53 protein-coding genes, 1 tRNA gene and 2 pseudogenes (2 of these 56 only partly in view) are annotated in these 57,125 nt (G+C 69.5%); 18 read left to right on the forward strand and 38 right to left on the reverse strand.

Annotated features, from left to right (window positions below):
• On the forward strand, window positions 1-756 hold the 3' portion of the coding sequence (locus R8F63_11960) for a glycosyltransferase family 2 protein (protein ID MDW3219317.1). 168 nt of this gene lie to the left of the window's left edge; the window shows 756 of its 924 coding nt (coding positions 169-924); its start codon lies beyond the left edge, outside the window; it ends in the stop codon at window positions 754-756.
• Here the strand turns inward: R8F63_11960 and R8F63_11965 are convergent.
• The 17 genes and pseudogenes from R8F63_11965 to R8F63_12045 form a co-directional block, all read right to left on the reverse strand.
• The gene (locus R8F63_11965; protein ID MDW3219318.1) at window positions 734-2,185 is read right to left on the reverse strand and encodes a PKD domain-containing protein; all 1,452 of its coding nucleotides are present in this window, start codon (window positions 2,183-2,185) and stop codon (window positions 734-736) included. The two genes, R8F63_11960 and R8F63_11965, sit on opposite strands and share 23 nt — an antisense overlap.
• Complete coding sequence (locus R8F63_11970) at window positions 2,182-3,318, reverse strand: methyltransferase domain-containing protein (GenBank protein MDW3219319.1); 1,137 nt, start codon at window positions 3,316-3,318, stop codon at window positions 2,182-2,184. Before R8F63_11970 ends, R8F63_11965 begins: the two co-directional genes overlap by 4 nt.
• Window positions 3,315-4,370: an SDR family oxidoreductase gene (locus tag R8F63_11975; protein MDW3219320.1), complete on the reverse strand. Its 1,056-nt coding sequence runs from the start codon at window positions 4,368-4,370 to the stop codon at window positions 3,315-3,317. The genes R8F63_11970 and R8F63_11975 overlap by 4 nt, the downstream gene beginning before the upstream one ends.
• A gap of 21 nt (window positions 4,371-4,391) precedes the next feature.
• Window positions 4,392-5,030 (reverse strand): PIG-L family deacetylase, encoded by a 639-nt coding sequence (locus R8F63_11980; GenBank protein MDW3219321.1) that lies wholly within the window; start codon window positions 5,028-5,030, stop codon window positions 4,392-4,394.
• Between the two features lie 5 nt (window positions 5,031-5,035).
• On the reverse strand, window positions 5,036-5,824 hold the full coding sequence (locus tag R8F63_11985; GenBank protein MDW3219322.1) for a sugar phosphate nucleotidyltransferase: 789 nt from the start codon (window positions 5,822-5,824) through the stop codon (window positions 5,036-5,038).
• A 3-nt stretch (window positions 5,825-5,827) separates the two neighbouring features.
• Window positions 5,828-7,096: a class I SAM-dependent methyltransferase gene (locus tag R8F63_11990; GenBank protein MDW3219323.1), complete on the reverse strand. Its 1,269-nt coding sequence runs from the start codon at window positions 7,094-7,096 to the stop codon at window positions 5,828-5,830.
• Window positions 7,097-7,114: 18 nt separating this feature from the next.
• Complete coding sequence (locus R8F63_11995; GenBank protein MDW3219324.1) at window positions 7,115-8,215, reverse strand: class I SAM-dependent methyltransferase; 1,101 nt, start codon at window positions 8,213-8,215, stop codon at window positions 7,115-7,117.
• Between the two features lie 106 nt (window positions 8,216-8,321).
• Window positions 8,322-9,803: a hypothetical protein gene (locus R8F63_12000; GenBank protein ID MDW3219325.1), complete on the reverse strand. Its 1,482-nt coding sequence runs from the start codon at window positions 9,801-9,803 to the stop codon at window positions 8,322-8,324.
• Window positions 9,804-9,905: 102 nt separating this feature from the next.
• Window positions 9,906-10,895 (reverse strand): hypothetical protein, encoded by a 990-nt coding sequence (locus tag R8F63_12005; GenBank protein MDW3219326.1) that lies wholly within the window; start codon window positions 10,893-10,895, stop codon window positions 9,906-9,908.
• A gap of 119 nt (window positions 10,896-11,014) precedes the next feature.
• Window positions 11,015-11,257: pseudogene (locus R8F63_12010) on the reverse strand (type B 50S ribosomal protein L31).
• Window positions 11,254-12,822 (reverse strand): transcription termination factor Rho, encoded by a 1,569-nt coding sequence (rho, locus tag R8F63_12015; protein MDW3219327.1) that lies wholly within the window; start codon window positions 12,820-12,822, stop codon window positions 11,254-11,256. The pseudogene R8F63_12010 and the gene rho overlap by 4 nt, the downstream one beginning before the upstream one ends.
• A gap of 137 nt (window positions 12,823-12,959) precedes the next feature.
• Window positions 12,960-14,336: a threonine synthase gene (gene thrC / locus R8F63_12020; protein MDW3219328.1), complete on the reverse strand. Its 1,377-nt coding sequence runs from the start codon at window positions 14,334-14,336 to the stop codon at window positions 12,960-12,962.
• A 2-nt stretch (window positions 14,337-14,338) separates the two neighbouring features.
• Window positions 14,339-15,664, reverse strand: a complete 1,326-nt coding sequence (locus R8F63_12025; GenBank protein MDW3219329.1) for a homoserine dehydrogenase — start codon at window positions 15,662-15,664, stop codon at window positions 14,339-14,341.
• A 362-nt stretch (window positions 15,665-16,026) separates the two neighbouring features.
• Window positions 16,027-17,088, reverse strand: a complete 1,062-nt coding sequence (locus R8F63_12030) for a nucleotidyltransferase family protein (GenBank protein MDW3219330.1) — start codon at window positions 17,086-17,088, stop codon at window positions 16,027-16,029.
• A complete protein-coding gene (locus tag R8F63_12035; GenBank protein ID MDW3219331.1) occupies window positions 17,081-17,359 on the reverse strand; it encodes a PqqD family protein in 279 nt (92 codons plus the stop codon). The genes R8F63_12030 and R8F63_12035 overlap by 8 nt, the downstream gene beginning before the upstream one ends.
• A gap of 3 nt (window positions 17,360-17,362) precedes the next feature.
• Window positions 17,363-18,628, reverse strand: coding sequence for a diaminopimelate decarboxylase (gene lysA, locus R8F63_12040; GenBank protein MDW3219332.1), 1,266 nt, complete (start codon window positions 18,626-18,628; stop codon window positions 17,363-17,365).
• Between the two features lie 6 nt (window positions 18,629-18,634).
• Entirely contained in the window at window positions 18,635-20,242 is a 1,608-nt protein-coding gene (locus tag R8F63_12045; GenBank protein ID MDW3219333.1) for an arginine--tRNA ligase, read from the reverse strand.
• Window positions 20,243-20,345: 103 nt separating this feature from the next.
• Between R8F63_12045 and R8F63_12050 the strand changes: the two genes are divergently transcribed.
• The 3 genes and pseudogenes from R8F63_12050 to R8F63_12060 all read left to right on the forward strand — a co-directional run bounded on the left by R8F63_12050 (window position 20,346) and on the right by R8F63_12060 (window position 22,041).
• Entirely contained in the window at window positions 20,346-21,137 is a 792-nt protein-coding gene (locus R8F63_12050) for a hypothetical protein (protein ID MDW3219334.1), read from the forward strand.
• A 51-nt stretch (window positions 21,138-21,188) separates the two neighbouring features.
• Window positions 21,189-21,260 (forward strand) — tRNA-Arg (locus R8F63_12055).
• 43 nt (window positions 21,261-21,303) lie between these two features.
• Window positions 21,304-22,041: pseudogene (locus R8F63_12060) on the forward strand (metal-dependent hydrolase).
• A gap of 90 nt (window positions 22,042-22,131) precedes the next feature.
• Here the strand turns inward: R8F63_12060 and R8F63_12065 are convergent.
• Complete coding sequence (locus R8F63_12065; GenBank protein MDW3219335.1) at window positions 22,132-23,019, reverse strand: RNA polymerase sigma-70 factor; 888 nt, start codon at window positions 23,017-23,019, stop codon at window positions 22,132-22,134.
• The gene (locus tag R8F63_12070; protein MDW3219336.1) at window positions 23,016-24,320 is read right to left on the reverse strand and encodes an FAD-dependent oxidoreductase; all 1,305 of its coding nucleotides are present in this window, start codon (window positions 24,318-24,320) and stop codon (window positions 23,016-23,018) included. The genes R8F63_12065 and R8F63_12070 overlap by 4 nt, the downstream gene beginning before the upstream one ends.
• A 64-nt stretch (window positions 24,321-24,384) precedes the next feature.
• Between R8F63_12070 and R8F63_12075 the strand changes: the two genes are divergently transcribed.
• From R8F63_12075 to R8F63_12085, 3 genes are read left to right on the forward strand one after another with little or no spacing between them, the layout of a single operon-like run.
• The gene (locus R8F63_12075) at window positions 24,385-25,284 is read left to right on the forward strand and encodes a 2-dehydropantoate 2-reductase (protein MDW3219337.1); all 900 of its coding nucleotides are present in this window, start codon (window positions 24,385-24,387) and stop codon (window positions 25,282-25,284) included.
• 23 nt (window positions 25,285-25,307) lie between these two features.
• Window positions 25,308-26,195 (forward strand): metallophosphoesterase, encoded by an 888-nt coding sequence (locus R8F63_12080; GenBank protein ID MDW3219338.1) that lies wholly within the window; start codon window positions 25,308-25,310, stop codon window positions 26,193-26,195.
• Between the two features lie 10 nt (window positions 26,196-26,205).
• Window positions 26,206-27,405, forward strand: a complete 1,200-nt coding sequence (locus R8F63_12085; GenBank protein MDW3219339.1) for a Coenzyme F420 hydrogenase/dehydrogenase, beta subunit C-terminal domain — start codon at window positions 26,206-26,208, stop codon at window positions 27,403-27,405.
• Here R8F63_12085 and R8F63_12090 read toward each other — a convergent pair.
• Both R8F63_12090 and R8F63_12095 read right to left on the reverse strand, forming a co-directional pair.
• On the reverse strand, window positions 27,402-28,376 hold the full coding sequence (locus tag R8F63_12090) for an IS481 family transposase (protein ID MDW3219340.1): 975 nt from the start codon (window positions 28,374-28,376) through the stop codon (window positions 27,402-27,404). The genes R8F63_12085 and R8F63_12090 overlap by 4 nt on opposite strands.
• A 157-nt stretch (window positions 28,377-28,533) precedes the next feature.
• Window positions 28,534-29,862 carry a cytochrome P450 gene (locus R8F63_12095; protein MDW3219341.1) on the reverse strand — a complete coding sequence of 443 codons (1,329 nt, stop codon included), beginning with the start codon at window positions 29,860-29,862 and terminating at the stop codon, window positions 28,534-28,536.
• 120 nt (window positions 29,863-29,982) lie between these two features.
• Here R8F63_12095 and R8F63_12100 point away from each other — a divergent pair, with 120 nt between their 5' ends.
• Window positions 29,983-30,552: a hypothetical protein gene (locus R8F63_12100; protein MDW3219342.1), complete on the forward strand. Its 570-nt coding sequence runs from the start codon at window positions 29,983-29,985 to the stop codon at window positions 30,550-30,552.
• A gap of 11 nt (window positions 30,553-30,563) precedes the next feature.
• Window positions 30,564-30,926: a PaaI family thioesterase gene (locus tag R8F63_12105; GenBank protein ID MDW3219343.1), complete on the forward strand. Its 363-nt coding sequence runs from the start codon at window positions 30,564-30,566 to the stop codon at window positions 30,924-30,926.
• Window positions 30,927-30,946: 20 nt separating this feature from the next.
• Here R8F63_12105 and R8F63_12110 read toward each other — a convergent pair whose 3' ends face one another.
• The 5 genes from R8F63_12110 to R8F63_12130 form a co-directional block, all read right to left on the reverse strand.
• On the reverse strand, window positions 30,947-32,512 hold the full coding sequence (locus R8F63_12110) for a plastocyanin/azurin family copper-binding protein (GenBank protein ID MDW3219344.1): 1,566 nt from the start codon (window positions 32,510-32,512) through the stop codon (window positions 30,947-30,949).
• A 92-nt stretch (window positions 32,513-32,604) separates the two neighbouring features.
• A complete protein-coding gene (locus tag R8F63_12115) occupies window positions 32,605-33,870 on the reverse strand; it encodes an aminotransferase class V-fold PLP-dependent enzyme (GenBank protein ID MDW3219345.1) in 1,266 nt (421 codons plus the stop codon).
• A gap of 10 nt (window positions 33,871-33,880) precedes the next feature.
• Window positions 33,881-34,276, reverse strand: a complete 396-nt coding sequence (locus R8F63_12120; protein MDW3219346.1) for a hypothetical protein — start codon at window positions 34,274-34,276, stop codon at window positions 33,881-33,883.
• A gap of 25 nt (window positions 34,277-34,301) precedes the next feature.
• Entirely contained in the window at window positions 34,302-34,550 is a 249-nt protein-coding gene (locus R8F63_12125; GenBank protein MDW3219347.1) for a hypothetical protein, read from the reverse strand.
• A 99-nt stretch (window positions 34,551-34,649) separates the two neighbouring features.
• On the reverse strand, window positions 34,650-35,336 hold the full coding sequence (locus R8F63_12130; protein ID MDW3219348.1) for a uracil-DNA glycosylase: 687 nt from the start codon (window positions 35,334-35,336) through the stop codon (window positions 34,650-34,652).
• A 26-nt stretch (window positions 35,337-35,362) separates the two neighbouring features.
• On the opposite strand from R8F63_12130, the gene R8F63_12135 reads away from it, so the two are divergent.
• From R8F63_12135 to R8F63_12145, 3 genes are read left to right on the forward strand one after another with little or no spacing between them, the layout of a single operon-like run.
• Entirely contained in the window at window positions 35,363-36,034 is a 672-nt protein-coding gene (locus R8F63_12135) for an MSMEG_4193 family putative phosphomutase (GenBank protein ID MDW3219349.1), read from the forward strand.
• Complete coding sequence (locus tag R8F63_12140; protein MDW3219350.1) at window positions 36,031-36,537, forward strand: DUF3090 family protein; 507 nt, start codon at window positions 36,031-36,033, stop codon at window positions 36,535-36,537. The genes R8F63_12135 and R8F63_12140 overlap by 4 nt, the downstream gene beginning before the upstream one ends.
• Window positions 36,525-37,271, forward strand: coding sequence for an SCO1664 family protein (locus R8F63_12145; GenBank protein ID MDW3219351.1), 747 nt, complete (start codon window positions 36,525-36,527; stop codon window positions 37,269-37,271). Before R8F63_12140 ends, R8F63_12145 begins: the two co-directional genes overlap by 13 nt.
• A 405-nt stretch (window positions 37,272-37,676) precedes the next feature.
• Here the strand turns inward: R8F63_12145 and R8F63_12150 are convergent, their stop codons facing one another.
• Together R8F63_12150 and R8F63_12155 are read right to left on the reverse strand one after the other, a co-directional pair.
• A complete protein-coding gene (locus tag R8F63_12150) occupies window positions 37,677-38,645 on the reverse strand; it encodes an electron transfer flavoprotein subunit alpha/FixB family protein (GenBank protein ID MDW3219352.1) in 969 nt (322 codons plus the stop codon).
• 11 nt (window positions 38,646-38,656) lie between these two features.
• Entirely contained in the window at window positions 38,657-39,436 is a 780-nt protein-coding gene (locus R8F63_12155) for an electron transfer flavoprotein subunit beta/FixA family protein (protein ID MDW3219353.1), read from the reverse strand.
• A gap of 84 nt (window positions 39,437-39,520) precedes the next feature.
• Between R8F63_12155 and R8F63_12160 the strand changes: the two genes are divergently transcribed.
• A complete protein-coding gene (locus R8F63_12160) occupies window positions 39,521-40,441 on the forward strand; it encodes a diacylglycerol kinase family protein (protein MDW3219354.1) in 921 nt (306 codons plus the stop codon).
• Window positions 40,442-40,449: 8 nt separating this feature from the next.
• On the opposite strand, the gene R8F63_12165 is transcribed toward R8F63_12160, so the two are convergent.
• Window positions 40,450-41,148 (reverse strand): glycerophosphodiester phosphodiesterase, encoded by a 699-nt coding sequence (locus R8F63_12165; protein ID MDW3219355.1) that lies wholly within the window; start codon window positions 41,146-41,148, stop codon window positions 40,450-40,452.
• Between the two features lie 196 nt (window positions 41,149-41,344).
• On the opposite strand from R8F63_12165, the gene R8F63_12170 reads away from it, so the two are divergent.
• Together R8F63_12170 and R8F63_12175 are read left to right on the forward strand one after the other, a co-directional pair.
• Window positions 41,345-41,626: a WhiB family transcriptional regulator gene (locus tag R8F63_12170; protein ID MDW3219356.1), complete on the forward strand. Its 282-nt coding sequence runs from the start codon at window positions 41,345-41,347 to the stop codon at window positions 41,624-41,626.
• Window positions 41,627-41,713: 87 nt separating this feature from the next.
• Window positions 41,714-42,124, forward strand: a complete 411-nt coding sequence (locus tag R8F63_12175; GenBank protein MDW3219357.1) for a hypothetical protein — start codon at window positions 41,714-41,716, stop codon at window positions 42,122-42,124.
• A 10-nt stretch (window positions 42,125-42,134) separates the two neighbouring features.
• On the opposite strand, the gene R8F63_12180 is transcribed toward R8F63_12175, so the two are convergent.
• The 3 genes from R8F63_12180 to R8F63_12190 are packed head-to-tail and all read right to left on the reverse strand — an operon-like array spanning window position 42,135 to window position 45,048.
• The gene (locus tag R8F63_12180; GenBank protein MDW3219358.1) at window positions 42,135-43,652 is read right to left on the reverse strand and encodes a histidine kinase N-terminal domain-containing protein; all 1,518 of its coding nucleotides are present in this window, start codon (window positions 43,650-43,652) and stop codon (window positions 42,135-42,137) included.
• Between the two features lie 9 nt (window positions 43,653-43,661).
• Window positions 43,662-43,889 carry a DUF3107 domain-containing protein gene (locus tag R8F63_12185; protein MDW3219359.1) on the reverse strand — a complete coding sequence of 76 codons (228 nt, stop codon included), beginning with the start codon at window positions 43,887-43,889 and terminating at the stop codon, window positions 43,662-43,664.
• A gap of 19 nt (window positions 43,890-43,908) precedes the next feature.
• On the reverse strand, window positions 43,909-45,048 hold the full coding sequence (locus R8F63_12190) for an Mrp/NBP35 family ATP-binding protein (protein ID MDW3219360.1): 1,140 nt from the start codon (window positions 45,046-45,048) through the stop codon (window positions 43,909-43,911).
• Window positions 45,049-45,065: 17 nt separating this feature from the next.
• Here R8F63_12190 and R8F63_12195 point away from each other — a divergent pair, with 17 nt between their 5' ends.
• On the forward strand, window positions 45,066-45,800 hold the full coding sequence (locus R8F63_12195) for a helix-turn-helix domain-containing protein (GenBank protein ID MDW3219361.1): 735 nt from the start codon (window positions 45,066-45,068) through the stop codon (window positions 45,798-45,800).
• A gap of 17 nt (window positions 45,801-45,817) precedes the next feature.
• Here the strand turns inward: R8F63_12195 and R8F63_12200 are convergent, their stop codons facing one another.
• Window positions 45,818-46,330: a hypothetical protein gene (locus tag R8F63_12200; GenBank protein MDW3219362.1), complete on the reverse strand. Its 513-nt coding sequence runs from the start codon at window positions 46,328-46,330 to the stop codon at window positions 45,818-45,820.
• Between the two features lie 128 nt (window positions 46,331-46,458).
• Between R8F63_12200 and R8F63_12205 the strand changes: the two genes are divergently transcribed.
• A complete protein-coding gene (locus R8F63_12205; protein MDW3219363.1) occupies window positions 46,459-47,004 on the forward strand; it encodes a phosphoglycerate mutase family protein in 546 nt (181 codons plus the stop codon).
• Here the strand turns inward: R8F63_12205 and R8F63_12210 are convergent.
• Together R8F63_12210 and R8F63_12215 are read right to left on the reverse strand one after the other, a co-directional pair.
• Window positions 46,944-47,645 (reverse strand): Crp/Fnr family transcriptional regulator, encoded by a 702-nt coding sequence (locus R8F63_12210; protein ID MDW3219364.1) that lies wholly within the window; start codon window positions 47,643-47,645, stop codon window positions 46,944-46,946. The two genes, R8F63_12205 and R8F63_12210, sit on opposite strands and share 61 nt — an antisense overlap.
• 53 nt (window positions 47,646-47,698) lie before the next feature.
• On the reverse strand, window positions 47,699-49,024 hold the full coding sequence (locus tag R8F63_12215) for a DUF3179 domain-containing protein (protein ID MDW3219365.1): 1,326 nt from the start codon (window positions 49,022-49,024) through the stop codon (window positions 47,699-47,701).
• A 169-nt stretch (window positions 49,025-49,193) separates the two neighbouring features.
• On the opposite strand from R8F63_12215, the gene R8F63_12220 reads away from it, so the two are divergent.
• Entirely contained in the window at window positions 49,194-50,174 is a 981-nt protein-coding gene (locus R8F63_12220; protein MDW3219366.1) for a hypothetical protein, read from the forward strand.
• On the opposite strand, the gene R8F63_12225 is transcribed toward R8F63_12220, so the two are convergent.
• From R8F63_12225 to R8F63_12235, 3 genes are all read right to left on the reverse strand, one after another.
• Window positions 50,163-53,663, reverse strand: a complete 3,501-nt coding sequence (locus R8F63_12225; GenBank protein MDW3219367.1) for an Ig-like domain repeat protein — start codon at window positions 53,661-53,663, stop codon at window positions 50,163-50,165. The genes R8F63_12220 and R8F63_12225 overlap by 12 nt on opposite strands.
• Window positions 53,664-53,823: 160 nt before the next feature.
• Entirely contained in the window at window positions 53,824-56,004 is a 2,181-nt protein-coding gene (locus R8F63_12230; GenBank protein MDW3219368.1) for a YceI family protein, read from the reverse strand.
• Between the two features lie 90 nt (window positions 56,005-56,094).
• A protein-coding gene (locus R8F63_12235; protein ID MDW3219369.1) for a hypothetical protein crosses the window boundary here: on the reverse strand, window positions 56,095-57,125 show its 3' portion. It continues 85 nt past the right edge of the window; the window shows 1,031 of its 1,116 coding nt (coding positions 86-1,116); its start codon lies off the right edge, out of view; it ends in the stop codon at window positions 56,095-56,097.

Below are 57,125 nucleotides of genomic sequence, written 5' to 3' on the forward strand. Positions count from 1 at the left end.
CCGACCGTGCGGGTCATGCACCATCGTGAGAACATCGGTGCCGCCGAGAACTTCAACGGCCTCCTCTCGGCGAGCGACGCCGACTTCTTCGCCTGGTGTGCCCACGACGACCTCTGGTCACCGCCGCTGCTGTCCCAGATGATCGCCGCCCACGACGCCCCGGGGGTTGCGATCGCGTACGGCACCCCTGCCTTCATCGATGATTCCGGCAGCCCCACCGTCGACCCGTCCGCGTCGTTCTGGACGGACAGCGCGGATCCGGTAGTGCGACTCCGCGAGCTCTTCGACGATCCGATGCACTCGCACCTGCACGTGTGCAACCCCGTCCTCGGGCTGATGCGTCGCGACCTGCTCGCTTCGACCGGTGCGATCCGACCCTACGGCGGCTCGGACAAGGTGCTGATCGTCGAGATGGCGCTCCGCGGGCGGCTCGTCCCCGTCGAGGCGCCCTTCCACCGGCGAGTCCACGCGACGTCGTCCGTGCGGGCGAACCCTGACGACGAGTCACGCCGCCGGTGGTTCGACCCCACCGCGACGGGACCGGCCACGCCCGAGTCGAAGCTGCTCGGCGGGTTCTGGTCCGCGGTCGGCGATGCGCCCTTGACCCCCGCCCAACGCCGGGCGGCCCGGTCGGTGATCCTCCGATGGAGCGGTACGGGCCGCCGGCCCCGCGTGCTGTTCGGCGAAGCCCGCCATCTCATCGGTTGGAAGGTCCGGCGCGGGGTGCGCCGACTCAGCCGACTTGTGCGTCCCTGAGCGCCTGGATGGCCGCGTCGTCGAGGCGGTCCTCGTCCGTCACCTCGGAGATTCGCACCGAGGAGTAGCGCGCCGCGACCTCATGGGCGACGATCACGAAACTGCCCGCATTCGCCTCCTCGGGACCGGTGCCGGCGACATAGCTGACCGTCCACTCGGCCGGCTCCTCCAGACCAGCCGGCCAGATCTTGGCGAGGAACACGGAGCCGCCGCTGCCGACGATCGACTGAGCCTGCGCCCGGAAGTGATACGTGCGCCCGACGGTGACCTGCTGGCTGAAGTCGCGCGTCCTCACGACGCCGTTCGGGTCCTGCATCTCGAGCACGTCATCGCCCTCGAGTTCGATGGCGTAGAACGGGAAGGCTCCGTAGGGCGTGTCCGTGTTGCCGCCGTCGGGGCGGAAGCCCTGCTGGGGCTGCGATCCCGGGGTGAAGCTCTCGTTGTGGCCGTTCCAGCGCAGCAGCATGCCGAACCCGGGCGTGGTCGACGTCGACGCATTGAAGTCTTCGCTGATCGACTCGATCGTGATGGTGAACTCCACGTCGAAGTCGGTCCATCCGACGTCGCCGATCCCGAGCAGTCGGTCGTAGCCCAGGCTGTCGGCGTCGATCACGAGGTCGGTGCCGTCGATCTTCCAGTGCCCGTCGATCACCTCGACCAGTCCGTCGAGCCCCTGCTGCGTCCAGTCGATCTCGCCGGGGAGCGGCACGTCCTCGAGCGGCTCGTTGATGATCTGCACGAGGGCGGTGGTCACCTCGCCGAGATTGTCCGCAGCGCGGATCTCCACCGTGTTGGTCCCCTCGACCAGGCGTTCGCGGAGAATGTCGATCACGAAGTCGCCGTCGCGGACGAGGCGCCGGTCGTTCGGACCGAGGCTGAGCCCCTCCGAGGCCTCACCGTTGAGGCTGTAGATCACCGACGCGATGCCGTCGGGGTCGCTGACGTTGCCGGGGATGTCGAGCCAGCGCTGCGCCACGCCATCGCCGGCGTTGAGCTCCGCGCCGAGCCACAGGTCGACCAGCGGACTGCCTGCGGTCCCCTGGTACGGCTCGAGAACGCGTACGACCATGGTCTGGATGTCGGAGAGACCGTCGTCGTCGGTGACGGTGAGGGTGACGACGTGCTCGCCGACGGAGAAGTCGGCGGTGTGCGTCGGCGTGAAGGCCAGATCGTCGAGGCCGCGGCTCCAGCGGTAGTCGACGACCTCGCCGTCGAGGTCGGTGCTGCGGCTCGCGTCCAGGCTGACCTGTTCCGTGCCGTCGCCGTCGATGTCGATTGCAACCGCCTGCGGCGGGATGAGGATGACGGGCTCACGATTGACCACCACGTCGGTGAGCTCGACCGGCACCTCGCCGTCGTCGCCGCACGCGGACGCGACCAGGGCCAGGGCGACGAACGTCGCTGCGAGGCGGACGGCGGCGCGCCTCATGCGCCCAACCCCACCAGCTCGGCCTGCACGCCGACGCGATCGAGTTCGGCGCGGATCTCGTCCATGTAGACCGGGTTCATCACCACGACGGTATCGACGTCGTACCCCGGAAGATCGTCGGGTCGGCAGACACCGAGCCCGGAGCCGGGGAGGTGAGGTCCGGCCTTGGCCGGATTGATGTCGACCGCCACCACCGGAACGAAGTCCGGGACGGCCGCCAGGAAGGCCACCGCCTTGGAGCTCGCGGCCCACACCGCGGCGCGGTGACCGTGGCGATCGAGCTCGTCCGCCCATCGCCGCCAGTGGTCGACGCTCGCCGCCAAGGCACTGAAATCGAGCTGCTCGTCGCGGGCGACAAGTGGCTGTGACGTCCCGAGCCGGGCGTGTGTGACGAGATACTGGCCGTCGTAGTCGAGGCGCGACTGCACGACCGTGAATCCACTGCGCCGCAGCAGGTCCGTGAACCCGGGCTCGTCGAGATAGCTGCAGTGCTCGAAGTAGACGTCCCAGAACGCGGCCTCGTCGGCGATGCGGCCGGTGTCGGGCACCTCGAGATACAGCACGACTTCGGGCCGGTCGGCGAGCTCGGTGCGCATGAGGGTCAGGAAGTCGGCGATGTCGGGGACGTGCTCGAGGGTGTGACGGCAGATCACCACATCCGCGTCGAAGTGGCCGGACCCGGTGGTGAACGACTCGGCGCGGAGTTCGACCGCGCCGTCGACGCCTGCGTCGGATCCGAGCGCCGGATCGAGCCCGACCCCCGTGCCACCCGACGCGGCGCAGAACCGGCGGAGGAAGTCGCCGTTCCCGCAGCCGATCTCGAGCGCCCGGGCCCCCCGGAGGTCATACGTGTCGATCATCTCGTCGATGACCCGCGCCGCGAACGCCTGGAAGACGGCCGAGTGTCCCTGGGCGTCCTCGTAGTCGTCGTCGTAGACGACGAGCGTCGGGTCGAACGCCGAGTTCTGCACGAACCCACAGCGCTCGCACTGCTGGATGACGAGGTCACCGCGGGCCACCGCCCGGGCCGCCGTCTCGTCGGCGTAGAGCCGGGAGTTCTCCACCGGAACCGAGGGCGCGTCGAACACTGTCGCGAGCGCGGTGTGACCGCAGCTGCGGCAGACGACGGTCATCGTGGCGCGTGACCGGCGGTCCAGCGGACGGTGTCGTCGAGGCGGCCGGCGCTCTGGTGCGCATCCAGCCGCTTGAGCCGGATGAACCGGTCCGAGAACAGCGTGTCGATGTCGAGGCCGGCGTCACGGAAGTCCTCGGCCATCTGGGCGATGCCGGACCGAACCGTGAACTTCGGCTGGAACTCGGGCAGCTCGGTGGCGATACGGGTGAAGTCGACCTTGTAGTCGCGCTTGTCCGCGCCACCGCCCTCGGCCACGGAGATCTCCGCACCGGGTACGGCCTCGGCGACCATCTCGGCGACGGTGATGACCTGATAGTTCTCCTCGGTCCGACCGACGTTGAACGGCCGATCGTGGACCCGCTCGACGTCGTCGACGGACAGCACGGCCTCGACCGCGTGGGCGATGTCGGCCACATGGACGAACGGTCGCCAGGGCGTGCCGTCGCTCATCAGCACGATGCGGCCCTCGACGACGGCGCGGGCGGTGATGTCGTTGATCAGCAGGTCCATGCGCAGCTTGGGCGACGAGCCGTAGGCCGTCGCGTTGCGCATGTAGGTCGGGTGGAAGCGGTCGTCGGCGAGCTCCGAGATCGCGAACTCGGCCTTCACCTTCGACTCGCCGTAGGGCGTGACCGGATTGAACGCCGCGGTCTCGTCCAGAAGGGTTCCGTCGCCGGCCCCGTAGAGCGAGCAGGACGAGGCGAACACGAACCGTTGGGCGCCGGCGGCCTTCGCCAGTTCGGCCATCCGCACCGAGGCCCGCTCGTTGATGCCGTAGGTGAGATCCGGATCGACGTTGCCGAGCGGGTCGTTCGACAGCGCGGCGAGGTGCACGACGGCGTCGACGTCGGCGAAGACCTCGGCCCCGACATCGCGGACGTCACCCCAGGTCGTCGCGGGCGCGGTGTTGTCCTGGAAGTTCCCTGCTTCGAACGTGAGATGCTGGAAGAGACCTGTGTCGAGGCCGACCACGTCGTGGCCGGCCCGCTCGAGCATGGGACTGAGGATGGAACCGATGTAGCCGTCGCTACCGGTGACGAGGACGCGCATGTGGGGGGGAATCTCGCTTCGCTAGAGAATGAACTTCGTGCTGTGGAACGCTTCGGCCCAACGCTGGTTGCACTCCACGCCGCGGATCCGGGCCAGGCCCTTGAACGTGTCGGCGTCGAACCACGCCTTGTCGGCCTGGCTGGCGAACGCGGTGCGGATGATCTCCACCTTGCGCTCGATCACGGCGTCGTCGACGGGTACATAGGCGTTGGGCGAACCGAGATCGCCTTCGTACTTCGGGATCTCGTACTGCAGGACCAGATGATCGCGGAAGGCGTTCCACGTGAGATCGGCGACGGTGGCATGGTCCTGGTGGCGGTCCTCGCGGCGATGGGTGAACACGACATCGGGCGCGAACGCGCTGGATTCGTGGAGCACCGACTTGATCGCGGCCCACTGGTCGGGGAACAGGTTCTCGCGGAACCCGTGGATGTCGAGCTCGTAGCCGTCCGCCTTCTCGAAGAGCATCGCGGACGCCCGTTCCTGCTCCGCGGTCCGGTCGGCCGTCGCGCTGAACACCACGGCCTTCGCCACGACGGGGCGCTCGGCCTGCAACCTCAGCAGGGTCGCTCCCGCGCCGATCTCGATGTCGTCCGCGTGGGCGCCGAGACACAGCACCCGTAGGGGCTCGTCGGTCGGGGCGGGCAGGAGGGACAGCATGATCGCTAGGTCCACTTCTCCCACGGGGCGGCGCCGGCCTGATGCATGTCGTCGAGTTGCTGACGGTCCTTGAAGGTGTCCATGCCCATCCAGAAGCCCTCGTGGCGATGGGCCAGCAGGCGGCGCTCGTCCATGAGTCGACGGAACGGCTCGTAGACGAGCTCCTCCCCCGGCTCGATGTAGTCGAAGAGCTCCTGGCGGAAGACGAAGTACCCGCCGTTGACCCAGACGCCCGCGGCGTCGGCCTCGGCGAAGTCGGTGGCCCGGTTGTCGTCGTCGATCTCGACGACGTGGAACGACTGGCTCGGCGGCACGCACAGGAAGTTGCCGATGATCTCGGGGTCGGCCGCTACCTCGTCGACCATGACATCGATCGGGCAGTCGGACAGGCCGTCGCCGTAGTTGGCGAGGAAGATCTCCTCGCCTTGGAGGTGCTCACGCACCGCGACCAGCCGCTGCCCGATGTTCGAGTCGAGCCCGGTGTCGACGAACGTGATGTTCCAGGTGTCGAGATCGGTGTTGAGCATCTCCACGGCGACGTCGCCGGAACCGTTGCCGCCGCGCAGCACGAAGTCGTTCGAGAGCCACTCCTCGTAGTCGAGGAAGTAGCGCTTGATGTGGTCGCCCTTGTAGCCGAGACAGATCACGAAATCCGTGTGGCCGTAGTGGGCGTAGTAGCGCATGAGGTGCCACAGGATCGGCCGGGGCCCGACCGGCACCATCGGCTTCGGGATGCTCTCGGAGAACTCGCGCATGCGCATCCCCCGCCCGCCACAGAACAGCACGACCTTCATCGTCTACTCCCCGCCCAGGATCGTCAGGCCGGGCACCGGACGCACGAACCGGGTGCCCTGTTCGCCCAGATGCGCGAGCTGCTTCGTGATCTCGTCGGTGAGATTCCACGGGAGGATGAAGATGTAGTCGGCCTTCTCCGTCTCCAGGATCGCGGGGTCGTGGATCGGGATGTGGGTGCCCGGGGTGAACCGGCCGTGCTTGTAGGGGTTGCGGTCCACGGTGAACTCGATGAGGTCCTCGCGGATCCCGATGTAGTTCAGCAGCGTGTTGCCCTTGCCCGGGGCGCCGTAGCCGACCACCCGCTTGCCGGCCCGCTTCGCCTCGATGAGGAACGTCAGCACGTCGTGGCGCAGGTTCACGATGCGCGCCGCGAAGTCGCGGTAGTAGTCGAGCGTCTCGGTGCCGAGGTCGAGCTCGCGCCGGCGCAGCTCGCGCAGGCGGTCGGTCTCCTCGAGCGAGTGGTCCGTGTGGCAGGCGTAGATCCGGATCGAGCCGCCGTGGGTCCAGAGCTCCTCCACGTCGTAGATCCGCAGGCCGTGGGCCGCGAAGATCCGCTCGGTGGTGACGAGCGAGAAGTACGAGAAGTGCTCGTGGTACACCTGATCGAACTGGTTCTCGTCCATGGTGCGCAGCAGGTGCGGGAACTCGATCGTGACCGTGCCGTGGGGGGCCAGGATGATCGGCATGCCGCCCACGAAGTCGTTGAGGTCGGGCACCTGGGCCATGACGTTGTTGCCGAGCACGAGGTCGGCCTGGATGCCCTCCTCGGCGAGCTTGGAGGCGAACTCCTTGCCGAAGAACTCGGTGCGGGTCGGCACGCCCCGCTCCTCCTCCGCGACCTTCGCCACGTTGAGGGCCGGCTCGACGCCGAGCACGGGGATGTCCTTCTGGAGGAAGTACTGGAGCAGATAGCCGTCGTTGCTCGCGAGCTCGACGACCATCGAGTCGGCGCCGAGGCCGAGCTGGTCCGTCATCTGGTCCACATAGTTCGAGCAGTGCTCGAGCCAGGCGTTGCTGTACGAGGAGAAGTAGGCGTACTCGCGGAAGATCTCGTCCGGGCTCACGAATTCCTGGAGCTGCACCAGGAAGCACTCGTGGCACACCCAGGCATGGAGGGGGTAGAAGTTCTCGCCTTCGAGCAACTGCTCCTGGGTGAGGAAGGTCTCACACAGGGGCGACTTGCCGAGGTCGATGAACGTTTCGGTCAACTCGGTACCGCAGAAGCGGCACGGGCCGCCGGTGAGTGACGCGGTTTCTGCTTGTCCAGCCATGGGGGAAACGGACTCCTCTCAGATGCTGATCAAGTCGGCATCTACCCCGAGGTCTGTGAGCATTCGGGCGATCTCGTCGGTGTAGACAGGATTCACCACCAGCACGGCGTCGGGGCGAGTGTCACGGAGCGTGTCGGGCGCAACGATGGCGTGGCCGGTGCCGGTCACGAACGTGCCCTGTTTGCGGGGGTTGATGTCGACGACCCACTCGATCGCATCGGCGTCCGGTACGAGGTTCAGCAGGCCCACGGCACGGGCTCCTCCGCCCCAGGCCGCGAGCTTCTGTCCGCCGTCGCGCCGCGCCGCGAACTCGGTGCTCACGGCGTCGATGCGAGCGGCCAGGGCATGGACGTCGGCCCGGATGCGATCCACGATCGCCGGGTCGATCGGATCGTTGTGGGGGACACCGTCGGCGACCACGGCTTCGACGGCGGCGAAGAGCCCGTCGAAGGTCGGGGCGGCCACGATGTCGGAGAAGCCGGCCCGGCTCATCAGGTGGGCCAGTGTCTCCGGCGTGTAGTAGCCGCAGTGCTCGTACATCAGGTCTTCGAACGCGCCGCGGTCGAGGGCCCACGCGAAGTTCGGCACCTCGATGTAGACGCCACCGCCCGCCACGATCCCGCCCCGGATCGTGTCGATGAGCATCATCGGCTCGGGCAGGTGTTCGAGCACGTGGCGCGAGGAGACGAAATCGACGTCGTGGCCCCGCAGGCTGTCGGCGTCGGCGTACTCGTCGTGGATCTCCACGTCGGCCTGGGCCACGAGCTCCGACACGCGGTCCGGGTTGTGCCCGGGTTCGAAGCCGATGCCGGTGTTGCCGCCCGCGATCGCCAGGTTGGCGAGGAAGCGGCCGTCGCCCGGACCGATCTCCGCGAGGCGCCGGCCCCGCAGCCCGTGGCGTTCGACGAGACCCTCGGCGAGGTCCGCCTCCCACGTGGCGAACTTGGGCGAGTGGTGCAGGGCGTTGTCGTAGTCCTGCTCGTAATCCATCTTCTCGATGTCGAACGCCGCGTTCCAGACATAGCCGCAGTGGGCACACAGCGTGAGCGCCATCTCGGCCTGGTCACAGCCGGTGGCGGCGTCACGCGAGGTCCACAGCAGGCCCACGTGCACGGGCATCGCGGGAATGGTCATCAGGGACTCGGTGTTCGCCGAGCCACACGCAGGACAGGTGGCCACCATCGCGGGCGAGCCTACCGGCCGCCCGCGGACGGTCCGCAGACCCTCAGCTGATGGTGACGTTGCCGCCGACGCCGTTGCTGTTCGGGTGCACGGACCAGCCGTCGGTCGCCGCCACGGAGGCGCCGTCGAGGAGGGTGTTGTTGCGCCAGAGCATCTGCGACGAGCTGTTGCCCGGCTTCGCGATGACCGCGTGGTACGACTCGAACTCCTCCGAGAGCGTGGTGTTCTCGATGGTGAACAGGCCGACCACGTGCTTGGCCTGGATGGCCGCTGACGACGCGCCGTAGACGGTCGAGTTGCGAATCGTCGGGTTGACGACCTCGCCGCCCGACATCCCGGTGAACTGGATGCCGTCGTTGTGCGCATCGGAGCCGTTGGGGCGGCGCTTGCCGTAGATCGTGACCCCGTCGATCAGCGGATCGACGATGTCGCCCTCGTAGGCGAAGAGCTGCATGATGTCGCCGTCGCCGACGTTGGGCTGGCTGTTCACGTCGGTGCCGTCGATGAAGTACGGCCGGGTGATCGTCGCACCGTCGGACATCTGGATGTGGGCGAACGTGAACTCGAAGTTCCGGAACCCCGAGTCGGTGATGCTCTCACCGTTGCGCACGCCGATGCGACGGGCGCCACCACCGCGGATGTTGCGGGCCTCGACGTTGCTGGCCTCGATGACGACCTCGCCCGGGGACGAGAAGTTGAAGTCGTAGATCGTGTTGGGCTGGTCCAGCACCGTGCTCGCATCCGCCATCACGATCGGGCGCCCGTCCTCCGACGGCGGCGCCGCAGTGGTCGTGGTGGCCGGCGGCGCGGTCGTCGTCGTGGCCGGCGGCGCTGTCGTGGTGGTCGCCGGCGGCGCGGTGGTCGTCGTGGCCGGCGGCGCCGTCGTCGTAGCCGGCGGCGCGGTGGTCGTCGTCGGCGGCGGTGTCGGCGCGTCGGCGCCCTCGATCGTGAACTCGGCCTCGATCGTCACCGAGAGGTCACCGCGGTGCACGACCGCCTGGATCGTGTGGGTCTCACCCGGCTCGAACAACCACGAGTTGTCGAGTCCCTGGTCGGAGTCGAACTCGCCGTCGATCGGCAGCACGCCCGTGTAGCGCAGGTTGAACGGCGCCTGGATGTCGTCGTCGCGGAAGAGAACGTCGTCGATGTACCACTCGACCCGGTCGATGGTCTCGTCGGTCACCTCGAGTCGCACCTCGAACGGTTGTCCGATGGTGGCGCTGGCAAGATCGCCCGCCACGGGGCCGTTCCGATCGGTCGCCCAGATCAGGGTCAGACCGTCCGTCTCGAGAATCGGAACCGACACCTGGGGTGGAGCCGGGAGCGTCAGCGGATCGCCGGGTACCGCCTGGCGGGGGTCGCCGAGCGCCGTCGCGTCGACGTTGCGCTCGACACCCGTCTGCTCGCGATCGATGGGCGGTAGCTCCTGCGCACCGTCCATTCCGCCGGACGCATTGTTGAACGCTTCTTCACACCCCGTAGCCAACAGCGCGAACACCGCGGCTGCTGCGACCCACTTCTTCATGTCCGGACTCCTCGATAGCCACACCTAGGCATGGTCTTCGGGGCGCGGACCGGCGTCCTTTAGCGAAAAGTGGGTCGTACGGCCCAGGACTCGGGCCGTCGCTCAGTCAGCCCACGGCACGGGGATGGACCGGAAGCCGGTCGGCACCGGGAGACGGGCCATCAGCCGTTCGAGGTGGGGCAGGCGATCCCGTTCGGGAAGAACGACGCGGACCTCGTCGGGCGAGTGGACCACAAGGAGATCGGCGATCGCCGGTACGAGGCCGAGATCGACGCCGACCGAACACACCACCAGGACGGAGCGGTCGCCATCGATCCCCATCAGCGCCGCCGGGACCTGTTCGAGCAGGCTCGTCCGCGGCGGGATCGGTTCGACGAGTGCGGGCAGGTCGATGTCGACGGCATCGGGGGCGGCGGCGACCTCGTGGCGCAACCAGCGCTCACGGGCAAGCCGGTTGACCGCGTGGGACGGGGCGCCGGGAGTGCGGTGGGGTCGAACCTGGGTGACCGTGGCCCTCACCGACTCACGGGGGTCTCGCCCCGCGTGCAACAGCGCGCCGGCCTCGCGATCGAAGCGTCCGACGCCGGCTTCGAGCACCGGTCCATCGGGACCGTGCAGGATGCGAGCGACCTCGAGCCCGGCGAGTTCGCCGCGCAGGATGCCGTCCTCACAGACGACGTCGAGATCTGCCTCCACGAGGATCGACTCGAGATGGGCGGCGTCGTCCGGGCACGGCAGGGCCGGCGGAACCGGCTCGGGGTCGACCGCGACGATGCCGTCGCCTTCGACGCGGTGGACCCGGATCTCGGGCGCCAGCACGGTGGTACGGCGGGCGTGCACACCGGCGTGGTGGTCGACGACCAGGTCGAGCGATGCCGGCTGGGCGCGGTCGAGCCAGACGAGGACGCCGCCGAGCGCGGCGAGGTCGTCGCTCATCGAGATGACCCACGCCCGGTCACCGTCGTGTGCGGTGGTCCCGAACGGTGCCGCGGTGATCTCGAGCGCGGCGGGATCGACGTCGAAACAACGACGCAGCAGACCCTCGGCGCGGGCCCGTTCGAGCTGGGCTCGACGATCAGCGTCGAGCGCCATCGGCTGGCTCAGGCGTCAGCGGTGTCGGCTTCGGCGTCGGCCGCGGCTTCGGCCTCGACCACGGCATCCGCCTCGTCCGAGACGTCGTCCGAGACCTCGGCCTCGCCGGCGGCGGCCTTGCGGCGGCCGTAGCGCTTCTCGAAGCGCTCGACGCGACCGGCCGTGTCCACGATCTTCATCTGACCGGTGAAGAAGGGATGGCTCTCGCTCGAGATCTCCACCTTGGCGAGGGGGTACTCGTTGCCGTCGTCCCACGTGACAGTCTCGCTGGTGGAGATCGTGGAGCGGGTGAGGAAGGAGGTGCCCGCCGACATGTCCTGGAAGACGACGTAGCGGTACTCGGGGTGGATGTCGGACTTCATAGCTTCACCACTCTATCGGCGATCTTCGTGAGCAACGCCTGGAGGTCGGCCGACTCCTCGGTGGCCGGATCGTCGGCGATCGAAGCCAGTTCCCGACGCAGTTCCTCCACCGTGGCGAGCGCATCGTCGTCGCGCAGGCTCTCCTCGTGGATGGTGGCGGAGGCCGCGATGTCGACCGCGGGGAACACGCGACGCACGGCTGCGGCCCGCGACAGCCGGATCTCACAGTTGGCGGTCGGCGCGAGCTCTTCGTAGATCGTGCCGTCGATGCTGGAGTCGGTGTCGACGGTGATCGTCGCGATCATGGTGAGCGACCCGCCGCCCTCGAGCTTGCGGCCCGCGCCGAGGAAACGCTTCGCGGGATGCACCGTGGTGGCGTCCACGGCGACGCCGGAACGACCGCCGCCGACTTCCTGGGCGTAGGCCCGGGCGAGCCGGGTCGCACCGTCGACCACGACCATGACGTCCTTGCCGGACTCGACCATGCGCTTGGCCCGCTCGATCACCATCTCGGCGATCGTGACCTGCTCCTCGGCCGGACGTTCGAACGACGCGGCGACCACGTCGCCCCGTTCGGTCCAGCGGGTCATCTCGGTGATGTCCTCGGGCCGCTCGTCGAGGAGCAGCACGAGCAGTTCGATGTCCTCGTGGTTCGTCTCGATCGACCGGATCACGTGCTGGAGCACCGTGGTCTTGCCGGACTTCGGCGGCCCCGCGAGCAGCACCCGCTGGCCCTTGCCGATCGGCGTCAGGATGTCGATCACGGCGCCGGTCGGATCGGCCGGCTCCTGCTCGCCGGCGAGCACGATCGGCTCGCTCGGATACACGACCGGGAGCGCGTCGAAATCGATGCGATCGACCTCACCCGACGGCTCGTCACCGTTGATCGACTGGATCTCGATCATCGCCGGGTTCTTCTCGTTGCGGTTCGCCGGGCGGGAGGTACCGGCGAGATGGTCGCCCTTCCGGAGCCCGAACTGACGGACCATCTTCACCGGAACGTAGGCGTCGTCCTTGGACGGGAGCGCGCCGTCGACGCGCAGGAAGCCGTAGCCCTCGTTGCGCAGCTCGAGGTAGCCGGCGACCGGGATCGGCTCGCCGTCCCACTTCTCGTCGCTGTCCTTGTTGTTGTCGCGTTCCCGACCGCGGCGCCGGCGCTTGCGATTGCCGGACTCCGCGTTGCCGCCGTCCTTGCCGCCGGCCTCGCCCCTGCCGTTCGAGCCGCCATCGCTCTTCTTGTCACCGTCGGCCGAGTCGGAACCGGTGTCCCCGTCGTCGCTGTCGTCGCTCTCGTCGTTGCCGTCGTCGGAGTCGGAGTCGTCCGAATCGTCGGCCTCGGCGCGCTCGTCGGCGTTGTCCGTCGACGCGGGCTCGGAGGCCTCGTCGGGGGAGGCGTCGCCGGCACTGCTGCCGTCACCGCCGGCGGCGAGGTCGAGGATCAACTCGATGATCTCGCCCTTGCGGGCTCGTGACGACGGCTTCTTGCCGAGCGTCGTGGCGATCAACGTCAGTTCTTCGCGGTCCTTGCGTTGCAGGGTGGACCGGCGCATTTCCGCGGTTTCCACGGGAAGGCTCCTCGTCGCTGGGAAGTCGAGGAAGGCACGAGCGGGGCAGAGCTGCCACGAAACCCGATGGACTCGACGCTCGTCAGGCTACGGGTGCGCCGCCCGAAACCACAACCGCCGGCCGCGGCCGGGGCCGTTCAGCGCCGAGCGCCGTCCACGAAGTCCTGGACGACGGCGAGATCGTTCGGGAGCACCGCGAACGCCTCGTCGCGCTCGAGGATCGGCGCGAGTCGGGGTGGAAGCTCGGGCCGGACCCCCGTCGCCGCCTCGACGGCGTCGGGAAACTTCGCGGGGTGCGCCGTGGCGAGGGTCACCACCGTCTCGCCGTCGCGGCGCAGTCGTTCGGCCGCACCGATGCCGACCGCCGTGTGCGGGTCGATCAGCAGACCGTGGTCGCGATGGACCTGAGCGATCACCGCGAGCGTCTCGTCATCGTCCAGCCGGGCCCCGGCGAACTCGGCGCGGAGCCGCTCGTGCTGAGCGGCAGTGAGCGACGCCCGGCCGTACTCCCGGAACGCATTGAGCAGCTCGGCGGTGGCCGCGCCGTTGCCGTCGAACAGTTCGACGAGCAGGCGCTCGAGGTTGGACGAGATCTGGATGTCCATGCTCGGCGAGAGCGTCGGCACGACGTCGTCGGCCACCATCTCGCCGGTGTCGATGAGTCGGGTCAGGATGTCGTTGCGGTTGCTCGCGACGAGGAAGCGCTCGACGGGAAGACCCATCGCCGCGGCGACGTGACCGGCGAAGACGTTGCCGAAGTTGCCGGTCGGCACGCAGAAGGTGGTCGGGGTGTCGCGACGACCGAGGCGCTGCGCCGCCCACACGTAGTAGACGATCTGGGCCATGACCCGGGCCCAGTTGATCGAGTTGACCGCGGAAAGGCGGTTGCGGCTGCGGAAGGCCTCGTCGGCGAACATCGCCTTCACGAGATCCTGACAGTCGTCGAAGGTGCCCTCGATCGCCACCGCGTGCACGTTCGGCTCCCCGATCGTCGTCATCTGGCGACGCTGCACCTCGCTGGTGCGTCCTTCGGGAAAGAGGATCACGATGTCCACATGGTCGCTGTGCCGCACGGCCTCCATGGCGGCGGAACCGGTGTCGCCGGAGGTGGCGCCGACGATCATCACCCGCTCCTGGCGACGTTCGAGCTCGTGGTCGAAGAGCCGGCCGACGAGCTGCAACGCCACGTCCTTGAACGCGAGCGTGGGCCCGTGGAACAGCTCGAGCAGGTGGTGGTGCTCGTCGAGTCGCACGAGCGGGCAGACGTCCGGGTGATCGAAGGTGGCGTAGGCGTCGGCCACCATCCCCGCGAAGTCATCGGCGGCGATCGAGCCCTCGACGAAGGGCTGCATCACCTGGGCCGCGAGTTCGGCGTAGGTGTCCGCCGGCGCGCCGGGAAGCGGCGGCCAGGCGGACGGCAGGTAGAGGCCGCCGTCGTTCGCCAGTCCCGTCAGGAGCACATCGCCGAACGGCAGGACCGGCGCCTTCCCGCGGGAGCTGTGGTAGTCGATCATCGTCAGTCGTCGGTGCCGACGACGCGGATCACGGCGGCGATGTCGCGCACCGCCGGGAGCTCGCGCAATTCGTCGAGCGTGGCCCGCACCGCCGCTTCCTGGGAGATGTGGGTGATGAAGATCACCCGCGCCTCGGCGCCGAGCCCCTGTTGCTCCATCGACTTGATGGACACGTGCTTGCGACCGAACACGTCGGCGACCTGGGCGAGCACCCCGGGCTCGTCGGCGACCGCCATGCGGAGATAGAACGCGGACGACAGCTCGTCGAGCGGGCGGATCGTGGCGCGGGGCAGGCTGCCGATCCGCGCCGCGGTGCCGGTGACGAGGTTCGTCGCGGCATCGATGACATCACCGAGCACCGCACTGGCCGTGGGCGCGCCGCCCGCACCGCGGCCGTAGAGCATGAGATCGCCGACGGCATCGCCCTCGATGAACACGGCGTTGAAGCTGTCACGCACGGACGCGAGGGGGTGGTCGAGCGGCACGAGCGCGGGATGGACGCGCACGGCGATCGCCGGTTCCGCTCCCGCGGTGTCGGCGTCCACGACGGCGATCATCTTCACCGCGAACCCGAGTCGGGCGGCGGTGGCGATGTCGTCCGTCGTGAGCCGGGTGATGCCCTCGTGGTGCACATCGTCGGCGAGCACGGCGCGGCCGAAGACGATCGTGGCGATGATCGCGGCCTTCGCCCCCGCATCATGACCCTCGACGTCCGCCGTCGGGTCGGCCTCGGCGTAGCCGAGGGACTGGGCCTCCGCGAGCGCGTCCGCGTAGGCGACCCCTGCTTCGGACATGCGGGTGAGGATGTAGTTCGTGGTGCCGTTGATGATCCCCATCACCCGGGTCACCGGTTCCCCGATCAGCGACTCGCGCAGCGGGCGCATCAGGGGGATGCCGCCGGCCACGGCCGCCTCGAAGAGCAGATCGACACCGTTCTCGTCGGCCAGGGCGTAGAGCTCCGGACCGTGGGTGGCCAGCAACGCCTTGTTCCCGGTGACGACCGGCTTGCCCGCGGCCAGGGCTCGGGCGACGAGGTCGCGCGGTAGATCGACGCCGCCGATCAGCTCCACGACGAGGTCGACGTCATCGGCCTCGACGACCGCACCGGCATCATCGGTGAACGCGGCCGGGTCGATGTCGACGTCGCGGGCCTTGGTGAGGTCGCGGACCGCGACGCGACGGATCGACAGGTCCACCCCGCGTCGATCGGCGATCTCGGCGTGGCGCTCCGTGAGCAGCCGGGCGAGCGCGCTCCCGACCGTGCCGCATCCCAGCAATCCGAGTCGGATCGGGGTCACGTCGTCGGGGCGGCCGGAGGATGGGTTCACGGGCGCCGAGCGTATCCGCCCGACGGGGAGGTCACGGGCGACTTCTCGCGGGATGGCATTCCATTCTCTTTCATGTAGTTTCTGTCAGATGCTCCGTCTGGTGCCCGATGCCGGCGAACCCGCACGCCCCGACGCGGCGCGCGCGGCGGCCGCCGCCCGCGTCCTGGACGCCACCGGGGTGCGGATCGACGCGGCCGTCGGATGGAGCGTGTCGGCCCTCGAGCACCTCGGCTGTCCGGCTGACCTCGCGGCCGACGTCGCCGCGATCCTCGACGACGCGCGTCCGGCGCCGCGCCGCGGGGCGGGGACCGACGACGCCATCGCGCCGGCGATCGACGTAGCGTCCCCGGCGATCGCCGGACTCAGCCCGATCGGCGGCGCGCCGGGCGGCGTCGACCCGCCCGGCCCCGTGCCGCGCGGTTGGCGGCGCTGGGTACGAGCAGGGCGCGGGCGAACGCCGGACGCTCGGCCCAGCTGAGCTCACGCCACGAGGCGAGGGCCTGGCGGCGGAAGCGCCCGGACCGGTCCGCGTAGGCGGCCAGACGGCGGCGATCGGTGGCGTCGATGACGTAGGCGTCGGCCCAGGACTCGATCGCCGAGCGGTCGTGGCCGAGGGCGCGGGTGGCCTGCAACCCGAGTGCGACCGGGGCGGCGCAGCCCCACGCGGTCGCCCGCGTGACCACCGCGTCGACATCGATGTCGGGGCGCGCCGCCAGCAGTGCGAGATCGCGCACGTTGCCGAGCCGCGGCTCCACGTCACCCAGGGCGACGTGGATGGCGCCGTGGACCAGGTGCAGCAGCGGCGGCAAGGTGCGAAGCGCGGTGCCGGCGAGCTCGAACACGACCGGTTCGCCGACGAGGTCCGGGAGAACGACCAGATGGCCGTAGGGGCCCGCGGCGAGCGTGCGGTGCACGTCCAACTCCGTCGGACCGTGCCAACGCAGGGTGACGGACTTGGCGAAACGGCGATCGAAGGATGCGGACAGGGGCGGCACGGGCCGGATCGCCCCTGCGTCCACCAGCGCAGTGACACCCCGGTCGACGTCGGCGGGCCGGAGCAGGATGTCGTTGTCGCCGAAGCTGCGTTCGCACGGGTCGGGATGGACCAGATGGGCGAGGGCCGCGCCCTTGAGAACTCGATGGTCGACCCCGGCATCGTCGAGCACCGCAATCGCCCGCAGCAACATCTCCTCCAACAACAGCGACTCCCGCATGGCCGCGTCGTGAGCCCGTGCGATCCGAGCCCGGTCGTCCTCGTCGACCCGAAGTGTCTCGTCGGCCACCGCGGCCGCCAGCACGCCGATCAGCTTGTGGCTTCGGACCGCACCGAGCGCCTCGTCGATCGTCGAGCTCATCTCGCCGAGCGGGGGCGCGCCGGCAAGGCCGTAGCCCGCCAACCGGCCGAGCCACGGCTCGTCAACCATCGACCCGCACCACCGCACGCTCGACCAGATCGGCGATCACCGGCTGGAGATCGAGGGCGATCCGCGCCGCAGCGGCGTCGTGGGATTCGGCGAGCGCCGCGCACAGATCGCCGAACGTCCGCGGCGTCGCGAGCTCGGCCCACACCGCGGCCCCGGTGCCTCCCAACTGCACGACCTCGTCGGCTCCGGGCACGCGGATGAGCACGCCGTCGAGTGTCGCCCGCCACAGCACGTCCCCCCGGCCGACAGTGTGGTGCGAGGAGACCGCCATGGCTCAGACGTCGAGGCGGGTCAGGTCGTCGTAGGTCTCTCGGCGCACCACCAGCCGGGCGTCGCCGTCGCGGGCGAACACGACCGGCGGCCGCAGCACCTTGTTGTAGTTGGACCCCATGGAGTGACCGTAGGCCCCGGTGACCGCGGTCCCCAGGATGTCACCGACGACGAGGTCGGCCGGGACCGTCGCGTCGCGCACGAGGACGTCGCCCGACTCGCAGTGCTTCCCGACGATCGTGACGGTCGCGGGGCGATCGGCGTCAACCGCGCGGGGCAGGAACGCCTCGTACCCCGAGCCGTAGAGCACCGGGCGGGGGTTGTCGCTCATGCCGCCGTCGACGGACACGTAGGTGCGGATGCCGTCCAGCTTCTTCACGGTGCCGACCTCGTAGAGCGTGATCGCCGCGGCTGCCGCGATCGAGCGACCGGGTTCGGCCGAGATCTGGGCCGTGACCCCCGCGTTGCGGCACGCCTCCAGCACGGCCGTGCCCCACTCGGTGATCGTGGGCGCCCGCTCGTCGGCGACATAGGGCACGCCCAGCCCGCCGCCGACCGACATCTCCGGGAGCCCGTAGGGCGCCGCCGCTTCGGCGATGACGGCGGCCGCCTTGGCGAAGGACGAGACGACGAAGACCTGGCTGCCGATGTGGGCGTGGACGCCGACCAGCTCGACGGCGTCACTCGCGCGGGCCCGTTCGATCGCCGACGCGGCGAGGCCCGTCGACACCGTGAAGCCGAACTTCGAGTCGTCGTGCCCGGTGGCGATGTAGTCGTGGGTCTCCGCCTTCACGCCCGGCGTGAGACGCAGCAGCACCTTCGGCGCCGTCCCCGTCTCCGCGTGGAGCAGATCGAGCCGATCGAGCTCGTCGAACGAGTCGACGACGATCCTCCCGACCCCGGCATCGATCGCCATGCGCAGCTCGCGCATCGACTTGTTGTTGCCGTGCAGGACGATCCGGTCGGCGGGAACGCCTGCGGTCAGCGCGACATGGAGCTCGCCGCCCGTGGCGACATCGAGGTGCATGCCCTCCTCGTGGGCGAGCTTCGCCATCGCGCCACACAGGAACGCCTTCGTGGCATAGGCGACGCCGTCGCCGAACACCGCCACCGCCTCGCGACAACGATCGCGGAGCTGTTGCTCGTCGTAGATGAAGACCGGCGTGCCGAACTCGGCGGCGAGGTCGATGACGTCGCAGCCGCCGATGTGGAGTCGACCGTCGACGATCTCCGAGGAATCGGGGAGCAGGCGGAACGGGAAAGGCTGCACGACGGCCTACATCGATTCCGGCGCGCTCACGCCGAGCAGATCGAGCCCGACACCCAGCCCGATGCGGGTGGCCTCGACCAGCCACATACGGGCTTGTCGGACCGGCTCCTCGACGTCGTCGCGCAGGATCGGGCAGTCGTGCCAGAAGCCGTGGAGGGCGGCGGCGCACTCGCGGGCCCAGCCCGTGACCTGGTGGGGCGCCCGGTGCTCCGTGGCTCGGACGACGACATCGGGCAGCTCGGAGAGCGAGCGCAACAGGGCCAGTTCGCGCGGGTGGGTGAGCACGGACAGATCGACATCGGCGAGCGGGAGTCGGGTGATGCCCCGCTCCTTGGCCTGCCGGGCGAGCGAGTGCACGCGGGCGTTCGCGTACTGCACGTAGTACACGGGGTTCTCGTTGGACTCGGCGACGAGCACGTCGATGTCGATCGTCTGGGTGGTGTCGATCGACTGGAGCAGGAAGGTGAGACGGGCGACGTCGGCGCCCGCGAGCTCCACGAGGTCCCGCGCCTCGATCATCGTGCCGGCCCGCTTGGACAGGCGGACCTCCTCCCCGTCGCGCACGAGGGTGACGTTCTGGCCGATCAGCACCTCGTAGCTGTCCGCCGGATGGCCCAGCATCTGCATCGCCGCGCTCATCCGTCGGGTGTACCCGTGGTGGTCGGCACCGAGGATGTCGATCACCAGGTCCCCGCGTCGGTACTTGTCGTGGTGGTAGGCGATGTCGGGGACGAAGTAGGTGGCTTCGCCATCGGACTTGAACAGCACCCGGTCCTTCTCGTCGCCGAAATCGGACGTGCGCAGCCAGGTGGCACCGTCCTGCTCGTAGACGAAGCCTGCGGCCCGCAGCTCGTCGATCGCCCGTTCCATGGCCCCGGAGGCGACGAAGCCCCGCTCGGAGGCCCACAGATCGAACTCGACGTTCATCGACTGGAGCACCTGACGCTGGTCGGCCTGGGCCCGTTCGATTCCCCACGCCACCGGGTCCGCGGCGCCCGGCATCTCCTCCGCCCACTCCGCGACGTACTCGCCCCGGTACCCGTCCTCGGGCAGCGGCTCGCCCGCCGCGCGAGCGACGAGCGACGCGCCGAAGAGCTGCGTCTGCACGCCGCGGTCGTTGACGTAGAACTCGCGGTGGACCTCATAGCCACAGCGGGCGAAGAGGCGGCTCAGGGCATCGCCATAGGCCGCCCAGCGCGCGTGGCCGGCGTGCAACGGCCCGGTGGGGTTGGCCGAGACGTACTCGATGTTCACCGCCGTGCCCGCGCCGACGTCCGCGATCGCGAAGCCGTCGGTCCCAGCGGCGACGACGTCCTCCAGCACCTCGTGGAGCCACGAGTCGCCGAGGCGGAAGTTCACGAAGCCGGGCCCCGCGATCTCCACGGCCGTGACGTGGGTGGGCGGATCGGCGGTGAGGTGGTCGACCAGCTGCTGGCCGAGTTCGCGGGGGTTGCGGCCCGCGGCCTTCGCGGTGGCGAGGGCGACGTTGGACGACCAGTCACCGTGCTCGGGATTGGCCGGTCGCTCGAGCGTGATCTCGGTCGGCACCGGGTCGACCCCGGCGACGTCCAGCGCCTCCCGCAGAGCGGTGCGGAGCGAATCGCGAACGTCCATCGTGCAAGAGCCTCGGAGGGGTCGGAAAGCGTCGAGCCTACCGGGTGACCCGAGTCCTCAGAGTGAGCTTTCTCCGGCCGATGTGAACGGTATGCGTTCTCGCGTGCTGACCTCTCTCGTCCTCCTCGTGGCGCTGTTCGCGACCGCCTGCGGAGGCTCCGATCCCGCTCCTGGCGCCGATCGCGCCGTCGGCTCCGGCGCCGACGACGCGGACTGGGAGCGCGACGCCGCCATCCAGCGCACCGTGCTCATCGAGGCGGCGATGGACAGCGGTCTGACCCGAACCGAGTCCGCCTGCATCATCGATGCGGTCGTCGCCCCGACCAGCGACGACGGAGGCGACGCGGATGGCTGGACGCTCGACGACCTCGTGGACGTGGACCTCAGCGCCCAGACGTCCTCGAACGCCTCGGACGACCTCGCCGCCGAACTGGCCGACGCGCTCATCGACTGCGGCCCGGCGCTGAACCCGCATCTCGACGCCGACATCCCCGGCGCTCTCTCGATTCCCGACACCCACCTGGCCGAGTACGACTGTGTCGTCGCGTCCTACATCGACGCCTGGCGCGACGCGGCCACGAACCGCTTCGACGGCGGCCGCATCGACGAGCCGACGCCGATCGACGTGAGCAATCGGACAGTCAGCATCGTCGCCGGCTGCGACGCCGGTGGCGCCGTCATCCTCGGTGCTTCGAACGAGGGCAACCTCGACACCCACGCGTTGAACACCCTCGGGTGGACCTGCCTCGACAACCGGCTCGACCCCGATCAGTTCATGCCCGCGTTCCCGTTCCCGGACGAGCCCGGCGACGCCCTCGATCGGCTGGGTTCGTCCGTTCTCGCCGACGCCACCTACTGCGAGGAATTCTCCTCGCCCGGCGGCATCGACAACTAGCGCCGAGTCCCGGATCGCCGGGCTACCCTGAGGCTTCGCCCGAAAGGGCAAGCCCTCGTAGCTCAGCGGATAGAGCATCGCCCTCCGGAGGCGTGTGCGCAGGTTCGAGTCCTGCCGAGGGCGCTGCTTCGCTCCAGTCGGCGCCGCCGCAGCCGATTGATACGACATGCGTTCCGAGGGAATCGAACACCGGGCGATCGAGCTGGAGTGGCCCGATGACACGCGGGCAGCGTGGCAGCCGCTGAAGCCGGAGTTCGCCGCCGCGGTGAACGCCCTGTCGATCGGTATGCCCCACGGCGAGCCCTACGTGATGCGGGCCGTGCGCCGCGCCGCCGCGGACGTCGACGATCCGATCCTGCGGGCCGATGTCGACGAGTACCTCCGCCAGGAGGGCGAGCACTCCCGTCAGCATCGCCGCTTCAACGAGATCATCACCGAGCAACACCCGTCGCTGCGACGGGTCGAGCGCTGGCTCGCGACGTCCTACGGCTTCCTCGAGCGGCGCCTCGGTCCCCGCTTCGGCATCGCCTACGCCGCCGGCTTCGAAGCAACGGCCTTCGCCGCGGCCCGCTGGATGGACGCGAAGCGCTTCGAGCTGTTCCGCGGCGCCGACGTCGAACCGTCGACGCTCGTCCTCTGGCACCTCGCGGAGGAGGTCGAGCACAAGACCGTCGCCCACGACGTGTGGGCCGCGACGGACGGCAGCCGGGTCCGGTACCTGGCCGCGATGGCCACCTGCTTCGCCATGCTCGTGTGGTTCATCTTCCTGGGCACGGTCGCCCAGCTCACCGCGTGGCGCCGGGTCCTCTCCCCCGTCGCCTGGTTCCGGCTCTGGAAGTGGGGTATCGGCTTCGCCTTCGAGGTCATACCGACGATGGCGATCACGCTCCTTCCCAGCCATCACCCGAGCCAGCAGGCCGATCCGAGTTGGATGACCCAGTGGCTCGGCCGCTACGACCCGGCGACGAACACCATCCCTGCGTGGAACGCGCCGCTACCGGAGGTGTTCGAGCTTGTCGGGATTGAGCACGGCGTGGATGCCGCGGATGCCGTCGGGGCCGATGTCGAACGCCATCGTCATGAAGAGTTCACCGTCGCCGTAGGCGACGAGCCCCGGTGTCCCGTTGATGCGGGCGTGGTCGACGACGAACTCGGCGTGCATCTTCTCCCGCTTGGCGGCAATCCCCCGGACGAACATGGCGACCCGGTCCCGGCCGACGACGGGCCGACGAGCGGCGTACTGCTTGGCGCCGCCGTCGCTCCAGACGACGACGTCCGCCACGAGCATCTGCGCCAACGACTCGACGTCGCCGGTGACCGCGGCGGCGAGGAACGAGTCGAGTAGGCGACGCTCGTCGTCGGGGTCGGCCTCGAAACGGGTCGGGCGGTCGGGACCGAGCCGCTCCTTCGCCCGGTGGACGATCTGGCGGCAGTTGACGACGGACCGGTCGATGGTCTCGGCGATCTCGTCGTAGTCGTGGCCGAACACCTCCCGCAGCAGGAAGGCCGCGCGTTCGACCGGGTCGAGCCGTTCGAGCATCGTGAGGAACGCGAGGGACAGTGATTCGGCGAGCTCGGCGTGCGCGGCGGGATCGTCGTCGCCGGTGAGGAGCGGTTCCGGGAGCCACGGGCCGACGTAGGACTCCCGGCGCGACTGGGCCGAGCGCAACCGGTCGATCGCGAGACGGCTCGCGACGGTCGTCAGCCACGCCCGTGGCCGCTCGATCGTGGCTCGGTCGGCCGCGTCCCATCGCAGCCACGTCTCCTGCACGACGTCCTCCGCCTCCGCGACGCGGCCCAGCATCCGGTAGGCGACGCCGAACAGATGGTGCCGATGCTCCTCGAAGCCGTCGGCCATCCGGTCGGCGTCGGTGTCGGTCATCGGCTCGCCGCCTGACCGGCAGCGCGGCCGCTCGCGACGGAAGCATCGACGAGGACGCCCTCCGGGCCGACCCAGTCACCGGCGACGAACAGGCCCGAATGACCCGGAACGGTGACCGGCGGTCGACCACCGAGGCCACCGCAGGCGGCCGACGGTTGGTCGGTGGACGCCACCAACCGGGGACTGAAGGAGACGTGGTCGGCCTCCGACCGCCAACGCGGACTCACCCGCTCGAGCAACGCCTCGCACGCGGCCCGGTCGGCGTCGGCGTCGGGGGTCTCGTCGTTCGGGTGGTACCGCATGACATGCAGGAGGGTGTGGCCCTCCGGCGCCAAGTCTGCCACCGGCGCGTGCATCGAGAGATAGGTGGGCTGATCGATACCGAGCGCGAACGGACGCCGGCCCTGCCAGTCCCGGGGGAACCCGACATCGAGAGCGGCCACGGTCGCCGGCCGGGCGTCCGCCGCCCACTGCCGGGTCACGGACGCGACGTCGCCCAACAGGCCGGCGGCCAGTTGCGGTGACCCCGCGACGACGACCCGCCGGCACGACAGCTCGTCGCCGGCCGTGACGAGATAGCCCTCCCCCGTCGGCCGGACGGCGGTCGCCTTGGTGGCGGTGCGGATCTCGACGCCCCGATCGATGCAGATCTTCTCGAGCGAGTCGACCATCGTCTGCCAGCCGTTGTCGAGATAGCGCACGCCGTTGCGCACCACCATCTGGAGCTGCACGAGGCCGGCGTCCGCACTCGTGCGCGCCGGATCGTTGAAGTAGCTGGAGAGCCGGAACAGGCCATGGGCGAGTCGAGCGGCTCGTCCACCGCCGAGCAGGTCGCGGACCGCGACGTCCACCGTTGTGTGGGCGTAGCTCGCCGGGTCGAGCCTCGGCAGCTTGGCGAAGAGCCGCGCCATCGCGACGCGGTCGCCCTTCAGCAACGGTGTGCGGAGCAGCGACACGAGGCCCGTGGGGAACGCACCCTCGCGGTCACCGTCGACGCCGATGCCGGCGCCGGCGTCCGGGACACCACCCCGGGGCTCGCGGCCCAACTCCCGCAGGAAGGTCATGGCCGCGCCGTCCACATAGAGCGCATGGCCGCCCTCGTTCATGGCGTACCCGTCTCGCTCGCGGGTGCGGGCCCGGCCGCCGATCGTGCTGCGGGCGTCGAGCACGACGACCCGAGCACCGCCGTCGGCGGCTTCGATCGCCGCGCTGAGGCCGGCCATGCCGGCCCCCACGATCACCACGTCGAACTCGTTCGGGTCGCCGGAGTTCGCCATCAGGTCCGCTTTCGGAGTTGTCATGCCCATCTGACGAGACAGCCCCGCCACTTGTGACAGGTTGGTCCAGTTCTGTGAATGTGTCCCAATGAGCGACACCACCAGCGTCACCCTCGTCGGACCGGGCGCCATCGGCTGTGCGGTCGCCGGCGCGTTGGTCGGACGCAACGACGTCGGACTCACGATCGCCGCGAGAACGGCGTTCGATCGGCTGCGGGTCGACGGTGCGCCCGAACCCGTCGACGAGGCCGTCCGCGTGGTCACGGACCCGGTCGCCGTCGAGCCGTGTGATGTCGTCCTGCTGGTGACGAAGACCCATCAGACGGCCGCGGCCGCAGGCTGGCTGCGCGCCGCGTGTGGTCCGCACACCGTGGTCGCCGTCCTCCAGAACGGCATCGGCCAGCGGGAGCTCGTCGGCCCCCTCGTCGGCGAGGCCGCGGTCGTGCCCACGATCGTGTTCCTCCCCGCCGACCGGCACGCACCGGGCCACGTGACGGTGGGGCTGCCCGCCCGGCTGGAGGTGCCCGACGACGACGCCGCCCAGCGGATCGTGGATCTCTTCGCGGGCACCTATGTCGACTGCACCGCCGCGGCCGACTTCCACACGACGGCATGGTCGAAGCTCGTCTCCAACTGTGGTGTGGGAGCGGTGACGACGCTGACCGGCACGACGAACGGGATCCTCGCGGACCCCGAGGCCCGGGCGTTGTGCGTCACGGTCATGGAGGAGGCGATCGCGGTCGCGATCGCGGACGGCGCCGCCCTCCAGCCGGGCCTGGGCGAGACGTTCGCCGACATCGTGCTCGAACGGGCGACCGGTCACATGTCGTCGCAGACGACGGATCGGGTCGCCGGCGCGCCCACGGAGTGGGAAGCACGCCAGCTGGAGGTCGTCCGCCGAGCCGACCGACACGGCATCGAGGTGCCCCTGCTGCGCACGCTCACGACCCTGATCCGTCTCGGGGAGCCGGCCACCGAGCTGCCCTGACGAGGTGCAATAGGGTCGCGCCCATGGCTCCGATCCGCGTCGTTCAGCTGTCCGACCTCCACTTCAGCACCAAGCCCGGCGGCTACATGCTCCGCGACACCGCGGAGACCTTCGCCGCCGTCGCCGAACAGGTGCGGGGCGACGCCCCGGATCTGGTCGTCGTGACGGGCGACATCGCCAACGAGGGCAAGCTCGACGAGTACGGGCTGGCCGGCGACGCGCTCGCCTCGCTCGATCTACCGGTCCACTGTCTCCCGGGCAACCACGACTTCGTCGACCCGCTCCACGGTGTGCTCCCCCGGCTGAACATCGCGGTGCCGCGGTCGTTGCGCATCGGGCCGTGGCTGTTTCTCTTCGGGGACAGCAACCTCGACGGCGGCCATCACGACCCGATCGCGGGGTGGACGGACCATCCCGACCGCGTCGACCTCGCCCGGGGCGGCATCACCACCCAGGAGCTGTCCTGGCTCCGTCGCCAGCTCGAGCTGGGCGAAGCGGACCACGCCATGTTGTGGCTGCACCACCCGCCCGGCGGCACCGGCATGTTCGAACGGCCCGGCTACGACGACCAGATCGCCGAGCTCGTCGGGGCGGCCACCCCGCTGCACGCGATCGCGGCGGGCCACGAGCACACCGGCGTCGATCGGGTGTCCGCGGGCGTGCCGTCCCACGTCTGCCCGTCGACCGGTGTGTGCGTCGACTTCGACGCCCTCCTGCTGATGCCCCCCGGCTACCGGCGCTTCACGTTCCACGACGACGGAAGGATCGACACCGAGGTCGTGTGGCTGGAGGACGAGCGCTGGGCGGACCGCTGGAAACTGCCGGCGTGGGTCGCCGAGTACTTCGCCGGCCAGATGACGGACGACGAGATGAAGGCCCGAATGGCGGAGGCCCCGGGCCAGTCGGGATAGGTTCGGCGCCATGACGGTCACCGATTCAGCAGCAGGTTCATCGGGATCCTCGGGCGCCGCCCCGAGCAAGGGGAAAGAGCGCTGGACGTACCAGTGGAAAGAGCTCTTCGACGAGGTCATCACCTCGGGGCTGTGCACCGGCTGCGCCGGCTGTGTCATCTCGTGCCCCCATGACGTCATCGGCTACGAACACGAACCCGGCGCCTACACCCCGTTCCACCTCGAAGAGGAACTCGGCCTCGACGACTGCATCCACGGGCAGAAGGGATGCACCTCCTGCACCCGGGCCTGCCCGCGGTTCCGGGCCTGGGAGCCCGAAGCGGACCTGCACCTGTTCGGCCGCGAACGCGAGCCCGACGAGATGGCCGGCGTCTACTCGGACATCCTCCTCACCCGGGCGAGCGACGACTTCGTCTACGAGACCGGCCAGGACGGTGGACTCGTCTCGGCGATCCTCATCTGGTGCCTGGAGAACGACGTCGTCAACGGCGCCCTCACCTCGGGGGTGGAGAGCCTGCCGAACGGCGAACCCGGCTGGAAGGCGTTCCCGATGGTCGCCACGAACCGCGAGGAGGTCCTGCGCGGGGCGGGCTCGCGCTACACCTACTCGGCGAACACGATGGCCTTCGACGAAGCCAAGGAGAAGGGGCTCGACCGGCTCGCCCTGGTCGGCATGAGCTGCCAGACCTCGGTCGCCCCGGTCATGTGGCACCGCAAGATCGGCAAGGTCTCGAAGCCGATCAAGCTCAACATCGGGCTCCTGTGCTCCAAGTCGTTCGACGACGCGCTCTTCGACGAACTGTTCGAGGTCAAGTACGGCCTGAAGAAGGAAGACATCGCCAAGATGAACATCAAGGGCGTCTTCCAGATCTGGACCAAGGACGGCGGCTACCACGAGATCAACCTCAAGGAATGCCACGCCTGGACGCGGGAGGGCTGCCACCACTGTCCGGACTTCGCGGCCGAGCACGCCGACATCTCCACCGGGGGCATCGGCGACACGACCGACTGGACCCTCACGATCGTGCGCACCGAACTCGGGCGGGCGATCATCGACGCCATGGTGAAGGACGGGGTCATCGAGACCCGACCGGGCGACGACGACCCGGGCGCGATCGCCCTGATGCACCGACTCGCCCAGAAGAGCCGGGAGCGCTGGCCCGACTGGGCCGCGCCGGCCGCGCGCGTCGGGATCTCCGCCAAGGGCTAGCTGTGCTCCGCGGGGAGGTTGTCCCTGAGGTTTGAGGCTGGGGTTGCCCAGCCGAGTGCTCCGTGGGATCGGTGGTGATTGTAGAAGTGGATGAACCCGCGGTAGTAGGTGGCGCGTTGGGTCTCTGAGGTCCAGGGCCGGATGTAGGCCCATTCCTCGAGCAGGATGCGGTGGAAGCGTTCGATCTTGCCGTTGGTTTGCGGTCGCCTTGGGCGCGTCTTCTTCACCGTGGTGCCGGTGGTGTCGCATGCGGTGTGCCAGAGCTGTGAGCGGTAGCAGGGTCCGTTGTCGGTGATGACGCGTTCGCATTCGATGCTGGCGCGGTTGAACCAGTGGTTGGCGCGCAGCCAGAACTCGGCGGCGGTGAGGGCTTGTTCGTCGTCGTGGATCTCGGAGTAGACGAGCCGGGTGCGGTCATCGATGGCGGAGTGGATGTAGCGGTAACCGACGCCGGAATGGCCGCGAGTGGTGTCGTTGCCTCGGCCGTGGATGCGCCAGCCGCCGCCGTCGGGGATCGCGGCGATCTTCTTGATGTCGACGTGGATGAGCTCGCCTGGCCGGTCGCGTTGATAGCGAATGACCGGTTCGGCGCTGGCTCGGTCGCCTCGATCGAGTCGGCCCAGCCCCTCAGCTCGCAGGATGTTCTGCACCGTTGACGCGGCCAGACCCGTCTCATGCGCTATGTGATCGGCGCCCCACCGCCGCTTCTTGCGAAGACGGATCACTTCACGACGTCCCCGCGGGGACGTTTTGTTCGGTGATCGGTGAGGTCGCGATGAACGGTCCCGCAGACCACCGGGTCCTTCGGTCAGGAACCGGTCGCGCCATTTGCGCACCGTCTTCGCGTCGACCTGGAACCGCTGCGCAGTCGCCTCGATCGACCAGCCCTCTTCAAGCACACAGCCGACCATTCGGCGCCGACCATTCGGGGTCATCACCGCGTTCGGGTGCTGGGTTCTAGCGTGACTCATAGAGCCCTCCGGTTGAGATGTGAGTGGTGGAACACCCACAGCCTCACTCGGAGGGCTCAACCCATCGGTGGATCACCCCACCCCATCAACCCAGGGACAACGTCCCCGGTCGTCACAGCTAGCTCATCGGCGGGGCGCAGCCCCGCGCCGACGGGGGTCAGCCCCGATGGACGGGCAGACCGACCGGGCCCCGCAGCACCGGGTGGGCCTTCCACTCGATCGCCGCGTCGTCGATCGTGTACTCCCCGAACCGCTCGAGGAACACCCGTAGGCCCACCCGCATCTGCATCCGGGCCAGCGCCGCGCCGATGCAGTGGTGGATGCCGTGCCCGAACGACACCCCGTGGGGATCGTCGCGGTCCAGGCGGAGCGTGTCGGGCTCGTCGAACCGGCGGGGATCGCGGTTGGCGGCCGCCAGGAGGACCGTGAGCCGCTTGCCGGCCTTGATGTCGACATCGCCGATGGTCACGTCCCGCTTGGCGGCGCGGGGATCGACGTGGAGCGGCGGGTCGTAGCGAAGGAGCTCCTCGACGGCGTTCGGCCAGAGGGCGGGATCGTCCATCACGAGCCGACGTTGATCGGGGTGGCGGGCGAGGTGGACCATCGCCAAGCCGAGCGATCCACTGGTGGTCTCGTGACCGGCGAACATCATGAACATCGCCATCGCCACGACCTCGAAGCGATCGAGGCGCCCCTCGTCGGTCTCGGCGTGGACGAGGGCGCTCAGCAGGTCGTCGCGCGGTTCGCGGCGACGCTCCTCGGCGAGATCGTCGAGGAAGGCGGCCCCCGCCTGGAGGAGCCCGTCGGTCTCGTCGAGGTCGAAATCGGGGAAGGGGTTGAGATAGTCGAGGAGCGCGTTCGAGACGTCGACCGTGAACGGCCAGTGCTCCTCGGGGATGCCCAGCAGCACCGAGATCGTGTGGATCGGGAGCGGCGCGTTGAAGGCGGCGAACAGATCGGGCGCCTCTTGGTCGGCGACGGCGTCGAACATCCCGTTCGCGAGCCGTTCGACATCCGGTTCGAGATCCCGCATCCGCTTCGGCGTGAAGGCCCGGCTCACGAGACCGCGCAGGCGGGTGTGATCGGGCGGATCGACGAAGAGGAGGAAGTTGCGGAACAACGCCTTCGACGTGTCGCTCATCTTCGCGTGGGGCGCGACCGCGAGCACGACCTCCCGCTGCGTCGAGACCTCCATCGCGTCGGACGACAGGACGGCGCGAGCCTCCTCGTAGCCGGTCACGAAGTACTGCTGGTACCACGGGCTCCAGGCGACCGGTCCGTCCGCCATGATCGGCCCGTAGGCCTGGTACGGGTTCTCGGCCATGCCGTCCGCGAACATGTTGCCCCAGCGGGTCCGCCCGAAGACCGCCTCGGTCAGGCGCGGTTTCCCCACGATCGCCCGCACGAGCGGCAGCGAGTACTTGTCGGTGGCCCGGACGCGGACGTTCGGGTCGCCGAGATCCGGGGGAATCTCGAGGCCGGCCATGGGCAAGGTTGGCACACCGACCATCGGCGAACCGAGCCGGACCGTCGCGCCGGACCGGCCGCTAGGGTGCCCGCCATGGATCTCGAGTTCTGGGTCGACCCCATTTGACCGTGGTGCTGGGTGACGGCCCGTTGGGTCGTCGACGAGGTCGCGCCGGCTCGTGACCTGAACATCACGTGGCAGCCGATCAGCCTGAAACTGAAGAACAAGCCGGAGGAGGACTCGCCGTACTTCGCGCCCGTCGACCGCACCTACAAGATGCTGCGGGTGATGGAATCGGTCCGGGCCGACGAGGGTGAAGACGCCGTGTTCCGGCTCTACTGGGAGTACGGCCGCCGGATCCACCACGACCAGGCGTTCGAGTTCGACGTGGCGGACGCGCTCGCGGCCGTCGGCCTGCCGACCACCCACGCCGATGCGTACGAGTCCGAGGAATTCGATCTCGAGATCCAGACGCGCCATGACCAGGGCATCGCGCTGGCGGGCGAGGACATCGGCACACCGATCATCGCCTTCGACGACCGTGCCGGCGTGAAGCAGGCCTACTTCGGCCCCGTCATCACCCGGGTCCCGCCGACGGACGACTCCCTCGCCATGTGGGACGCGCTCGTCGCCATGATGAACATCGAGGGCTTCTGGGAGCTCAAGCGCTCTCGCACCGAACGGCCGGACTTCGGCGATCGACCGTGAGGGTTCCCGACGTGGGCGACGGCCTGACCGGCCAGTCGATCCTCGACCTGCTGCAGCCGGACGTCCTCGAGCAGGGTGACGGACATGCGGTGTTCCGCTTCACGGCCCGCCCCGAATGGACCATCCCGAGCGGCCAGGTCCAGGGCGGCATCGTGGCGGCGATGCTCGACATGACGATGGCGTTCTCGGCCGACGACCTCTCCACGGTGAGCCTCCACGTCGACTTCCTCCGCCCCGCCGTGGGCCCCGAGCTCACCGTCACGGCTTCCGTGACCCGGCGCGGGCGACGGGTCGTCTTCGCCGAGGCCGAGATGGTCGATCAGGACGGGCGGCTCATCGCCCGCGGACGCCAGAACGCCCTCCCGATCGGCTGATCGGCGGGATCGCCGCCGTCTCAGCGGACGATCACCCGGCCCTTCATCCACGGGTGCGGGACACAGAAGTAGTCGTACTCGCCGGGCTCCGAGAAGGTCACCGTGAAGGTGTTCGGCCGCTCGATGTTACCGCTGTCGAACAGTCCGTCGGGCGTCCCGACGCTGCCGTCGCTGCGGCCCGAGGTCACGGTGTGGACGACGCTGTCCTCGTTGCGCCACGTCACGATCGTGCCGGCGTCGACCACGATGACGGACGGTGTGTACGCGGTCGCGGCGTTGGCCGGGTCCCAGGCGCCGGACGGCATCGTGACCTCGTTCGTCTCGACCGGATCGGTACCCGTCGCATCCTGGCCGGGCGGTGGCGCCACCGGCGCCGTACCGACCGCGGACTCGCCTTCCGCGAAGATCTCCGGATTCTCCGCGCCGTCCACGACGACCTTGCCGATGGCCCCCTTGTAGAAGGTGCGCACCAGGGCATGGTCCACCAGGAGGATCGTCGAGGGCACCTGGCCGACGAGCTCACACACGGTGCCGCCACCGGCGACCACGAGGGTCGACTGGGAGCCTCGGATCACGCGGTTCGCCGGATGCGTCGCCGCCTCGGGCCAGACGACGTCCCAGTGGGACCCGATCGCGTGGAAGTTCGAATCGAGGTTCAGTCCCTCGTTCACGAAGTAGATCCGGGCGCGCTCGCCGACCTGCATCCGCAGGGAGTTGTCGCCGTCGAGCGCATCGGTGCGCCCGTTGAACGTGACATAGCGGGGTTCCTCGGCGAACAGGGCGTCCCGGTCGTACTCGGCGAGACCCGCGTCATCCGGCTCACCGACGTACCACTCGCTCTGGACGATGCCCCACTCGTGGTCGACCGCGGGGAGGGGCTCCTCCGGATCCACGATGATCATGCCGTACATGCCCCGGGCGATGTGTTCGGGCACGTCTCCGAACGCACAGTGGTACATGAACGCACCCGGGTAGAGCAGCCGGGCCTCGATGGTCTTCGATTCCCCCGGTCCGGCGGTGAGGCCCTCGGCGCCGCCGCCCTGTCCGGTGACCGCATGGAAGTCGATGTTGTGCGGATGCTGGTTGCCGGTGAGGTTGGTCATCGTCACCCGCATGATGTCGCCGACCCGACCGCGGATGGTGGGGCCGGGCGTGCCGCAGGCGACGTCGTCGCCCGCGATCCGAAAGCCCCACATGAGCGTGGTCACGCCGTTGGCCGGGTCCAGCGGGCAGACGGTCTCGAGGACCTCGAGGTCGACGTCGATCACCCGAGAGTCGGTGCGGGTGATGGGGGGCGGTACCGCCGGCGCGTAGGTGACGTGCACCTCGTCGTCGTCCGCGGCCGGCAGCTGGGCCAGCGGCGTGAGAGTGGGGATCACGGACTCCGCCGGATCCGATCCCGCCACCGCGAACGCCGTGCCGCCCGTCGCCGAGGTCGCCCCGCCGACGGCCTGGTCGCCGATCAGCGGGTCGTCGGCCGCACAGGCCACGGCCAAGCCGCCGACGGGGACGGCGACGAGCAGGCCTCGGCGCGAGATCCCCGGCTTCTTCGCGGTCGCGGCGTCGGGATTCGTGGTGTTCGGCATGGATCGGGACTCCTGTCTCGGACTCCTCCCGATGAAACCCCGCCCCGTCCATGTCGGCCCAGGGACCAACGTCCCGTCGTCGTGGCGCCGGTTCAGAGCAGCGGATCGAGCACGTCGAGCGCCCGGGCGACCTCGTCGTGGGTGTTGTAGTGCACCATCGAGAGCCGCACGACGCCGTCGTCGGGATCGAGCCCGAGTGCCTGGACGAGACGATGGGCGTAGAAGTGGCCGTGCCCACAGGACACCTCGGCCGCGATGAGGGCCCGGTAGACGGCCGCCGAGGAGATCCGTTCGCTGTGGAACGCGAGCGTGGGCGCCCGCAGGGCGGCGTCGGCCTCCGGGGCACCGACCAACCGCACCCCGTCCCGCTCGACGAGGAACTCGACGAGCGGTGCCATGAGCGCGGATTCGTGGACCGCGAAGAGCCCGCTGACCGCGGCGAGACGGGCAACCGCATCGTCGGGCGCGGCGCCGGCTGCGTCGGGGAAGTGCTGCTCGTGGACCAGGTCGTAGTAGTCGACGATGCCGGCACAGGCCCCGATCGCCGCATGGTCCGGGCCGGCCGGAGTCAGGCGCGTATCGAGGTGGGATTCGTTGAAGTAGTGACCCTGGTGCGCGACCGCTTCGAGCACGGACCGCCGGGTGTACATCATGCCGACGTGGGGGCCGTAGGTCTTGTAGGCGCTGTACAGATAGACGTCGCAGTCGAGGGCCCGCACGTCGACGCTGCCGTGGGGCGCCGCCGACACGCCGTCGACCACGATGTGTCCGCCGACCGCGTGGACGGCGTCGGCCATCGCCCGAACCGGGTTGATCGTCGCAACGACGTTGGAGGCATGGGTCATGGCCACGAGGCGCGTGCGGGGCCCGATCAGCGATCGACCCTCGTCCGCGTCGAGCAGTCCGGTGTGCGGGTCCACCCGCCACTCCCGCACGACGATGCCGCGGTACGCGAGGCGACGCCAGGCGCCGGAGTTCGCTTCATGGTCCTGTTCGGTGACCACGATCTCGTCGCCCTCGTGCCACAACGGCCGCATGGCGTTCGCGAGCACGTAGGTGTTCTGGCTCGTGGACGGACCGAAGTGGATCTCGTCGGGGGCGGCGTTGAACGTCGCCGCCATGACGGTGCGGGCTCGTTCCATCGCCGCGGTGGCCTTGCGCGAGGGGCCGAAGTCCCACGCCGGCTGCACCTTCGCGGTGGCGAAGAGATCGGCCAGAAGCGCCACGACCGGGCCGGCCGCATAGCTCCCGCCGGCGTTCTCGAGATGCGCCCATCGGGCGACCTCGGGGGCGGCGAATGCGGGGAACTGCGATCGGACGAACTCGACGTCGAGCGAGACGCCGGCGGCCTCGGGCACGACGTCGACCTCAGCCGAGATGATCGGCTGCGCAGCCCTGGATCACGCCCGCCGCGAGCGCCACGTCGGCGCGCGTGTCCACATCGGTTATCAGCGTCGGATCGGCGATCGCCTCCGGTGTGGACCGCAACGCACCGTCGACCGCGTCGAAGCGACCGAAGTCGTCGGCGAAGGTCTCCTGCAGTTCGACGAAGGAGCACTCGCAATAGTCGGTGAGCGGGCCCTCGTCCGTGGCGCCGTCGTCGGCCTCCACACACGCATTGACGAAGTTCTGCTCGACGTTCTTCTCGTCGAGCGCCTCCTCCCAGGTGGTGGGGTCGCTGCTCTGCGAGCAACCGGCCGCCACGAGGGCGAGCAGGATCAGACCCAGGAGGGACGCGACGCGGACGTTCGTTCGTGAAGCCATCGCCGCCGAGGATATCGGCCGCGGTCTAGGCCGCGGTGCCGAAGAGGGTCGCGAGGCGCCGATCACCGGTCGCCCGGTAGACCGCGAGGTCGAGCACGTTTCCCGTGGGGCCGTCGACCATCGGGCCGCTGACCGGCTTCAGGTTGAGCGCCGCCAGCAGGGCCCGCACTCCGGTGGGGTCGTAGCACGGGCGCTCCTCGTCCACCGACTCGGAGAGCAGCGCGGCCTCGTCGGTGAGGTCGAGGTACGTCTCTGCGGTGGGGTGCGATGCCATGAGAACAGTGTCGTCGGTGGATGGCGATCGCCCAAGAGCCGATCGACCCAGATCACCGCCGCGGGCCGGAAACGGTGCGCCCGGCCCACGTCGGATGGTTCAACCGGCCCCCAGGAGACGGGCCCGAGCGAACACATCGTCCAGCATCTCCTCGGTCAAACGGCCCGTGAAGGTGTTCTGCTGGCTCACGTGGAAGCTGCACAGGAGCGTTCGATCGTCGTCGAGTGGGACTTCCAGCCCATGCGCGAACTTCGGTCGGGGGCGCACACCGAGCTCCTGGCACGCGACCTGGTAACCGAATCCGCCGAGCACCATGATCACCTTCACGTTCGTGAGCGCCTCGAGCTCGCGGGCGAAGAAGGGCCGACAGGTGTCGCGCTCCCCCGTCGTCGGCTTGTTCGCCGGCGGCGCGCACTTGACCGGTGAGGTGATCCACGCGCCGGACAGGGTGAGCCCGTCGTCGAGGGCGGTCGACTGAGGCTGGGACGCGTAGCCCGCCCGGTACAGCGCCCGGTAGAGCCAGTCGCCGGATCGGTCCCCGGTGAACATCCTCCCGGTGCGGTTGGCGCCGTGGGCCGCCGGGGCCAACCCCACGACCAGCAGGTGCGCGTCCGGATCACCGAAGCCGGGCACGGCCTTGGCCCAATAGTCGTCGTCGCGGTACATCGCCCGCTTCTCGCGGCCGATCTGCTCACGCCATTCGACCAACCGCGGACAGGCGCGACACGCCACGACATCGCGTTCGAGTCGGGCGAGGAGTCGACGGGACCGATCGGCGTTTCCCACGGCGAGCAGGGTACGTTGGCGCCACGATGGCTGGACGCAACACCCGCTCGAAGTCGAAGAAATCCGACCCGCCGAAGCCCACGCTCGTGCTGCTCGTGCGGCACGGACAGACCCCGACGACCGGCGACAAGCTGCCGGGCCGAGCCCCGAACCTGCACCTGGCCGACAAGGGGATCGCCCAGGCCGAAGCCGCCGCCGCCCGCATCGCCGGGCTCCCGGCGGTCGCCGCCGTCTACGCCTCCCCGATGGAACGCACCCGCGAGACGGCTGCGCCGATCGCGAAGGCCCGCAAGCTCCGGGTGCGCCAGGCGAAGGGGCTGATCGAGTGCGACTTCGGCGACTGGACGGGCGCGAAGCTCTCCCGCCTCCGCAAGCTCCCCGAGTGGCGCACCGTGCAGCGCTATCCGAGCGGCTTCCGCTTCCCCGGCGGCGAGTCGTTCGCGGAGATGCAGAGCCGCGCCGTCGACGCGGTTCACGACCTGGTCGGCGCCCATCCGGGCGAGACCATCGTCGCGGTGTCACACGCCGACGTCATCAAGGCCGTGGTCGCCGCGGCCACCGGGACCCACCTCGACCTGTTCCAGCGGATCGTTGTCTCGCCCTGCTCGGTGACGGCGATCCTCTACACCACCGATGGTCCCGTCGTTCTCACGGTGAACTCGACCGGCGACGACCTCACCGCGTTGGCACCGTCATGAGCGCCTCGTACGACTTCCGGGACCTCGAGTTCCTGACCGTCGGCACGCTCGGCCCGAAGGGGCAACGTGAGTTCTTCCTCCAGGCCCGGGCGGAGGGCGAGCTCGTCTCCCTGAAGCTCGAGAAGCAGCAGGTCGCCGCGCTGGCCGACTATCTCGACCAGGTGCTCCAGGACCTCCCCGAACCCACGGGAATCGACGACCCGGCCGCGGAGGACCTGGGACTGCGCGAACCGGTCGTCGCCGCGTTCACCGTCGGCTCGCTGGGCATCGCCTACGCCGAGGAGACCGATCGGCTCATCGTCATGGCCGAGGCGATCCCCGAAGGGGACGAGGACGACGAGGACACGGTCGTGCCCCACGCCCGCTTCACGGTGAGCCGCTCCCAGGTGGCCGGTCTCATCGACCGTGCCCGCGACCTCGTCGCCTCCGGGCGACCGCCGTGCGCCTACTGCGGGCGCCCGCTCGAGCCGCGCAACCGCGACTGGTGTCCGTGTCAGAACTGAGCCCGTTCCGCGAACGCGAGCCGATCGGCACCGAAAGGGCGGTCGCGCTCCTCACCCGGGGCGAACTGGATCTGCTGGGACGGATGCCCTACTCCTCGAACGCGACCTTCCTGGTCGATGTGTGTCACGAGGGGCTCGAAGCCCAGGCGATCTACAAGCCCCACCGCGGGGAGCGACCACTGTGGGACTTCCCTTCCGGGCTGTACCAGCGTGAGGTCGCGGCGTTCCTCGTCAGCGACGACCTCGGCTGGGACCTCGTGCCCCCCACGGTGGTCCGTGACGACGCACCCCACGGCACCGGCTCACTCCAGCTCTTCATGCCGGCGCACTTCGAGGAGCACTACTACACGATCCGCGAAACGACCGACGCCCACGACGAGGCGTTCCAGCGCATCTGCGCCCTCGACATCGTGATCAACAACACCGACCGCAAATCCGGCCACTGCCTGCTCGGTACCGACGAGCGGATCTGGGCGATCGACCACGGGGTGGCCTTTCACCACCAGTTCAAGCTGCGCACGGTGATCTGGGAGTTCGCGGGAGACCCGCTGCCCGACGCTCTCCAGGAGGATCTCTGGCGGTTCCTCGAGCGGGGGTTGCCTCCGGGCGTCGTCGCCCTGCTCGACCCACTCGAGCGCGACGCCGTGTTGACCCGCGCGACCGCGCTCGCCACCGCCGGCCGGTTCCCCGACGACGACTCCGGCGGGCACCGCTACCCCTGGCCGCTCGTCTAGGCCCGCTCGTCTCGGCCGGCTCTCGGCCACGGGCTGTGACCATCGCCACAGAACCGTCACACTCGGTGTTCAACAGGTGTGGACGACCCTGTGGAAAACGCGATTCGGGGCCGCCGGTGCCCGGTTCCACCCCGCAAACACGCGGAACTCGTGGACCAGTCGGAAAAACATCGCAAATTCCCCCGCAGAACCCGGCACCGAAAAATCAGATGTGCTATGGTGGTTGTTACCGCATCGCTTCACCGGTTGAACCCGGTCGAGGCGATTTCTGCTTTTTCGGCACGTTGTGTTCGGCGCGGGGTGTTTCGGCAGGCTCGCGCCGACCCGATCGGAAAACGACGAGACCCCGAGGCCGTGGCCCCGGGGTCTTCGTCGTTCTGGTCGCCTGACGGCGCGAGACCGAGGTCAGGCGTTGAGCGCCTCGATCAGCTTCGGCAGGACCTTGTGGACGTCACCGACGATGCCGAGGTCGGCGACGGCGAAGATCGGCGCCTCCGGATCCTTGTTGATCGCGATGATGTTCTTCGAGCCCTTCATGCCGACCAGGTGCTGCGTCGCACCGGAGATGCCGGCGGCGATGTAGACGGTCGGCTTCACGACCTTGCCGGTCTGGCCGACCTGCATCGAGTAGGGCACCCAGCCGGCGTCGACGATCGCCCGGCTGGCGCCGGCGGCACCGCCGACGGCCTTGGCCAGCGTCTCGATCATCTGGAAGGCCTCGGCCTCGCCGAGACCACGACCGCCGGAGACCACGATGGCCGCCTCGTCGAGCTTCGGGCCGTCGGACTCCTCGGCGAACCGGTCGGTCACCTTGGCCGCGCCCGTGGCCCCGAGATCCGGCACGTCGAGATCCTCGACGTCGGCCTCGGCCCCGCCGGACGACTCCGCCGCGAACGACTTGGGCCGCACGAGGAAGATGCCGGGCTTGCCGGAGGTGTTCTTGGTCTTCACGTCGACCGTTCCACCGAAGATCGGCTCGCTGCCGAGTATGGCGTCGCCGTCGACCTCGAGGTCGACGACGTTGGTGATCACCGGCGCGTCGAGCTTCACCGAGAGACGAGCGGCGACGTCGCGGCCGTCCTGGGTGGTGCCGAGCATGAAGGCGTCGGGCGCATCGATGTCGCCGCTCTCGATGGCCGCAGCCACCGCAGAAGCGACGGACACACCCTGCATCGCGCCGTCGAGATCGCCGGTCGCGTAGACCGTCTCGGCCCCGTGATCGCCGAGCTCCTCGGCGTAGTCGTCGCCGTCACCAGCCATGAACACCTCGACGGTGTCGGCGATGTCGCGGGCCTTGGCCAGCATTTCGAGGGTGATGGTGGCCACGGCGTCGCCGTTGGCCTCTCCGAACACCCAGATCTTGTCGAGTCCCATCAGATGCCCCCTCAGAGAACCTTGAGTTCGTCGAGGAAAGCCACGATGCGCTCGTGGGCGTCGCCCTCGTCTTCGATCACTTCACCGGCTTCGCGGGCCGGGGCGTCCTCCACGGACACGATCTCCTGGCCGGCGCCGGCCCAGCCGACCGAACCGGCGTCGATCCCGAGATCACCGCAGGTGACCTCGTCGACCGGCTTGCTCTTCGCCGCCATGATCCCCTTGAACGAGGGATAGCGGGGCTCGACCACACCGGCGGTCACGGAGACCAGCGCGGGGAGCGGGCACTCGACGTCGTCGTAGCCGGCCTCGGTCTGGCGCTGCACCTTGGCCGTGCCCGACTCGATGGCCACCGACTTGGCGAAGGTGACCGACGGGAGGCCCAGCAGCTCGGCCACCATCTCGGGCACGGTGCCCGTGTAGCCGTCGGACGATTCCGTCGCCGCGAGCACCAGATCGGGCTCGCTGCGGGCGATCGCGGCGGCGAGGACCTTCGCGGTGCCCAGGGCGTCGGTGCCCTTGAGGACATCGTCGCTCACCAGGGTCGCGCTCTCGGCGCCCATCGCGAGGGCCGTGCGGAGACCGCCGACCTCGTTGTTCGGAGCCATCGACACGAGGTGAACGGAACCGTCACCGGCCGTATCGACGAGCTGGAGGGCCATTTCGACCCCGTAACTGTCCGACTCGTCGAGGATGAGCTTCTGATCCCGAACGAGCGTCTTGCTCTCGGGGTCGAGCGCACCTGGATCAGCCGGGTCCGGGATCTGCTTTACACAGACGACAACCTTCATAGGGCAACGAGTCTGCCAGCGGGGCCGGAGAATGCCTATCTCGGGCGGCGAGATAGTTTCGCGATTCTTGTAGGTTCAGGACCCTTGCGGATCCTCTTCATCGTGAACTCGGTCGCGTCATCGGTCACCGCCCGGCGCCGGGTCGTGATCCACAAGGCGCTGTCCGCCGACCACGACGTCACGCTCGCCGAAACCAGCCGACGCGGCCACGCCACGCGACTCGCCCAGAGCGCGGCGCGCGATCACTACGACCTCGTGGTGGTGTTGGGCGGCGACGGCACCCTCAACGAGGCGGCCAACGGCCTCGCCGGATCGAACACCGCCCTCGGGGTCCTGCCGGGCGGGTCGACCAACGTGTTCGCCCGCATCCTCGGGCTGCCGGACGATTCGGTGGACGCCGCCGGGGTGCTGCTGGACGCCATCGAGGACCGCTCGATCCGCCGCATCGGGCTCGGTGCCGTCGAAGGGCGCTACTTCCTGTTCCACTGCGGCATCGGGTACGACGCCGCCATCGTCGAACAGGTGGAGAAGCGCGGTCCGTGGAAGCGCTGGGCCGGCCATCCGCTGTTCGTCTACGCGGCGATCGACACCTGGATCCGCCGCATCGACCGCAAGAACCCGCCCCTGCGGGTCATCGATCCGCACGGTGACGGCACGCGCGGGTTCTTCACCATCGTCATGAACGCGAACCCCTACACGTTCCTCGGCAACCGTCCGTTCGACATCGTTCCGGGGCTCACGCTCGACGACCCCTTGGCCGTCGTCACCCTCGAACAGATCCGGCTGCGCAGTCTCGGCCCCGTGGCCATCGCCGCGATCGGTCCCGGTGACGTCCGCGGCCGCAAGGACGTCGACATCCGCACCGGTGTGCGGTCGATCGTGGTCGAGAGCGATCCTCCGGCGCCCTACCAGGTGGACGGCGACCATCTCGGCGCGAGCAAGCGCCTGCGCTTCACCTGGACGCCGGAGCACCTCGCCCTCGTGATTCCCGATCCCGGCCCCTGACCCTCGGACTACGAGCCGACGACACCCCGCGCCACGTCCGGCACGTTGGTGCAGATGCCGTCCACGCCCATCTCGACCAGGGCCGTCATCCGCTCCGGATCGTCGACGGTCCACACGTTGACCTCGAGTCCGGCGTCGTGGGCCCGGTTGACCATCGCGACGTCGACGAGGTTGTCGTAGGGGTGGATCGCCCGCATCTCGTGGGCGACGGCGCGGTCGACGACCGACATCGGGTCCGTCATCTGGAAGAACAGCCAGGCACACGGCAGCGACGGGTCGACGGCATGCATGCGATCGACCGAGTCCATGTTGAACGAGGAGATGATCGTGCGTTCCGGCCCGAGATACGCCTGTGCGAGTCCGGCGACGGCGTCGACGACGGCATGGTCGGCGTCATAGTCCGGATCGTCCGGCAGGTTCTTGATCTCGATGTTCACCCCCATGCCGTCGCAGGCCTCGAGGGCCTCGGCGAGCGACGGCACGTGCTCGGGCATCTCGTCGAGCGTGAGATCGGCGAGCATCCGGCCGTCGGCGAGATGGGCGTCGTGATGCACGATCACGACACCGTCGGTGGACAGCCGGGCATCGAGCTCCACCCAGTCGGCCCCCAGCTCACGGGCCAGGCGGAACGCGGCAACGGTGTTCTCGGGCGCGGCGGCGCTGGCACCACGATGGGCCATCACCTTGACTGCCGATGCGGGACTCACCCGCGAAGTCTGGCATGCAACGGCCGCCGAACGGCGCCGAGGGCCACCGAGCGGCGCCGAGAAAAAAGAGAACCGGTTTCGACGAACCCCTTGCGGGGAAGGAGAACCGGTTCCTATTATGCGGGTCACGCCCCGGGGCACCGGGGAGTACGGGACAGGCCGAGAACCTTCACTCGGACCACAACAGGGGGACACTGTGGCACTCACCGCCGATGCATTCGAGACCGCTGCCGAATGGCAGGACAAGGCCGCGTGCCGCGACACCGATCCGGCGCTCTTCTTCCCGGTGGGCACCACCGGACCGGCGGTCGACCAGATCGCCTCGGCCAAGCAGGTGTGCATCGCCTGCCTGTCGAAGGACGCCTGCCTCGAGTTCGCGCTCGCCACGAACCAGGACACCGGCGTGTGGGGCGGCACCTCCGAGGAGGAGCGTCGGGTGATCCGCCGTCGGCTCCGCTCGGCCACCGGACAACGCTGAGTCGTCGCCTGCGGGTGTGACACCCGCCACCGACCCAGGGGAACCTGCGTCACAGACCCGCGCCGCATTCGTCACGACGATGACGGTATGCACACGCGCCGAACCACCCGCCCGACGTCGATCGTCGGCGTCGCCGTGATCGCGATCATCGCCGCCGTCACGCTCGCCCTGGTCGCGAGCGGGTCCGCATCCGGCGACACGGACCCCGCCGCGGGAGCGAGCGCCGACCAGGCAACCGACGATCTCCAGGCCCTACTGACCGACGTCGACCCCATTGCGGTCGCCGTCTTCACGAGCCATGCCCCCGAGGTCGAACGCCCCGACTGGTGCGACGAGTTGGCGAGCCATCACGACGACTGGGAGGGCTTCCTGGCGAGCATCCGGGCGCAGACCGACGCGTGGGCGACCGACGAGGTCGGGCTGCTCGCCCAGGTCGGGGTCGCCATGGCGGCGACGTGCCCGGCCGACGTCGACGCCTTCATCGGTAGCGTCGGCTGACGACCCGCCGTCAGCCGACCGGCAGGTTCGGCCCCTGACGCGGCACCCGGACCTCGACCGCGGTGCCGTAGGGCGGAGACGGTTCGGCTCGGCCGATGCTGATCGAACCTCCGAGATCGTGCACCACGAACGTGCGCACGATCGTGAGCCCGAGGCCTGCGTCGCGGTCGAGCGCGAACCCTTCGGGCACGCCCGTGCCGCCGTCGACGACCCGCATCTCCAGGTCCTTGCCGGCCTGGCGCAGCGAGACCGTGACGTCGCCGGCCCCGACCGAGTGGTCGATGGCGTTCTGCACCAGCTCGGTCAACACGACGGCCAGCGGCATCGCGACGTCACCTCCGAGCTCCCCGAGCGTGCCGACGATCTCGACCCGGACGGGGCGCTCGGTCGACCCGAGGCCCTCCTCCACCATCCGGACCACGCGGCCCGCGACGGCATCGAAGTCGACCACGTCGGCGGTGTCGACGGCGAGGGTCTCGTGCACGATGGCGATCGAGCCGATGCGGCGGGCGGACTGCTCGATGGCCGACTTGGCCTCGGCGGTCTCGAGTCGGCGGGACTGGAGCCGCAGCAGGGACTGGATGGTCTGGAGGTTGTTCTTGACCCGATGGTGGATCTCGCGGATCGTCGCGTCCTTCGAGAGCAGGAGCTTGTCGCGGCTGCGGAGCTCGGAGATGTCCCGTAGGAGCAGGACCGCGCCACTGACGCGGCCGTCCTCGACCAGCGGATGACAACGGGCGATGACCGCCGTGGTGCCGTGCTCGAGTTCCTCGAGGGTGCTGTGCCGCGAGGCGAAGGCCCGGCGCACCGCGTGCTCGGCCGTGCCGAGTTCGCCGAGGGTCCGACCCACGACGTTCGCCCGCACGCCGATCCGGTGTAGTGCCGAGGTCGCGTTCGGCGATGTGTACTCGATGCGCTGCTCACGATCGAGGACGACCACGCCGTCGCCGACCCGCGGTTCGCGCAGCTCCCCGACCCGCTCGGACCGCTCGAGCGGGAAGGCGCCGGCGGCGACCATCGCGGCGAACCGTTCCCACAGGTCGCGGTAGCGGCGTTCGACCGGATTCGGGTGTCGCAACAACTGGGGATCGCTCTCGCGAGCGAGCACCGCGATCACCGCGTCGTCTCGACGGACGGGGATGTAGTCGACCGTGATCCGGGCGCCGATGCCGCCGATGTCCTCCTCGACCGTCGGGTCGTCGCGGCTCGGCCCGTGGGCCGGGGCCCAGGGAACGAGCCCGTCCGTGCGCTCGCCGTCGAGATACGCCAGCCGGAGCTGAGGACGGGAGTCGGCCGCCACGACCGAACCCACGGGGTCGGCGACGTGCACGGTGCTGCCGGTGACCGAGCGCATGTGCCCGAGCACGACGAACGACGTCGCCGAGGCGTCCACCGGCGCGTAGAGCAGGAGGTCCGAGAACGACAGGTCGCTCAGCAGTGACCAACCGCTGACCAGTTGGAGGCAGTGATCGACGGCGGCATCGTCCAACGCCGTCGAACGGCGGGCGAGCTCCTCGAGTCCCGCCATCGCCGTGGTTCAGCCGAAGCCGATAGGGCTACCGCCCTCGGGGCCGATCTCGACGAAGGCGATTCGCGCCGAGGCCACCCCGATCTCGCCACCCTTCTCGTCGGTGAGCCACAGCGTGTCCGCCGTGCCGGCGAGGGCTGCCTCGATCTGGGCCTTGACGGCACCACGATCGGCGTCGTCGGCGAGCTTCACGCCGATCTCGCGGGGATGGTCGGTGACACCGATTCGGACGTCCACAGGGACTCGCTTTCTTGTCTCAGCTGATCGTGAGCTCGGGGTGGGTGCGCTTCGAGGGCTTGTGGGTCTCGACCCACTCTGCCATCTGCGCGAACACCAGGGATGCTTCGTTCTCCGGGTCCACCGCGACGATCGGACGCCCCTGATCGGAACCCTCGCGAAGCGGGATGGTCATCGGCACCTGACCGATCATCTCGACGTCGAGCTTCTCGGCGAGATCGGCGCCGCCACCGGCGCCGAACAGGTAGTAGCGGGTGTCGTCGTCGCCCGTGAACCAGGACATGTTCTCGATGACGCCCTTCACGGCGATGTTGACCTGATCGAACATGAACGCCGACCGCTGGGCGACCTTCTGGGCCGCGGGGTTGGGGGTGGTGACGACATAGGCCTCGGCCGTGGGCAGGAACTGCGCCAGCGAGAGCGAGATGTCACCGGTGCCGGGCGGCAGGTCGACGAGCAGGAAGTCGGGCTCGTCCCAGTAGACGTCGGTGAGGAACTGCTCGAGCGCCTTGTGGAGCATCGGGCCCCGCCAGATCACCGGCTGGTCCTCGCGAGCGAAGAAACCCATCGAGATGCAGCGAACGCCGTGGGTCTCGGGCGGGACGATCATGTCGTCGATGACGGTCGGCGCGTGTTCGACGCCGAGCATGCGCGGGATCGAGAAGCCCCAGACGTCCGCGTCGACCACCGCGACCTTGTGGCCCCGCTGGGCGAGCGCGATCGCGAGGTTGGCGGTGACGCTGGACTTGCCGACCCCGCCCTTGCCGGAGGCGATCAGCAGCGTGCGGGTGCGGTTGCCGGGCTGGGCGAAGGGGATGGCCCGGCCCTCGGCGTGACCGTGGGCCGGCTGGGACCCCGCCGTCGCCGCGGGGTCGCCGTGGAGCATCTCGCGGATGGCCGCCCGCTGCTCGTCGTTCATGACGCCGAAGTCGATCGTGACGACGTTGACGCCGTCGAGCGCGGTGGCCGCGTCGCTCACGCGGGTCTGGATCTCGTTGCGCAGCGGGCACCCGGCGATGGTGAGGTCGATGCCGACGTCGACGTGGGCACCGTCGATCTCGATGGACCGCACCATGCCGAGATCCACGATGCTGCGGTGCAGTTCCGGATCCTCCACGGGGCGCAGCGCCTCGATCACCTCGGCCTCGGTCACGGTCATGCGGGTAGAATACCGGGGTGGACAGTGCTTCCCCGCAGCCGGATTCCGGCTCGCTGAGCCCGACCGAGTTCGCGTCGGCCGTCACCGCGATCACCAGCGCGTTCGGGGACCCGACCCGACGGGCCATCTACCTGTTCGCCCACGAGCGGCCCGAAGGCGTGACCGCAGGGGAGACGGCGGCCCACTTCGACCTCCACGCGAACGTCGCCCGGCATCATCTCGACAAGCTCGCCGCCGGCGGTCATGTCGGCATCGAGCTCGCGAAACCGTCCGGTGGCGTCGGACGACCGTCCAAGCGTTATCGGGCGACGAGGGACCAGGTGCAGCTCGAAGTCGCGATCCGCCACGACGACATCCTCGTCTCGCTGCTCGGCCGCGCCCTCGCCCTCCTGCCCGCCGAGATCGCCGAGGAGATGGCCGAGGAGGTCGGCATGGAGTACGGCAAGGCCCTCGCGGCTGCGCTCGACCCCTCCGAAACCCACCGCTCCTACCAGGGCGCCCTCCACGCCGTCGCCGACGCGCTCTCCGCCCACGGGTTCGCCGCCCGGGCCGAGGCCAACGACGACGAGTACCAGATCGTTGCCCAGAACTGCCCGTTCGGTGACGCCGTCGTCGAACACCCGGTCATCTGTGCCGTCGACCGCGGCATCGTCCGCGGCATGCTGGCGCTGCTGCACGGCCCCGCCGGCGCCGACACGGCGTCGTCGAAGCCCCAGGGCGACGACGTCTGCGTCACCCACGTCACCCTCTGACCGCGGCTTCCGGGGTCTCAGGCCGCCCGACGCTCCACGCGGCGCCGTTCCCAGCCGACCTTCGCCCAGTCCTGGTGGACCCGGCGGTCGCGCCCCATCCGGCGGTCGGTCTCCGCCGCGGTCTCGTCGGCGTGGGTCGCGATCCAGGCGCCGAGGTCGTCCAACTCGGCGGCGAGCTCGCCCAGCCGGTTCATGGTGACGACCGCGTAGGCGCCGGCCGAGGCCAGGTCACGGGGCTGCCACTCGTCGTTCACGACGAGGAGCACGTGAGTCGCCGGGTTCGCAGCCCGCAGGCCACCGATCGACTCCAGTCCGGTCGGTCCGACGAGATCGTGCTCGACGACGACGACGTCGGGGGCGAAGTGGCTCACGAGCCGCTCACCGTTGACGCCGGTCTGTGCCGCACCGACCACCGTGTAGCCGGCATCGACCACCAGCTGCTCCAGCAGGTCGACCTGTGTCGCGACGATCACGGCCGTGCGGGAACCCGAGTCCCCGCCGGCCGTCACCTCTCCCAACTCACCAGTCATCACGTCACCTCCAACGCACCCCCATTCCTAGTGGGCGGACCCCATCCGCCGCATGGGCCGAACGGCCCTATCGCGGGGGCCCGCCCCGATGGCGGCCCCCCGCCCGTCACCCCTACACTCGCCGCACCGTGTCCCTGTTCCTCGTGCGCCACGCCCATGCCCTCGGCCGCAGCGGCTGGAGCGACGACGACCTGGACCGGCCGTTGAGCGATCGCGGACGGGAGCAGGCCGCCCTGCTCACGACATACTTCGCCGACCATCGTGTCCGCGCGGTGTACTCGTCGCAGGCGGTTCGCTGCGTCGACACCGTCGCCGCGACGGCCGAGGCCCACGCGGTCGAGCTCGAGGTGCGCCGGGAGCTCACCGAAGGTGCCCGCCCCAACGACCTCCTCGAACTCCTGCGCGCCGAAGCGGTCGCCGGCGACGACGTCGTGCTGTGCAGCCACGGCGATCTGATCCCCGAGGTGCTCAATCGGCTCCTGCGCGAAGGCATGAGCGTCCTCGGCGCTCGGGGATGCGAGAAGGGCAGCGTGTGGGAGCTGGAGACGCGCGGGCGCGACATCACCCGCGGTGTGTACACGGCCGTACCGGGCCACGTACCACGGTCGTCGGCTCAGCCCGCAGCCAGCATGGCCGCGAGGCCGGCGCCGTCGACCAGACGGATCCGCCGGTAGCCGGTCTCGACGAACCCGTCGGCCTCGAGCCGACGGAGGGACTGGTTCACGCTCGTACGCCGCGCCCCGAGCAGACGGGCCAGGGTCGCCTGGCTGACCGTCACGCCGTCGTCCGCCACCGCCTCCCGCAGCAGCCACGAGGCGACCTGGCGGTCCAGGCTGCCGGCGAGGAGATCGCTCACCCGGTCCTGCATGCCCGCCATCCGGCCGGCGAGGGACACGAGCCACCGCCGGGCGAGCATCGGACGACGGCCGAGCAGTCCGAAGAGGGTCACGGAATCGATCGACACGACGACGGAGTCGTGCACCGCGCGGGCCTCGGTCGGCTCGCCCGTGCGCAGGAAGAGCGGCACGTCACCGAACACCGAGCCACTTCGCAGCAGTTGCACGACGGCGGTGCGGCCGCCGAGTTCACGGGTGAGTTCCACCATGCCGTCGCGGACGATGTGCACCCGTTCGGGGAGCGCGTCCCGTGCGTAGATGACGGTCCCGCCCGCGTAGCGGTCCTCGGTCACATGGCTCGCGAACTCCTCGACGTCCTCACACGAGAGGGGCGCCAGGTCACCGCGGCCGAGACATCCCGCCAGCCAGTTGACCAGCTCGGTGTCGGGCGGGGACGTGGTGGTCGGTGCGATCGCCATGCTGTCGCAACCCTCCGACCCGCCGTCGTGTTCCCCGCGCTGCGATCGCGGCCTCAGCCCCCGACGATGGACACCCCCGGCTCGAAGGCTGCGATCGCGAACCAGAACGTGTCGAGGTGCTCGATCGGTGTGAGGCGGGCGTCGGAGCCGGCGACGTCGGTGCCGAGCACGTCGAACGTCAGTCCCGTCACGCGGTCACGGAACCCACCATCGGTCCGTTCGAGCGCCACCGCCGCACCGTCGAGTTCCGCGAGGAACACGTTCGACGCGCCCTGGTCGTACCCCTCGGCGACGTCACGATCATCGAGGGGACTCGCCGTCCCGGGATCGTTGACCGCGACCAGTTGCCGTCCGTGGGCCTCGAACTCGACCACGCCGGCGGCGATGAGATCGACGAGCGGGAGGGCAACGGCCGGCTCCTCGTCGTCGCGGACCACGACGACGCGTTCCTTGGGCGGGAGTCTGTCGTCGAACTCGCCGTCGTAGAGGAAGGGACGAGTCTCGGCGTCGTCGTAGCCGGCGTAGGGATTCGTCCCGTAGTCACGGGCGCGGTGTCCGGTGGTGCGGGTCAGGACGAGCCCGTCGGGGTGGATCGCGCGGAAGTCCTCCCACGAGACCGTGCTGATCGGGTAGGTCTCCAGTTCCTCACCCACGAGCACGCCGGCGACCGCCCGTCCGTCGTAGTGGGTCCAGAGGCTCTCGGTCTGGCGGTCGTACATGACCATGGACGAGTTGTAGAGCCGGCCGGACGTGCCGAAGTCGAGGATCCGGTCGCCGAGGCGCCGGTCGTAGGCAAGCGCCGAGTTGCACAGCGGGCAGTAGCTGATCGTGACCGGCACGTCGCCGACGGTGTCGTTCACCAGCTCGTGCCACGTCATGATCTGGACGGGATAGGCGCGCGCCTCGTCACCGAGCTCGAAGGCCAGCACGGCCTCGCCCGCGGCCAACCAGTCGACGGACGCCGCCGACTGGAAGAGGGGCTCGTCGATCGCCGGAATGCCGTCGGGGGGCGGCCCACCCGAGAGCACCCGGTCGAGATCGATGAGCGCAGGCTCGAAGACGTCCTGGCGCGCGTCGTCGAGCGCCGAGGGCACGTCCTCGCGCTCGGTGGAATCGATCCGCGTGACGGCGAACTCCGCGGGGTCGGCATCGGGATCGAGCGGATCGCACCGCACGGCAGAGACGTCCGCGGCGAACGCCGCGTCGGCGGAGCACTCCCCCACCACGGCAACCGACCCGTCGTCGCCGCCGCCGGCACCCGTCTCGTCCGTGGCGGGGTCGGGATCCGGGTCGGCGGTCTCCGCTGTGGTGTCGTCCGCGCACGCGGCCGCAAGCAGGGCGAGGGCAACGGCGGCGGCGGGGAGGCGGCGGAGACGCATGGAGGCGAAACCCGTCGACGGGCCGGTCGCTTCCCTGGGTCGCCCGACAGTGGCGGGAGTGTCGCCGTCGCGACCATCCTGGTCACGGCCGCTTCCCTTCCGACGTTTCGGGACAGGCATGTCGCCCACGGAACTGTCCGCCCGGGCGGAGACGAAGGAGAATTCTCCGATGACGATCGCCCACGACCCCACCACCGAGGCGGCCGACAAGCTCGGCCCCGGCTTCAGCCCCCGGATCCTCGAACCCGGCCGCCCCGCGGTCAACGACGAACCGTTCTTCGCCGACGACCCGGCCGCGGTCGGCGACGCGTCGTCGGCCGCGGCCGTCGTCACCCCGACCTCGGCCGGTGACCGCACCTGGGACGACGTGATCGGCGAGCGGCCGGAGCTCGCGGCGTGGGCCGCCGCGCGATGGCTCGGCAACCGCCCGAACCTGCCCGCACCACCCGACGGGTTCCCGGCTGCCCGTGACGGGTTCCACCGCCTCGCCTACGGCGTGGTCGCCGAGGCGCGCCGCCTGGCGACCACCAAGTTCGGGCTGCGCTACACCCGCGGCGGCTTCGGCACCCCCTTCTTCGGCGCGGATGAGCAGGTCCGCGTCGAGGGCAACCGGCTCGTGCACCAACGCGGTGACGCGGCCGAGAGCATCGAGATCACCTCGCTGCGGGCCGCAGCCGACTTCATCGGGATCACGCCCGGCACCGAAGCGGGCGAGCACGACTCGCCGCCCCTCGGTGACCTCGACGAGGATCTCGGCGCGACCGCGGCGACCGGCGACTTCCTCGGCCAGTGGTACGGCCTGGCGTGGTCCGTGCTCGAGGAACTACGACTCACCCCGGACGCGGTCGACCCCGAGCGCGCCCAGCTCTGGCCCGGCCACTTCGACCCCGCGATCGCGATGGGCGACGCCGATGCCGGCACCCGCGCGACCTACGGCGCCTCACCGGGCGACGCCGGCCATCCCGAGCCCTACCTCTACATCGGGCCCTGGGCGGCGATCGACACGACCGACCCCTTCTGGAACGCCGACGGATTCCCCGGCGCGGAGCTGAGCTTCGCCGAGATGACGAAGGGCGGCGACCATGTGGCCGCCGCCCTCACGTTCTTCCGAGCCGGCTACGACCGGCTCACCGCGCACTCAGACGTGTAGCGAGCGGCGGCGATCAGCCAGCTTGACCATCAGGACGAGGGCGGCACCGCCGGCAACCGCGATCAACGCGCCGAGGGTGAAGAGCCAGGCGCTGCCCCCGGTGATCGCCAGCGACGGCCGGATCGTCACGCCGAGCACCTGGACCGCCTCGTCCCCCGCCTGGTCGGTTCCCCGCAACTCGATCGTCACCTCACCGGTGAGCTCCTCGGGGAGCGAGGCGAGAGACGTCACATTGCCCTCGGCGTCGGCCGGAACGGTCGCCAGCAGTACCGGCCCGTCCTCGGTGACCACCCAGATCTCGACGTCCGTGCCCGGCATGAAGTTCTCACCGGTCACGGTGACCGGTTCGCCCTGCTCTGGATCGGGATTGTCGACCTCGGCCGAGGGCGCGGGCAACACCACGACCGCGGCCTCGTCCGAGGTCGCAGTCGTGTTGTCGTCGTCTCCCGAATATCGGGCCGTGAGTACATAGGTCCCCGGTTCGAGGCTGTCGACGACGAGCGTCGCGACACCGGCGACCACGGCCGCGGTGCCCAGGCTTGTCTCGCCGTCGAAGAACTCGACGACACCCGTCGGTGCCTGGCCGGTGATCGAGGCAGTGATCGTGATCGGGTCTCCGGCGACCACCGTCGACTTCGAGACATCGATGTCGATCTCGGCGGCAGCCAGGGCGCGGACCGTGATCTCGTCCGTCGCGCCGGTGTTGGCGCCGTCACCGGAGTAGACCGCGGTCACCGAGTGCTCGCCGGGCGCCGGAGCGTCGACGACCAGCGTCGCCACGCCATCGGTGAGCGCGGCGGTACCGAGGCTGTCGTCACCGCCGAAGAACTCGACGGTGCCGGTCGGCGCGCTGCCGGCAACCGTTGCGGTGAGAGTCACTGTCTCACCGGTGACCACGGTCGCCGGGTCGGCCGCGACGACGACGGAGGCAACGGTGCGAACCGTGAGCGCCAGGTCGTCGGTCGTCGCGCCACTGTTGGTTGCGTCGCCGGAGTAGACGGCGGAGATCGTGTGGCCGCCGAGCGACAGGGCGCTCGTCGCCAGCGTCGCCACCCCGGTGCCGTCCACCGTTGCGGTGCCGAGGCTCGTCACGCCGTCGAAGAACTCGACGGTGCCGGTCGGCGACGCCCCGTCGATGGTGACCGTGAACGTCACCGTCTCACCCTCGCCGGGCGAGGCGGGCGACGCCGCGATGGTCGCCGTGGCTGCGGCGACGGCTGTCACCGACTCGATCGGGGAGGTGGACGACGCGTTGTCGTCGTCACCGGAGTAGACGGCGGTGAACTCGTGGACCCCGCCGTCGAGGGCGGGCGTGACGAGGGTCGCCTCGCCACCGGAGACCGCCGCACTTCCCAGACTGGTGACGCCGTCGAAGAACTCGACGGTGCCGGTCGGCGACGACCCGTCGATGGTCGCCGTGAGCGTCACCGAGTCTCCTTCGTCGACGCTGGCGTCCGAACTCTCGAGCGCCACCGAGGTCACGGCCTTGATCGTGACGACGACCGGATCGGACTCCGCGCTGTCGCCGTTCGCATTCGTGGCGTGCACCGTGAACGTGTAGGTGGTGCCGATGGCCAGACCGAGCACCGTGCAGTCGGTCGCGCCGGTGGTCGTGCACGACCCGTCACCGGGTGAGGACGAAACGGTGTAGCCCGTGATCGGGCTTCCTCCGTCGTTCGCCGGCGGGTCCCAGGAGACCACCACACGGCCGTCACCCGCGGCTCCCTCCACCGACACGGGCGCATCGGGAGGTCCGGTCGGCGTGACCGGATCGGACGGCAACGACGTGGTTCCCGGACCGGAATCCGTGGTCGGTGTCACCGTGAACGTGTAGGCGGTTCCGTTGGTCAACCCCGTGACATCACAACTCGTGTTGCTCACGCCGACGGTCGAGCAGGTCGCCCCTCCCGGCGCCGCGGTCACTTCGTAGCCGGTGATGCCCGTGGTGTCGCCGGGCTCGTCCCAGGACACGGCGACCTCGCCGTCGTCGGGAACCCCGACGACATTGCGCGGCGCAGGCGGGAGCTGGATGCCGAGCGACAACTCGGCTTCGCCGGTGTCGGTCCCGTCGTCGGCCACGACCGTGAACGCCTCCAGGCTCGGCGTCGAGACGGCTTCGATGGCTGCGTCGTCGGCCACGATCCGGTAGTCACCGGTCTCCTCGTCGACGTACAGCGTGCCGTAGGTGCCGACGAGCTGGTGCTCGTAGTCCGTGCCACCGATGCTGAACGAACCCGGCGTGCCCCCGTCGATCGAGTAGGTGAGCGACGCATCGTCGGGATCGGTGAAACTCACCGATCCGGTGATGTCGGCGAAGGTGTCGTCACCCGGGTTGTTCTCCCAGCTCTCGCTGATCGCGTCGCCGACCGGGGGGTCGTTCTCGGGAGTGATGTTGACGGTGATCGTGTCGCTGTCGCTTCCCTCACCCACACTCTGGGCGGTGACGGTGACGGTCCGGACGGTGTCCGGGTCGTCGCTCGCGTTCTCGTAGGTGAGCAGACGGGCGACCGACTGCACCATCGCGTCGTCGACCAGGTCCGCACTGACGACCTGGAAGTTGTCCACATAGAGGCTGGCGCCGGCGGCGCGACCGCACGTGGCGTCGTAGGTACCCGAGACGAACACGAAGCGGTAGGTGCCGGTGGCGGGCACGCTCACGTTGACCGTGGCCCAGTCGGTGGTGCCGCTCGCGTTCGTCGTGTACTCGTCGAGCACCTCGGTCTGCGCGCCGCTCGCGGTGTTGAGGAGATAGCCGAAGACGGCGTAGGCGTCACTGCCGGCGAAGGCGCGCCAATCGAACGAGAGCGACTGCCCGCTCACCGCGTCGAAGGGCGCGCTGTAGGCGGCCGGTCCGTGCACGACATCGCACCCGTTGGCGGTCGTCATGCTGCTCGTCAGGCCCAACGCATAGGTGCCCTCGGTCGGGCCGGGCGGATCGGACGACGTGGTGCTCACCGAGTAGCTCGAAGAGACGGGGGCGTCGCCGTCTCCCCCCGAGTTGCCCGGGTAGGTGGCGGTGTCGGAGGTGACGAACCCGGCGATCGACGTGACCCCGAGCTCGACCATCGTCTCCACGGCGGTCCAGGGCGCCACGTCACCGGTCTCGAACCCGGCGTTGCGGAAGTCAGAACCGAAGTTGACCCGGAGTTTCGTGCCGCCCGCGCCGTCGCTCACCGCGTCGATGGATCCGATCGGGACCGCCGAGCTGCCGTCACCGACGTAGACCGCGGTACCGACGACCGACACCACGCCGTCCGTCGTGACCGGCGTGGACACGGACTCGAGCGCGAGCGTCTCGTCCGCGGTCGCGTCGGTGATCTCGAAATCGACGAACTGGCCGTCGTAGAAGTTGCCGCCCGCAACGGTCGTACCCGTGCCGATGTTGAGCGGCGGATCCTGCTCGCCGTACGTGAACGGCCCTCCGGTCGTGACCGTGGTGACTGCAGCCGCCGGCAGGACCGTGCCCGAGATCAACAGGGTTGTGGCCACGATGGTCGCGAGGACCCCCCGCGCGCGTACACCATTCGTCATATCGCCCTCCGCGACAACATTCTCCGGCCGGGCTCCGCCCCGAGCACGTCGAGGACGCTAGCGGACGCGTCGACGCCGCGACGGATCGTGCGGAGGATGCCGCGCCGGCGAGGGCGCGTCAGCTCCCGATGGGGGTCACCGAGCCGTGGTCGCCCGGTTCGGGGAGCACGGTCACGGACGAGAAGCACATCTCGTCGACCGTTCCCTCGTTCCACGTGATGTAGCGCGGTTCGGGCAGATAGACGCGGGTCCGGTCCCACCAGCACTCGAAGCGGATGGTGTCCGCCCGGGTGATCTCCACGTCCTCGACGAGGTCGTAGTTCAGCTGCCACTCGAAGTCCCAGTCGGGGATGTCGAGCAACACCATCTCCTCCGGCGTGTCGGGATTGAGCGTCATCCGGTAGGCATCGCCGAACTCGTGCATGTGTCCGAGCACGGTGTAGATCGTGCCCGGGTTGCGGGCCCGCAGATCACACGAGCTGTAGCCGATCGAACCGTCGAGATCGTCGTAGTCGTCGACCGTTCCCCCGCACTGCAGCAACAGCGCGTTGGGGATGAACGTCGCGAAGTTGTCGTACTTCTCGCGGATTTCTTCGATGACGTTCTCACGGACGCAGAGGTTGACGTAGCCGTCGATCGTCGCCTCGCGCTCGGCGGCGATGGCCTCCTCCTCGGGCGTGCACGGCACCTCGGCCGGCGTGAGATAGCTCGAGCCGGCGATGCCGGTGATGCCGTCGATCTGCTCGGGGGTGGCCTCGTCGAGGATGATCAGGGAGTTGTCCTCGAGCGCCTCGTAGTCGTGGTGGAAGTGGATCTGGTTGATCACCATGAAGCCCGAAGGGATGAAGAGGCCGTAGCCGTCGGGGAACACCGTCGGCGCCTGACCCGGAGCCCAACCGCCCATGTTCCCCACACCGTCGGTACTCAGGTTGGACGTGCCGAAGCAGGTCCAACCGGGCCGTTCGTCCTCGGCGGACTTGCGGGCGATCTCGTCGAGGGCGGCCTCAGGGGCGAGATAGATGATCGAGTGGTGGACGATCGACTTCTGGTCGGGTCGGAACTCGTAGCCCTTGATCCACGTGCCGTCACCCTCCGGGTCGTCGACCTCGTGGACCTGACAGCGGTACTCGTCGGCCAGAAGTGGCTGACCGGCCTCGTCGACCTCGGTCGTGTAGGGACCGTCACGCGGGACGATGACCTGATCCTCCTCGATCGGGATGATCGCCTGGCCGCGGGCGACGAGCTCGGTGTCGGGGGCGACGTCCAGCCCACCGCCGTCGGCCGCCCAGGCACCGATCGTGGCGATCTCGTCGTCGCTCAGCGACCAGTCGTGCTCGAACGCGGGGCTGTCACCACCGGGCAACCAGGGCGGCATGAACCGGATCTCGGTGACCAGCGCGATGTCCTCGGCCACCTCGGCCGCATCGGCCGCGGTGTCGAAGGCAAGCGTGTCCCAGCCCGGTCCCCCGGAGATGTGGCACGACACACAGTTCTCTTCGAGGATCGGCTGCACGGTGTCGGCGAAGGCGCCCCCGGCCACGGCGAACTCCGGAATGTCGGTCTCGAGCTCGCCGTCGTCGGCTTCGGAGCCGACCGCGACCCGATCGGCGACGAGCTCGAACGTGAGGGTCACCTCGTCCTTGGTCTGGGCGAGGCGGGCGATGTTGATCGGCCCGACGCCGTAGGTCGAGCTCAGGATCTCCGCGGACACGGACGCGACCAGCTGCTCGCCGGTCACGGTGACCGTGCCGGTGAAGGTCTCCTCCGAGGTGGTCTCCTTGACCGTCAGATCGCCGGTGAGCGAGACGTCGTAGGTCTCGCCGTCCGTGAAGTCGACATCGAGCCCGTCGATCGCGTTGACCGCGAAGCGGGCGAAGGGCCAATGGGTGGACTCGAGGAAGTCGTGGCGGAGGCGCTTGTCGCGCAGGCTGGAGTCGGAGTCGAACATCTCGACGTTGACGACGACCTCGCCGACCTGACTCGACGCCGGATCCTCGGTGTTGATGATGATGTCGCCCGCAACGACATGCGTCACGCCGGTCGACACCTTGTCGCTGCCCGCGAGGCTCTCCTCGACCGTGTAGCTGACCGCGCTGCCGTTGTTCGGGGAGATGCGATAGAGCCGCTCGACGGCGTCGTCGTCGATCGTCAGGGTCTCCGCGGAGACACCCTGGGTCTCCGCCTCATCGGGTTCGAAGATCCAATCCCATTGGTCCTTCGTCACTATCGCCGCGGTCCCGATCAGCAGAACGACCAGGATGGAGAGGCGACCGAGATCAAGCTTGCGCAGTCGAGCCATCCGGTCAGTATTGCCCCTGACGTGCCCGAAGGCACATCAACCGGCCGGTTTTCTACCGGCCGGTAACGTCGCGACGAGCGCTCCGCGTGGTCACGCCAGGGCCTCACGGAGCCCGAATCGGAAGATGAAGGCGTCCAGATCCTCACGCCCCGCGTCCAACGCGTCGTAGGCCGCGAGGTCGGCTCTCGACTGCTCGAGCTCGTCGACGTAGAAGCCGACGAAGGCCCGGTAGACGAGGGCGCGGGGGTCGTCCGGCGCGAGGTCGACAGCCCGCGAGAGGTCGTCGTAGCCGCGCTCCATGATCGGAAGCGCCTCGTTGCCGACCTCGAGCGCCACGAGCGCCTGGTAGAACCCCGCGAACGTCAGCAACTCCGTGTCGTCCGGACGCTGGGTGAGCACGATGTCGTAGAGCGCGATGCCCCGCTCCGGGTCCGACGTCAGGACGGACTCCGCCGCGTGGTTCAGCTGGGCGACGGTCATACCGGAGGAGGTGAACGAATCCGGCTCGCCGGTCGCCAGCAGCGCCTCGGCGACGGCGATCCGCAGCCCTTGCCCCTGCACGAGCTGGGCGATGTAGGCGGGCGCATCGATCGCATCGAGCTGGGCGAGCCGGGCGGCGGCGGTGTCGGGATCGTCGAGCTCGAGCGCGATCGAGGCGGCGAAGACGAGCGCGTCGGGATACGTCGGGTCGGCGAGCACAGCCTGTTCGACGAACGACTGGCCCGCCTCCGGGTCGCCACCGAGGCGGGTGAGCCACCCCCGATAGGCCAACGCCTCGGCATTGGCCGGCTGCTCCTCGAGGATCGAATCGTAGATCTCGATGGCTTCGTCGGGATCGGTGCCGAGCACCTGCTGGGCCTGGAACAGCCGCTCGCGGACGCTGCGCCGGATGTCGCCCGTGGTCGACTCGCCGACACCGCGGCTCCCGGAGAACTCCGCGAGCCACAGGCCCGCCAGGCCGGCGACGATGACGACGAGGGCGGTCCAGAGCGCGACCCGACGCCAGTCCCGGCGTTCGGTCGGAATCGTCGACTCCGCCCGCTCGATCGATCGGATCGCCCGCGCCGCCCGCGTCGTGTAGTCCGACTTCAACGCGGTGTAGTCGGCCTCGTCGAGGTCGC

The sequence above is a fragment of the Acidimicrobiales bacterium genome (assembly GCA_033344915.1).
Lineage (GTDB): Bacteria > Actinomycetota > Acidimicrobiia > Acidimicrobiales > Aldehydirespiratoraceae > JAJRXC01.

Excerpts from the sequence above, each read along its gene's own strand:
- R8F63_11970 (MDW3219319.1), bottom strand. The coding sequence starts at position 3,318 with ATGACCGTCGTCTGCCGCAGCTGCGGTCACACCGCGCTCGCGACAGTG.
- R8F63_12155 (MDW3219353.1), bottom strand. The coding sequence starts at position 39,436 with ATGAAGGTTGTCGTCTGTGTAAAGCAGATCCCGGACCCGGCTGATCCA.
- R8F63_11990 (MDW3219323.1), bottom strand. The coding sequence starts at position 7,096 with ATGGCTGGACAAGCAGAAACCGCGTCACTCACCGGCGGCCCGTGCCGC.
- R8F63_12210 (MDW3219364.1), bottom strand. The coding sequence starts at position 47,645 with ATGGCGATCGCACCGACCACCACGTCCCCGCCCGACACCGAGCTGGTC.
- R8F63_11975 (MDW3219320.1), bottom strand. The coding sequence starts at position 4,370 with ATGCGCGTCCTCGTCACCGGTAGCGACGGCTACATCGGTTCCATCCTC.
- R8F63_11985 (MDW3219322.1), bottom strand. The coding sequence starts at position 5,824 with ATGAAGGTCGTGCTGTTCTGTGGCGGGCGGGGGATGCGCATGCGCGAG.
- R8F63_12030 (MDW3219330.1), bottom strand. The coding sequence starts at position 17,088 with ATGGTTGACGAGCCGTGGCTCGGCCGGTTGGCGGGCTACGGCCTTGCC.
- R8F63_12075 (MDW3219337.1), top strand. The coding sequence starts at position 24,385 with ATGAGCGACACCACCAGCGTCACCCTCGTCGGACCGGGCGCCATCGGC.
- R8F63_12090 (MDW3219340.1), bottom strand. The coding sequence starts at position 28,376 with ATGAGTCACGCTAGAACCCAGCACCCGAACGCGGTGATGACCCCGAAT.
- R8F63_12080 (MDW3219338.1), top strand. The coding sequence starts at position 25,308 with ATGGCTCCGATCCGCGTCGTTCAGCTGTCCGACCTCCACTTCAGCACC.
- R8F63_12005 (MDW3219326.1), bottom strand. The coding sequence starts at position 10,895 with ATGGCGCTCGACGCTGATCGTCGAGCCCAGCTCGAACGGGCCCGCGCC.
- R8F63_12065 (MDW3219335.1), bottom strand. The coding sequence starts at position 23,019 with ATGACCGACACCGACGCCGACCGGATGGCCGACGGCTTCGAGGAGCAT.
- R8F63_12045 (MDW3219333.1), bottom strand. The coding sequence starts at position 20,242 with ATGGACGTTCGCGATTCGCTCCGCACCGCTCTGCGGGAGGCGCTGGAC.
- R8F63_12180 (MDW3219358.1), bottom strand. The coding sequence starts at position 43,652 with ATGGCGGGACTCGAGGAGCTCGCCCGCCGTTCGACGGCGTTGGACGAT.
- R8F63_11980 (MDW3219321.1), bottom strand. The coding sequence starts at position 5,030 with ATGCTGTCCCTCCTGCCCGCCCCGACCGACGAGCCCCTACGGGTGCTG.
- R8F63_12215 (MDW3219365.1), bottom strand. The coding sequence starts at position 49,024 with ATGCGTCTCCGCCGCCTCCCCGCCGCCGCCGTTGCCCTCGCCCTGCTT.
- R8F63_12175 (MDW3219357.1), top strand. The coding sequence starts at position 41,714 with ATGCACACGCGCCGAACCACCCGCCCGACGTCGATCGTCGGCGTCGCC.
- R8F63_12150 (MDW3219352.1), bottom strand. The coding sequence starts at position 38,645 with ATGGGACTCGACAAGATCTGGGTGTTCGGAGAGGCCAACGGCGACGCC.
- R8F63_12125 (MDW3219347.1), bottom strand. The coding sequence starts at position 34,550 with ATGGCATCGCACCCCACCGCAGAGACGTACCTCGACCTCACCGACGAG.
- R8F63_12220 (MDW3219366.1), top strand. The coding sequence starts at position 49,194 with ATGACGATCGCCCACGACCCCACCACCGAGGCGGCCGACAAGCTCGGC.
- R8F63_12000 (MDW3219325.1), bottom strand. The coding sequence starts at position 9,803 with ATGAAGAAGTGGGTCGCAGCAGCCGCGGTGTTCGCGCTGTTGGCTACG.
- R8F63_12085 (MDW3219339.1), top strand. The coding sequence starts at position 26,206 with ATGACGGTCACCGATTCAGCAGCAGGTTCATCGGGATCCTCGGGCGCC.
- R8F63_12230 (MDW3219368.1), bottom strand. The coding sequence starts at position 56,004 with ATGGCTCGACTGCGCAAGCTTGATCTCGGTCGCCTCTCCATCCTGGTC.
- R8F63_12120 (MDW3219346.1), bottom strand. The coding sequence starts at position 34,276 with ATGGCTTCACGAACGAACGTCCGCGTCGCGTCCCTCCTGGGTCTGATC.
- R8F63_12070 (MDW3219336.1), bottom strand. The coding sequence starts at position 24,320 with ATGACAACTCCGAAAGCGGACCTGATGGCGAACTCCGGCGACCCGAAC.
- R8F63_11995 (MDW3219324.1), bottom strand. The coding sequence starts at position 8,215 with ATGCCCGTGCACGTGGGCCTGCTGTGGACCTCGCGTGACGCCGCCACC.
- R8F63_12035 (MDW3219331.1), bottom strand. The coding sequence starts at position 17,359 with ATGGCGGTCTCCTCGCACCACACTGTCGGCCGGGGGGACGTGCTGTGG.
- R8F63_12095 (MDW3219341.1), bottom strand. The coding sequence starts at position 29,862 with ATGGCCGGCCTCGAGATTCCCCCGGATCTCGGCGACCCGAACGTCCGC.
- R8F63_12190 (MDW3219360.1), bottom strand. The coding sequence starts at position 45,048 with ATGACCGTGACCGAGGCCGAGGTGATCGAGGCGCTGCGCCCCGTGGAG.
- R8F63_12140 (MDW3219350.1), top strand. The coding sequence starts at position 36,031 with ATGAGCGCCTCGTACGACTTCCGGGACCTCGAGTTCCTGACCGTCGGC.
- R8F63_12200 (MDW3219362.1), bottom strand. The coding sequence starts at position 46,330 with ATGACTGGTGAGTTGGGAGAGGTGACGGCCGGCGGGGACTCGGGTTCC.
- R8F63_12110 (MDW3219344.1), bottom strand. The coding sequence starts at position 32,512 with ATGCCGAACACCACGAATCCCGACGCCGCGACCGCGAAGAAGCCGGGG.
- thrC (MDW3219328.1), bottom strand. The coding sequence starts at position 14,336 with ATGATCGACTACCACAGCTCCCGCGGGAAGGCGCCGGTCCTGCCGTTC.
- R8F63_12135 (MDW3219349.1), top strand. The coding sequence starts at position 35,363 with ATGGCTGGACGCAACACCCGCTCGAAGTCGAAGAAATCCGACCCGCCG.
- R8F63_11965 (MDW3219318.1), bottom strand. The coding sequence starts at position 2,185 with ATGAGGCGCGCCGCCGTCCGCCTCGCAGCGACGTTCGTCGCCCTGGCC.